A 57671-nucleotide genomic window follows, 5' to 3' on the forward strand; every position below is an offset into this window, starting at 1 on the left:
CATCGCCCTCAAGGAGGCTCCTGACGGGCATGTCTTTCAGGGCGCTGGCGAGGAGCCGAGCGGCCTCCGCACGACGGGTCGTCTCGATCCTGCGCTGTCTCGCGGTGGTGCTCATGGTGTGCCTCGTGAGTGGGGATTATGGGTGGGGGCGGTGAAGGGGATGGGGGTGCCAGACCGGAGGCATCCCGAGCGGCGGACGTGCGCTCAGTGACGGCGGTGGCGTCGGAGAGACGCTTCCGGTCTGGTCTTGGGTCGGGAAGGCAATGCCCCTCGGTCGTCGCAGACATCGACCTTCGAGCGAAACGCTCTGTGAAGGGGCGCCATGTCGTCGGGTGTGGCCCGTGGTGGGCGGGGCGACATGGGAAAGGGGTCGTGACGGCTGCACACCGGAAGGCCGACTGCCCGTCCCGACCGACTCACTGTCATGCGAGCGGGGCGGGTGTCAGCCTTCCGGTGTGTCGCCGTGTTCCGAAAAAACGATGCCCGCCCACCCGACCAGACCGGCAGGGTGTTCGCTGTGTGATCCTGAGCGAGGCGGTATGTCTTTCCAGTAGGAGAGAAGAAATGACAGCAAACCATCGGGTGATGGCGAGGGCTCAGGGTGTCGAGATGTTCCCTCTGTGATCCCGAGGTGAACCGGAGAGATAGAGAACTCCTGATGGAGGGAAACTTCGTTTCTGATCCTCTAAGCAGGTATGGCTATCCGGGGTCATCAGGTGGCCCTGATGTGGGACTCTATGAGTACACATAGAGTTAATCTTTCTCACCCCCAGGGCAGTAGGAGGCAATAAATAGGGGTGCCTAAGATGCGCAGAGAAGGGCGTGGGAGTCTTGCGGGCTGTCGCCGGTAGGTGGGTGGCTCGGTCGCACCCAATCGACTCTAGCGGCCGTCTGAGGCGACGGGAGAGGGTGCCTCTTCCGCTGGGCTACATCGCGCTCAGCCTCGGTGGTCCCACGCTCGACAAGAGCCTGGAGCTTCAGGGCGTGAGCCGCGTCGTCCCGGTCGATGGTCGTGACGGTGGGACAGGGGGTCTTGGGGCGGGGCGTGGAGTGAGCTTCGAGGAAGGCGTCGATGCCTCCGTCAAAATTGTGGACCTCCACATTTTTGGATGTGGCGATCTTCGCAACACGCATGTACTGGACTGCGGTGTCGTAGGGCGCCTCACAGTTCGCCTCGATCCACGCCTTGAACTCCCCATGCTGGACCTTCTCCTTCACCTTCAGGAGATGGATACCGGCAGTCTCTGCCCAGCGGAGCATGGACCTTCCCGCGTAGATGACCTCACGGTGGGCCGTGTCGATCTTGCGGGCGTGGCCTTGAGCGCCTTGGCTCCGGTGAAGCCCATGGCGAGCAGCGTGAAGTCATCACGGGTCATGTCGAAGGAGCGAACCTGACGGGTTCCTCCGCGAGGCATTACAACGGTTTCCGACGTGGCCCCAAAATTGGGGGCACATGACGGAGCCTCACTTATCAGCGTGTCGATGTCCCTGAGGACGTGATCGTGCCGCTTCCCGAAGTATGCGGCGACGTCCTTCGAGCTGGCGACCACGAAGCGGCCCACCGTCCTCACGATGGGCTTAGCGGTGACGAGGTCTCCCATCAGTGGAACACTCCGTCCTGGCAGGGCTGACACAGGCCGGAAATCCGGTGCTCTCGTGCCGACGCCTCGTCGTTGAACATGAAGAAGCGGACCCGCGTGCCGGTCGCTTCGTCGACCAGCTCGGTTCCCCGGTGGCCGCAGAAGGGGCGCTGAGATAGGGGCTCGTCACGGGCAGGGGAAAGTGTCTCGGAATGCCTTTAGCATGACAAAGCCAACGGGGTACTGAGCTTCAGAGGGCTTGTTCGCCAAATATCGTATAAGTATGTTCTCAACTTGTTCAATGGTTATAGAAATATTTGGCGGAGGGCAGAAGAGTGGAGACCCCTTTTTCATCGTGGAAATAGCCGTGTTGGTCCAGTCTATTCCACTAGATAAACCTTCAATATATGTTCGCGCTAGTTCGGGAGAGAGCTTGAGTTGCCGCACCATGTCGGCTCCGCTCGGTTCCGCGATCACATAAGTTGTGGATGCAGCGTTAACAGCCAAAAGTACGAAAGCCGTGGTGCAAGCGCGGCGCATTCCCGGCCCTCCTCTGTGAAGCCGTGAGGATGATGACCGAGCTTCGATGGCATGGCGATGGGTGTGGCCCTGGATGTACCCACCGTCCTTGCGGATGGCGGGGAGGACGACGCGAGTGACCCAGTCCTGAAACGGCTTGGCCTGGGGCTTGTCGGAGCGGAGGATCAGCTTGTAGGGGCCGGACTAGGAGATGATGGCGTTGGGGCGTCCGCCGTACTTCCCCTCTGTGGGACGCCAGCGAGCAACCTCATCCTGACTGAGGTTGCCGAGATGTCTCACGGCACCAGCATCCATGCTCAGGCCCAGAGCCCGGCACACATCCGCCGCGACGAACCAGGGCTCTCCCCCGATGTCCACCACGCGGATGTGGTAGGTGTTCCCGTCGTGCCCGAAGGCGGGCGTCTGGAAGGTGGTCAGAGCGTTTGCTTGCCTTCCGAGCGCCGCCAGACTCGTTTGGTCGTGCCCCGCGACGTGACCTGCCACGTCAAGCTTGATCGACTCCTGCGGGCCTCTGAGTCGATCTGTGGCCTTATCGTCCGAGCACCAACACAGCGGCGACAATGAAGAAGATGACATGACCGGCAATTGCCCACAGCCCTATTCGGTCGGCGGGGTTCAGCCCCCTCGGTCCAAGGTCTGACGGGACATAGCGCCGAAGGTGACGCGGTATCTCATCCTCCCTCCGCTCGGTCATGCCTCTGCTCCCTGACCCTGAACGATCCGGTAGACACTCCCCCGGCCGATCCCAACAGCCGCAGCGATCTCCGTGGGTGTCTTCCCTTCGCGGTGGAGCTTCAACACCTCTTCCGACTTCGCCCGCGCGGTGGGCTTGCGACCGAGATATTTCCCCTCGGCCTTCGCCTTGGCGATACCCTCCCTCTGCCGCTCCAGCATCATCTCCCGCTCAAACTGCGCAAAGCCTGCGAAGATGGTGAGGATCAATCGCCCCGTCGCGCTCTTGGTGTCCACCACCTCGCCACCGAGGTTCAGCACCCGGAGACCCACGCCCTTCGCGTCGAGGTCGCGGACGATCTCCCACAAGTGGATGGTGGAGCGGGCAAGCCTGTCGATCTTGGTGATGACGAGGGTGTCACCCTCCCGCACGAACTCCAGGGCCTGCTTCAGCCTGTCCCGCTCCCCAACCGAGGACACATGCTCGGCAAACACCTTGCCGCAACCCGCCGCGTCGAGGTCGCGTCGCTGGGCTTCAAGCCCTGCTTCCTGTTCGGTGGTGGAGGTCCGCGCATATCCGACCAACATCCCCATGTGCCCTGTCTCCCGACCTTCAGTGTCCAAAAGGTCTAGAGATGAGAGTCCCATCCGTCCAGAATGTCAAGCCCATCCTATTGGACGCGATGCGGGGCGTTTCCGGACGTGTCCGCATGGGCAAGGTCTATTGGGCGTCGGCCTTCGCCTCCTCCGTCTTTGGTGGTTCGGCGCGGAAGACGATGCCGCACTTCTTTCGGATTGATACCTGTTCGATGGCTTCCATCTCGCCCTTGAGGCGGGCAAGTTCAGCCGTCTGGGCGTTGTCGCCTCCGACCATAAATGCGGCGGGCCAGAAGATGACGACAGCTACGGTGGTCACGACTGCATCGCTTGTGGCCTGCTTGTTCTGGGCGCCAGTCAGGATGATGGCTCGCGCCGAAACCCGCTCAGCCTCCTGGGCGAGTTGCAAGCAGGTGTAACTCTCGAACTGGATTGGCGAGACGTATGCTGCCGATACCTGTTCGGCGCTTTTGGCGCACGCTCCCACCACAGCCGCCAAGATAGCGGCCATTACCACTGACTTGTTACTGGACATCCCCGCCCCCGAAATGAGGTCAGGAACCTAGCACCGCGCGTTAGCGGCAGTCCACCCGAGGGACTATTTCTAGTTGGTAGGTTAAGGGATGGGCGTGGAGGCTGGACCAAGGCGCATTCTAGGGCGACGCTCAAGGCTTCCCGGTGTCCATGATGTCAACGGGGTACGGGGGGCGCTCCGGTTTCGCGTTGGGGGAACATATGTCCGCAGATCGGACTCCAATTTTCAACTTGGCCGCGAAGTCTGCCCCGTGCTAACCACATGCTTCCTTTAGGGAATGGGGGATATCCGTGAAGCTGGCTACTTTGGGCCTCATCGCACTCGCCGCTGCCGTCCTGGCCACTCCAGCGCGATCCCAGAGCGGTCTCAATGTACAGAACCCGTACAGCTACGGGTCGTCCACCTATGGCCGAAGCACTGGGCCTGTCCATGTGAACCCCTATACGAGGAACGACGGAACCAGCGTGCAGGGACACTACCGCTCTGCTCCCGACAGCAACCCGTATAACAACTGGTCAACCCAAGGAAACACGAACCCGTACACGGGACGACAGGGAACGAAGTCCCCATATGGGTACTGAGAGACACACCTCAATTTTATTTGAGAAATACCTCTTGACAAGGTCCAGAGGAGCTCTACCTATAAGGTATCGTATCGATTGAATGTGAGTTTGCTCTCTTGAATTGGAATATAAATTCCATTCTAGATAGAGTCCTTATCGTGATGACCTTTCGATGAGAGCTTGAGGCTCTTAGTTCTCATCGAGATTGCCTCATGGCCTGCGCCTTCATGCACTCCGATAGATAGACAGCTGGGGTGGCGTTTTCTGCCACTGCATAGTCAACCCCATTGCCATTCATCATAAGCTCATGGTCAGTCGCCAGTCTCCTTGGCCGGTGGCTGAGGCAATGGGGGTACGCTGGTTCGAGTGCGCTGTTAGGACTCGAACTCATGCAGCTTGCGACGTGGCCACCTCACTGGTACACATCGGCCTCCTCGTGGCGGCTAAAAACCCAGTAAAATCAATGATGGATGGCTGGATTAGGGCCAATCCTCTCCTGGGCACCATTTACCCTTCCGGATAAGTCCCAAAAGCTCCGAAAACCCTTACAAACACTCGATTCTCCGGTCCAGTAGGTTCCGGGGGTGTCTGGGGGTATCCGTTGGCAGCCGGCAAATTTGGGGGTATTTTTGGGGGTATCGGAAACGTACCCCCACTGAGGGCGACCCCCAATGCCCCTGACCGACACGGCCATCCGCGCGGCCAAGGCCGGCGACAAGCCCTATAAGCTGGCGGACGGTGGCGGTCTCTATCTCCTGGTGAATCCGACCGGCTCCCGCCTCTGGCGGTTGAAGTACCGGATCGAGGGCAAGGAGAAGCTCCTCGCCATAGGCCCCTATCCCGAGGTGACGCTGGCCAAGGCGCGGGAGCGGCGCGACGACGCCAAGAAGGCGATCATAGACGGCGCCGACCCCTCCGCCCTCAAGAAGCAGTCACGGGAGGAGGCGAAGGCGGCACTGGCCAACACCTTCCGTGCGGTGGCCGAGGAACACCTCGCCAAGCTGGAGCGCGAGGGGCTTGCTGATATCACGCTGGGGAAGCGGCGTTGGCTGCTTGGGTTCGCATACCCCCATTTCGGGGACCGGGATATCGGCGGTGTCAGCTCGGCCGACGTGCTGGTGGCGCTGCGGGAGATCGAGGCCAAGGGCCACCATGAGACGGCGCGGCGGATGCGTTCCGTCATCGGCTCGGTTTTCCGCTACGCCATCGCCACCGCCCGAATCGAGAACGACCCGACCTTCGCCCTTCGCGGCGCCCTGACCACGCCGAAGGTGCAGCATCGATCTGCTGTCACCACCGCGACCGAGCTGGGCAAGCTCCTCAAGGCGATCCACGGATATGGAGGGCAGCCGGCGACGCGCGCCGCGCTGCGGCTTATGCCGCTGCTGTTCCCCCGCCCTGGCGAGCTGCGCGCGGCGCGGTGGTCCGAATTCGACCTCGACAAGGCGATTTGGTCCATTCCGGCCGAACGCATGAAGATGCGCCGGCCCCACCGCATCCCGCTGCCGCCGCAGGCGGTGGCCATCCTGCGCGAGCTTCACGCGGTGACGGCGGAGGAGGATTTCGCCTTCCCCTGCATCGGCGCGGCGAAGAAGCCGATCAGCGAGAACACCCTCAACTTCGCCCTGCGCCGTCTCGGCTTCGGCCCGGGTATCGCCACCGCCCACGGCTTCCGCGCTACCGCCTCGACGCTCTTGAACGAGAGTGGGCGGTGGCATGCCGACGCTATCGAGCGCCAGCTCGCCCATGCGGAGAACAATGAGGTGCGCCGGGCGTACCTGCGGGGCGAGCATTGGGAGGAGCGGGTGCGGATGATGGCGTGGTGGGCGGATTATCTGGATGCGCTGCGGGAGGCCGCGGACTGAACCAATCAGACCTCCGCTGATTGCATCGGATTGTGCATGGCTTCGCCGGACGGCGTTGGACTTGCTGCGCGTTAGACGGAAACTATGCCAGCGAATCAACTGGCGGTACGGCTATGTCCGATCTGGAGCGTTGGCGCCTCGTAAAGCAGTTCACCATTTATCAGGCCGCTCTTCTTAGCCACGGCTACGATCCTGCGTCGGTGTATGGAATCGAATTTGAGCGGTGGCCCGTTTCGGTGCGCCATGCGACGCTTCCGACAATAAACGCTCTTAAACACGCGATATTTGATCGAACTATCCCCCTTGTAAGGGAGGTGTACTGCGATTCTTTTGGAAATGATGTAGATTTATCAGAAAGTCTAATCCACAGTAAGCGGATTCATCAATGGTATTTTGAGCATGATATGTATGATTTATTCTTCAGGATTAAACCTAAACCTGCTCATGAGGTCGATGATCCGCGAGGTCTGTTCTATGCGCCGAAGCTCGCCGCTGCGAATGCCGCTTGGCGGGCCGTGACCGCTGACCCCAAGCGCCTGCGGGGCAAATCTGTGAAGCAGGCCTTGCAGGAGTGGCTCGAAGAGCACGCCGCCGAATACGGGCTTCTTCACAAGGGCAAGCCGAACGCCACCGGCATCGAGGATATTGCCAAGGTCGCGAACTGGCGGCCCAACGGCGGCGCTCCGGCTACCCCTGAGGATGCGCCAGAACCTCCGGGTGGGTTTAGTCAAACCAGCCCCTTGGATCAGGAAAACCCCTACTCTGGTTCGTTCGGTTCCGACCTTGACGACGAGATACCTTTCTAGGGGACTTGGGGTATCTCTCGGCCAAATTAATCGACTGAACAACCTACGTTTTTTCAAATTCGCCCGGCTATTTTAGCGCCCGCGTCGCGCCCATCCTTCCGTCCATGTCCACTCGGACCCGGATGGAGCCAATGAGCAGCAACGACACGACGACCCGCCCCTCTCTCCTGCGCCTGGAGGCCGTGAAGGCCCGCACCTGTCTCAGCCGCAGCACCATCTACGCCTATATGCGGGAGGGGCGCTTTCCGCAGCCGGTAGCCCTCACCGAGCGGTGCGTCGCCTGGATCGAGGCGGAGATCGACGGCTGGATTGCCGACCGCATCGCGACGGGGCGGAGGGGGTGAAGGGGATGCGCGCCCGCAAGCCGCGCCGGTGCTCGCCGCAGAGGGTGAAACAGGGCACCACCTATGAAGTGGCCGAAGTTGCCAAGCTCCTCGGCATCCACCGCAACACGGTGCGGCGGTGGCTCAAGGAGGGGCTCGGTGCGATCGATGACCGGCGCCCCCTTCTGATCCATGGCTCTGCCCTCAAGGTTTTCCTTGCCAAGCGGCGGGTGAGCCGGCGCCACACATGCCGCCCCGGCGAGTTCTATTGCTTCCGCTGTCGGGTGCCGCGCGCGCCGTGGGGCGGAACGGCGGACCTGTCATTCCGCAATGAGAAGGTCGCCCGCCTTGCGGCCCTCTGCGCCTCCTGCGGAACCCCCATGCACCGCACCGTGCGGCGGGCCGACCTGCCGGCCCTCGGCGCCCTGATCGATCTGCACACGCTGGCGCCGGAACGAATGAATGGTTGTTCCGACCCCAATGCAAACCGTGCTTTCGAGGAGGTGTGACGCGATGACGAGACTGAACCCGTCCAATGAGCGCCTGAAGAGGGACTATATCCGCTATCTGAAGGAAGCCAAGGGCAAGAGCGAGGCGACGCTCGATGCCGTGCGCAAGGCCCTCGCCCGCTATGAGGCATACACGGCCGCAAAGGACTTCAAGACCTTCCGGCGCGAACAGGCCATCGGCTTCAAGACCCGGTTGGCCGAGACCGAGGGTGTGCGCACCGGCGAGGGCCTGAGCGCGTCCACGCAGGCCAGCACGCTCACCGCACTGAAGGACTTTTTCACCTGGCTGTCGTGGCAACCCGGCTTCAAGTCCAAGGTCCACATGGCGGACATCGACTATCTGTCGCCCTCGAACAAGGATGCCGCGCGGGCCAAGGCGGCGATGTTGCGGGCCTTCCCCAGCCTCGAACAGGTGCGCGCCACTGTTGCCGCCATGCCGGGGGAGACGGTCATCGACCGGCGCAACCGCGCCCTGGTCGCCTTCACGCTCCTGACCGGCATCCGCGACCGTGCGCTGGTGTCGCTGTCGCTCCGCCACGTGGACACGTCCGGCAAGGCTCCGGTGGTGACGCAGGACCCCAACAGCGTCGAGACCAAGTTCGCCAAGGCCATCGTCACCTACTTCTTCCCAGTGGGCGAGGACCTCGCCGCTATCGCGCTCGCCTGGATCGAGGAGTTGCGCAAGGTCCACCTGTTCGGCCCGGCCGACCCGCTCTTTCCCCGCACGCGCATGGGCCTTGGCGACGGTGGCGGCTTCGCGCCGGTGGGCATCGAGCGGGAGCACTGGAGCAACGCATCGCCGGTGCGGGAGATTTTCCGCAAAGCCTTCGAGCGCGCGGGCCTGCCCTATTTCCCGCCCCACGCCTTCCGCCACACCCTCGGCCATCTGGCGCAAACTATGTGCCGGACCCCGGAGGAGCTGAAGGCCTGGAGCCAGAACCTCGGCCACGAAAACATCGCCACCACGCTCACCTCCTACGGCCGAATCGACCCCCACCGGCAGGGCGAGGTGATGGGGCGGATGGGAGAGCAAGCCCCCATCGGCGACGATGATACGCTGGCGCAGATCGGCGCCTTGCTGGCCAGGCGAAGAGGGAGTGATTTGGTCGCCTAGGCGCAGGCCTTGATTGAGATAGGTTGGAAGCATCGAAACATAATGCGCTTTGCCGGTCGGGCGTCTGCGGGTATTGAGCGGGTTGATGCAGGGGGAAGCCTTGTCCGATTCAGCCTCGTTCATTTCCGGCGCGCTGTTCACGACCGACTACCTCGCGGACGCGATCAAGCATACTGAAGCCTATCGCTCCGTTGACGCTGCCGGCCTTCGCGCCCGTTTGGCCGAAATCGCTGTTCCGTTCCCCAAGAGCATCCGAACCAACGAAAGCCAGACCGAAGACGACTTCATATGGCCTGTGCTCGGTGCCCTTGGCTGGTCCGATAGCCTCCGGCAACAGAATCTGACCGCCAGCGGCCGGGACGATGTACCGGACGGTCTGCTGTTCGCCGATGCCGCATCGAAGCTGGCGGCCAATGCACAGGTCGAACAATGGCGCCGATATGCACATGGCCTCTGCGTGGTGGAGTGCAAGCGGTGGGCTCGGCCCCTTGACCGTGCATCAGGTAAGGATGAGACCACCGCGCCGTCCACGCAGATGCTGCGATATTTGCGGCGCATCGACGACCTAACCGCTGGCCGGCTGCGTTGGGGTATCCTTACCAACGGTTCGCGGTGGCGGCTCTACTGGGCTGGTGCGCGCTCGGTGTCAGAACAGTTTCTGGAGATCGACCTTTCCCGCGTCCTCGCGCTCGATGGTGCTGACCTCTTCGCCAGCGATGCGGATCGCGAGCATTGGCTGCGCGTGTTTGCCGTCCTGTTCTCGCGTGAAGCGTTCCTCGGCACAGGTGTCGATCGGCGAACCTTCCACGAGCGCGCCCGCGCGGATGCTGCCTTCTATGAGGAGAAGGTCGCCTCTAGCCTGTCGGAGCTGGTGTTCACCACCGTTTTCCCCAACCTAGCCAGTGCCATCGCCGAAGCCGCCCCAGACGCACCTCTAACCGAGGTGCGGGACGCTGCGCTGGTGCTGCTTTATCGACTGCTGTTCCTGCTCTATGCTGAAGACCGCGCGCTGTTGCCGGTGAACGACAAACGCTATGACGACTATGCCTTGCGCAATTTGCGGCTCGACGTGGGCAGGCGTGTGTCGAATGGTGATGCCTTCTCCACGAGTGCCACTCGCATTTTCGGGCATGTGGCGGACTTGGCGCGCATCATCGACCGGGGCGATACCAGCGTTGGCATTCCGCCTTACAATGGCGGCTTGTTCGCTACCGAGGGGGCGCCCCTTCTCGCGCGAGTGAGCATCGGCGATGCCGTTATGGCTGGTGCCCTCGATGCCATTTCCTTCGAGCGTTCCACCGGAGAACGGCGATATATCAATTATCGCGACCTATCGGTGCAGCAACTTGGTTCAATCTATGAACGCCTATTAGAGTTCGAGCTGTTCCGTGGCGACGGCGGCACTCTCTCAGTGCGTCCAAATTTGTTCGCCCGTAAGAACAGCGGAAGTTATTACACGCCGGATGACCTCGTGGGTCTAATCCTCAGTGAGACATTGGAGCCACTAATCTCAGAGCGGCTTGCGGCCTTCCACGCGGCGCTAAATAAACTCGACCCGGAAGAATCTGAATTGGTGCGCCGCCGCGAACTACGAGAGGTCGACCCGGCCGAGGCGATCCTGCGGCTGCGCATCTGTGACCCCGCCATGGGCTCCGGCCACTTCCTGGTGAGCCTCGTGGATATGCTCGCTGACCATGTGCTCGATGCCATGGCGGAAGCGGCAGCGCAGGGCAGGAGCCTTGGCTATGTTTCGCCGCTCGCGGAAAAGATCGAGGATATTCGCACTACCATCCTGCGCAACGCCCGCGCAGCGAAATGGGCAATCGACGAAGCTCAGCTCGATGACCGGCATATTGTCCGACGGATGGTCCTCAAGCGCTGCATCTATGGGGTGGACAAGAATCCCATGGCGGTCGAGTTGGCGAAGGTCGCCCTTTGGCTCCACACCTTCACAGTCGGTGCGCCCCTCTCATTCATCGACCATCATCTGCGCGCAGGCGACAGCTTGTTCGGCTTGTGGGTGCGCGACGCCATCGACAAGGCAGCGGCCTGGGGCGGCGGAGAATTGCTCTACGTCAAGGAATTGAAGGAGGCCCAGTCAGCCGCCGCTGCCATGCAACTTATCGAGCGGGCGGTAGACGTCGAAATTGCCGAGGCCCACCAGTCCGCGGCTACCTTTTTCGGCATCAAGGCGCAGGTTGGCCCGCTCGACGCCTTCGTTTCCTTGCTCCACGCGCTGGACTGGCTGGATCTGAAGGCGCGTGAAGACAAGGCGGCTGTGCGGGCGTGGCTCGATGGCCAGTTCGGTAATCCAATTGAAATTGCCTTGGGCAGGGCGCGACCGATACGCGACCGTGCGCGGCGCGAGGAAGGGGAGCGCTTTTCTGCCGTTTTGGAGCGCGCCCACGCACTAATCGCCGAAGAGCGCTTTCTGAACTGGCAGATCGCCTTTCCCGGAGTGTGGTCCAACTGGGAAGAAAGGGAGCGCGAAGGCGGCTTCGACGCGGTGGTGGGCAATCCGCCTTGGGATCGGATCAAGTTGCAACAGGTCGAATGGTTCGCCGCGCGGCGGCCAGATATTGCCTCTGAGCCGCGCGCGGCAGATCGAAAGCAACGCGTCGATGAGTTGGTTGAATCTGGCGATCCCTTAGCTTCCGAATTCCTCATTGCCGAGCAACGAGCAAACGATATGCTGCGGATGGCTCGGCACAGCAGCGGAAAATCACTAAAAAAAACCGAGAGTGGAAAACGAACTGCAGCTCCTTCGGACCATTACCCTCTGTTAAGTGGGGGTGACATCAATCTCTACAGCCTATTTGTGGAGCGCGCCCATGCGTTGGTAAAATCAAACGGTATGGTGGGACTTTTAGTTCCTATCGGCATCGGCGCTGACAAAACCAGTGCAGACTACATTTCAAACATCACCGAGAATCAGCAGCTTAAAGCGTTTCTTGCGTTTGAAAACAAACGCCGCTGGCTATTTAAAGACGTCCATGCGGAGGATCAGCCTACCATTATTGTCTCATCTAACCCAGGGCGGCGCTACTCTAGGTTTCGATATGCCGTAAAACTACATGTTATGCCAAATGAAAAGTCAGATCCAACTGTCATGATGGATGCTGAAACGCTCAAGGCTGTAAATCCAAATACTGGAACTGTTCCAATATTCCGTTCGGCTGAAGACGCTCGCCTTGTTTCGGCGGCTTATGCACGGACGCCAGTTTTCGTAAGAAAATCGGGTCAAGGCGATCAATGCGACTGGAACACGCGATACCTTACTATGTTTCATATGACAAATGACAGTAAGTTGTTTCGGGACAAGAAGGAACTCGAGAATGAGGAAGGCGCATGGTATATTGGAAATCAACGCTTTCAATCTAGCAATGGTGTTTGGCTGCCATTGTATGAGGGGAAGAGCGTACAAATTTATAATCATCGCTACGCTTCTATTGTTACGCCAGTCGGGTCAATTAGTGGTCAAGGGCAGGCAATACACTCAACACTTGATGAGCTTGCTTCGCCTGAATTTTTGCCCACACCTCGCTACTGGGTAAGCGCTAGTAAGGTCGATGCGATCAGGCGTGGCTACGCCATTGGATTTAATGACGTCTGCAATACCAATAATGCGCGGTCGTTGATTGCTGCTATTGTTCCGCATGTAGCGGCCGGAAATAAACTTCCAATTCTAGATGGTCTAGATGCGCCGGAAGCAGCATTATTGATTGGAAATCTGAATTCGATACCATGTGACTACTTTGCGCGAAACAAAATTCAAAGCCGTAATCTGAACAAGTATATCCTTGAGCAACTCCCAATTCTGCCTCCCGTGGCGTACGCTCGGAATTTCGGCCCCAAATCGGCAGCGGCGATCGTGCGTGATGCCGTGCTCGAATTGACCTACACCGCGCACGACATTGCGCTTTTTGCGCGCGACATGGGCCATGTGGATGCGTCAGGCGCAGTGCTGCCGCCCTTCAGGTGGAATGAGGGCCGCCGTCTCAAGCTGCGCGCTAAGCTCGATGCTCTCTATTTCATCCTCTACGGCCTATTTGATTCCGCCTCCCCTGCGCAGAGTCGCGACGATATCCGATATATTTTCTCGACATTCCCTATAGTGGAACGAGACGAGGTGGCGAAATATGGTCAATATCGCAGTCGGGATTTGGCTTTGGCCTGGATCAACGCGCTCCTGGCAGGGCAACCAGACGCGGAGATAGAGTAACTCGTAAGCTTTAGACAGAAGCACGTTACGCTGCGAGGAGACCTCATGCCCATCCATCACAGTCTTTGGCGGGTCGGCGCACAACCGGCGCGGCTGGCTGAGGCGAGCCTGCCGAGTGAGGCGTTGCTGGAGGAGATGATCGTCGCTGCGCCGGATATCCTTTCCCGGCAATGGATGATGATCGGCCGGCAGGAGGACACCGGCTTTTCCGGCCGCATCGACCTCCTCGCCCTCGCCCCCGACGGCACGCTGATCCTGATCGAGCTGAAGCGCGGCAAGACCCCTCGTGAAGTGGTGGCGCAGGCACTGGATTATGCCACCTGGGCCGAAGGGCTGGAGGCGCAGGACCTCAATCGCATCTATGCCCGCTTCGCCAAGGGCGACAGCCTCGACGCGGCCTTCGCCCGCCGCTTCGGGCAGAAGCTCGATCCCGACACGCTGAACCAGAACCATCAGATCGTCATCGTCGCATCCGAGTTGGATGCCGCCAGCGAGCGCATTGTCGGCTATCTCAACCGCCGCGACATTCCCATCAACGTGCTCTGCTTTCAGGTGTTCGAGACCGATGCCGGCCAATTGCTGAGCCGCGCCTGGCTGCTCGATCCCGTCGAGACGCAGGTGGCCGCATCGAGCAGCAGCGCCTCCGGCGAAAAGGAGCCGTGGAACGGCGAGTTCTATGCCAGCTTCGGCCACGACGGCGAACGCGATTGGGAAGACGCCCGCCGCTATGGCTTTATCAGCGCGGGCGGCGGCTCCTGGTACACGGGCACGCTCAAGCTGCTGAAGGATGGCGATCTGGTGTGGGTGAAGGCGCCCGGCTACGGCTTCGTCGGCGTCGGTCGCGCGCGCGGCAGTTCCGTCCCGGCCTCCGACTTCACCGTGAAAGACGAGACCGGCGTCGAGCGCCCGGCGCTGGAGGTGATGAAGGGCCATTACCGCTCTGTCGCCGACGACCCGGAGCGGTGCGAATATTTCGTGCCCATGGAATGGCTCGCGACCCGGCCATTGTCTCAGGCGGTGAACGAGACCGGCATGTTCGGCAACCAGAACACCGTCTGCGCCCCCCGCACCCCGAAATGGCGCCACACGGTGGAGCGGCTCAAGGAACTGTTTCCGGGATGGGACAAGGGGGTATGATTGGCCCGCGCGATGGGCTGCCGAGGGGGTAGCCTGAGCAATTGGGGGTACATTTGGGGGCATCACAAATTCGTCAAAATATTATTTTGTTTGATATCAGATGGTTGATGAATTTATTCGTTGCCTCTCCTGGCACCATTTCAGCATCCAGAGACGTCTAAGCACGTCTGAAGCAGATGCGAAATCATAGACTTATGGCTCCATAAGCGCCTCTCCGGATCCGCTGAGGTCAGGTTGTACCCGCGCTGCATGATGGCGCGATTGTCAGCATCGATGGCGTGCCAGCGCGCTTGGTCCCGCTGGCTTTGTTCCGCGCGCCTCCGACTTTGCGACGAAGTGCGCGCCCGAACCAGTCCGCCTCGGCTCCTTACTTCTGTCCTCCCACGCTGGATGCCAGCCGCGTCACGAGCGCGACCAGCTCAGCCTGGCGCCCGATGCCGAGTTTGGCGAATATGGAGCGCATGTGCGTGCGGGCGGTTTCGTAGGAGACGCCCTGTATCTCGGCAAAATCGCGCAGCGTGACACCTTGGCCGACAGCTTCGGCCAGCCTGGCCTCGGCCGGGGAAAGTCCGAGCGCCCGCAGGTGGTGTTGGACGTCCTTGAGCTTCGGCTCGAGATTTCGGACGAGCAGCATCGCGCCGCCTCCGCCGAAGGAGATGGCTTCCATCACATCCGATCGGGGCCTGACCGGAGCCAGCTCGATGTGGAGCGGCGCCTTGCCGCTCGGCCGGCGCAGCACCACGCCGCCCGACGGAGGAAGCGCATGGCCCGGCAGTACGTTGCGGATCGCGCCTTGAAGGCGCGCATCGTCGCGCCGGGATGATGCGTGGACGCGCCGGTTCGTGACGACGAGCCCGTCGCCGAGGAGCTGTTCGGCCATGAGATTGACGTGGCGGACATTGCCGTGGCGATCGAGCAGGATCAGGCCGAGGTCCACGCGCTGGAGCGCCTCGGCGAGGTCGGCCGTCAGCTCACGCGCCTCGACCAGCGACGTGGTTATGGCGACCGCCCGCCCGAGGTGGGGCGAGAGGGCCGTCATGGCGTCCAGATCGTCCTTTTGAAACAGTTCCCGATTCAGGCCGCTCTGAACCGAGATCGCCACAAGGTGATCCTCCTGCACCCGCGCTATGGCGGCCAGGGGCTGCTGGATTCCGTGGCGCCGGAGAAACTCGTTGTAGAACGGATCGCGGCGGATTTCCTCCTCGGTCATGACCGTGCGATCGGTCCCGACCGTGCCGGGGCGGATGCCGCGCGCCATGACGCGAGCGGTGGCCGTGTCGTGCTGCCACCACCCCTGCTGGTATTCGAGGTTCGCTTCTTCGAGGCTCCTGGAGGCGATGCTGCGGACGGACGTCCAGGTTCCGATGGGAACGATGGTCGCTCCGATGGCGCCCATGACATCGGACAGGGCCGCGAGCGCACCCGCCCATTTTTCCGGGTGCAGCGCCGCCTCGTAAAGCGTGTCGATGACCGGCAGGATGTCTCGTCTTGTCATGGTCGCCCCCAACCCTGACCTAGCGAGATACAGCCTAAGGTGGTCGTCAAGGCTTCACCGCGATGGTCTCTTCTGCTGCGGCGGCCCGCCGCACCTCCATTTGGAGGAGGCAGGAGGCGCAAGATGCGCGGGGGCGCTCCGGGCCGTCCCGAAGTGAGGCGGGGGTTGCGCATTGGCGCGACTTGGCCTGTAGAGAAGGCGGCGGGTGCAACGCGATGCCCGTCGACGGGAGCTGGAGACCAAGATGGCCGACCTCATCATCATTGCCTATGATTCCGAGGCCAAGGCGGAGGCTGCGCGGCAGGAGCTGCTCAAGCTCCAGAAGGAATATCTGATCGAGCTCGGCGACGCGGTGGTGGCGGTGCGCCAGGAAGACGGCTCCATCAAGCTGCACCAGATGATCAACACCACCGTCGCGGGCGCCGCTTCGGGCGGCCTGTGGGGCGGGCTCGTCGGCCTTCTGTTCCTCAACCCGCTGCTCGGCATGGCCATCGGCGCCGGCGCCGGCGCGCTCGCCGGCAAGTTCACCGATGTCGGCATCAATGACGACTTCATCAAGCAGGCAAGCTCCGCGCTCGGTCCGAACCAGGCGGCGCTCTGCGTGCTGGTGGGCAAGGTGACCGCCGACAAGGTGGTGGCCGACATGGCCCAGTTCGGCGGCACCGTGCTGCAGACCAGCCTCTCCAAGGAGCAGGAAGAAAAGCTTCAGGCCGCGCTCAAGGGCGTCTGAGTCCCAGGGGGCGCTATTCCCCCGGAATGGCGCCCGCTCAATCCAGCCTCTGCCGCGCCAGCCACTGGCGCGGCGTGGTGCCAAGTTCCGCGCGGAAGGCGCTGCGCAAAGCGTGCGCGTCCGCAAAGCCGCAGCGCTGCGCGATGGCTTCGAGGCCGCGGGCGCCAGAGGCCAGCAGATCCTGGGCCTGCGCCAGCCGTGCCCGCTTCAGCCAATCACCGAGGCTTCCGCCCGTGCGTGCGCGGATGTGACGGGTGAGGCTGCGCCGGCTCATGCCCATGCGCGCTGCGAGATCGTCGAGCGCAGGCGCCTGTGCGGGATCGGCCCTGAGGTCTTCCAGCAGATCGGTCACTTTCTTGTCGGCCGATGTGGCGATGGTGGGCCGCGCGATGATCTGCGGCTGAGCCCCGGCCCGCTGGGGCGCCACCACGAGATGGCGCGCCACCCGGTTCGCCTCGCCCACGCCCGAGAGCCGCGCCATGAGGTGCAGGCAGCAATCGAGCCCCGCCGCGATGCCGGCCGAGGTCAGGACCTGGCCTTCATCGACAAACAACGCGCCGGCATCCACCCGCACCTCGGGATAGCGCGCGGCAAAGGCCTCAGCCCGCGCCCAGTGGGTGGTGGCGCGCCGGCCGTCGAGCAGGCCCGCCTGCGCGAGGCCGAAGGCGCCGAGGCACAGGCCCACCACCAGCGCGCCGCGCCTTTCCGCCGCCGCAAGCTCCGCGATCAGGGCATCCGGTACCGGTTCGTCCGCATCCCGCCAGCCGGGCAGGATCACCACGTCAGCCTTGCGGGCGGCGGACAAAGGATGCGGCGCCTCGATCACAAGGCCGCCGGTAGCGGACAGGCGGGGCGCTTCGGCGCAGACGTCCACGCCGTGGCCTCCTGCGAGGAAGGGTTCGCCGAACACCGCGAGGGGCGTGGACAGCATGAAGGGGCTGATGCCGTCATAGGCGAGAATGGCAAGGCGCATTGGCCCGATCTACATCAATCTTGTCCATCAGGCCACTGAACGCCTGTATCGTGCACCTCTAGAAGGATGGCGCCACAGGAGCCCGACATGAGCCGCACCCTTCTCGTCATCGACATTCAGCAGGATTATTTCCCCGGCGGCGTGCTGCCGCTCTGGCAGGCGGAAGAGACCGAGGCGCGCATCGTCGCGGCCATCGTCGCGGCTCGGGCGGCGGGCGACCGCATCGTGCTTGTCCGCCATGTCTCCAGCGCGCCCAAGGGCCTGTTCGCGGCAGATGGGCCAGGCATCGCCATCCGCCCGGCCATCCTGGCCGCGGCCGGGGACGCGCCGGTCGTCACCAAGCGCTTTGCCGATGCCTTTCAGGAGACCGACCTCGCCCACCATCTCGCGGGCACGGACGACTTGCTGGTCTGCGGAATGATGACGCAGAATTGCGTCGTCTTCACCGCCTTGTCGCGCGATGCGGATGCCTACCGGGTCTCGGTGGTGGGCGACCTGTGCACGGCGCCCATCGAGGTGGTCCACCGCATCGCCCTCAACGCCATCTGCTCGAAGACGAAGGTCGTCACCGCGGCGGAGGCGGGGCTTGCCTGAGGCGGCCTCGCCTCAGGCGAGGGTGTCGATGAAGTGCGCGAAGTTCTCCAGCGGCTCGCGCACCGTCTCGAACCTGTTTTCCGGCGCCGCGGGGTCGGCGTGGCCGAGGGCCATGCCGCAGATGACCATCTCGGTGTCGGGGATGGCAAGGCGCTCCGCGATCACGGTGCTGTAGAGCATGAAGGCCGCCTGCGGGCAGGTGTGGAGGCCCACGCCACGCGCGGCAATCATGATGTTCTGGAGGAACATGCCGTAATCGAGCCAGGAGCCCGCTTCCATGTCGCGGTCGATGGTGAAGATGAGGCCCACCGGCGCATCGAAGAACAGGAAGTTGCGGGCGTGCTGCTCCCGCATGCGGCCGGTGTCGGTCTTGCCGATGCCAAGCGCGCCGTAAAGGTCCCAGCCCACCTTGCGGCGGCGGGCGAGATAGGGCTCGCGCCACTTGCGGGGGTAATAGGCATATTCCTCGGCGCCGCCATCACCGGAGAGGGACAGCGCGTGCAGCTCGGCCGTCAGCGTGGCGAGCGGCGCGCCGCGCAGCACCCGCACGCGCCAGGGCTGGATATTGGAGCCCGAGGGCGCGCGGGCGGCAAGCTCCAGGATGCGCGCGACGGTTTCGTCCGGCACCGGCGTCGGCAGGAAGGCGCGGATGGAGCGCCGCGAGCGGATCGCCTCCTCGGCCGAGAGGGACTGTCCGACAGGGGGAGGGGCAGCGGAATCGGGCATAGGGGCAGACATCACCGGCAACGGAGAGGCACGCGAGAGGCCAGCAGAGGCCCACGCGGGGCGCGGAAGGTAGCGCGTGCCCGGCGGTCGGTGAAGAGAAGACTGCCCGGAAGAGAAAACAGGGGGCGGACCCGGTATGCGCCCCGGGTCCGCCCTGAGACTGACGATCGGCGAACCCCCGCGCCCGCCGATCGCCCACTCGCGCAGATGAAGGCGTGCCCGCCGCCTCAGAAGGTCGCCTTCAGGCCCGCATAAGCGGAGAAAGGCTGGCCCGGTGACTGCATCTGCGGATTGCTGAGGCCAAGATAATCCGTGTCGAAGAAGGTGCCGTAGGTGGCGTACTTCGCGTTGAACAGATTGTTGATGTAGCCGAACACCTGGATGTTGTCCGTCACCTGGTAAGAGGTGTGAATGTTGGCGACCCAGTATCCCGGCAGCATGGGGGCCTGATTGGCGTCGTCGCCGACATAATACTGGCTGGAAACGGCGATGACGTCGCCGCCCACCTTCCATTTGGGCGTCACCATGTAGTCGAGGCCGAACTTCAGCGTCTGGGCCGGGATGCCGGGGATGGTGTCGCCCGGCGTCACCAGCACCTGCTCATCCACCGCATAGGGATTGTTGGGCGAGGCGAGATAGCCGGTGAACTGGTAGGTGGCGTTGAGATAGGCGTAATTGGCGTAGAACTTCCACGGCCCGTTCACATACTGCATCTCCGCTTCGAAACCCTGGCGGCGGGTGGCGGGAACGTTGGTGAAATAGCCGTAGCCGGTCTGCTGGCTGGCCAGCGCGATGATGTCGTTGTCGCTGTCGACGCGATAGACGCCGAGCTTCCAGTTCACCTTGCCGCCGAACAGCGCGCCGCCGCCGCGCAGGCCCGCCTCGTAGGTGTGGGAGACCACCTGCTCCAGCGGCGGGTCCGCCACCAGGGAGTTTTCGAGCAGGCACGGGCGGTTGGGATCGGCGCAGTTCAGCTCCAGCGGGGTGGGCGCGCGGTTGGATTCCGAATAGCCGCCATAGAGCGTCGCCTCGGGCGTGAGCTTATAGGTGAGGCCGATCAGCGGGTTGATGCGGGCGAACGTGTAGTCCCCGTTGAGCTGGGGGCTGGTGCCTGTGGCGTCCTGCATCGAGATGTTCGCGATGTTGAGGCGCGCGCCGACCGTCAGGGTTGCCCGGTCGGTCATGTCGAAGGCGTTGGTGGCGTAGAGGCCGTAATAGGTGGCGCTGGCATTGAGGTCGACCGGCAGATAGAAGACCTGATACTGCTCCGGCAGGGAATAGTTCGGGATGTTGTGCAGGTATTTGCCGAGGCCGACCACTTCCAGCGTATTGGTGTTCGTAATTCCAAGCTCCGTATTGGAGCGGAAATTGATCTGGCTCGAATCCACGCTGCCGCCGACGACGAAGTAATTGTCGTGGCCGAGGAGCTTGTCGGTGCTGGTCGCCTGCACCGAGCCGCCATAGGTCGTGGTGTCGGTCCAGGTGCGGTTGATGACGCCGTAGAGCTGGTTGGGGCCGAGCGCGGTGAAGGGAATGGTGTTGCCGTTCTGATCGTAGAGGACCATCTGGCTGCGGAACGCGGCGTAGGTGGGGTTGGTGATCGGATTGCCGCCGCCGGCCGGGCCGGTGAACTGGTCCTCCTCAAGACACATCTTGGTATTGCCGACGCCGGGGTTCCAGGTGTTGGAGCAGGCTTCGAGGTCGGCGTCGTTGCCGTCCACATGCGTCTGGCTGAACTTGCGGGCATAGAGGTTGCCCTGCAATTGCCAGGTGTCGGTGAGGTCATAGCGGCCGTTGAGGGCGAGGAGGCCGACGTTGTTCTCGGTGGTCTGCGGCCAGGTGTAGATGGAATTCCAGTTCTGGTTCAGCATCTCCACCGGGGTGGGGCCGACCACGCCGAGATTGGTGGTGGCGGCACTGGCGACGAGATGGACCTCGGTCTTGTCGTTCTTCCAGCCGAAGTCGCTGTAGAAGCGGGCGAGATCGGCGGGCGACTGCAGGCGCCAGCCGTCGGAATGCACCGCATCGGCCGCGATATAGACGCCGAAGCCGTCCTTCTCGCCGCCGTATTGGATGTTACCGCCGATCTGGCCGAAGGAGCCGCCCTGAATGCTGCCCTCGAAGCCGTGATAGTTGAAGCCGTTCTTCATCTCGATGGAGACGGCGCCGCCCAAAGCGTTGAGGCCGAAGGCGGGATTGTTGGAGAACACCTCGGCCCGGTTGATGGCGACCTCGGGGATGAGGTCCCAGTTCACCGTGTCGCCGAAGCCCTCGTTGAGGCGGATGCCGTTCTGGTAGACGGCGATGCCCTGCGGCGTGCCCTGCAGCGGCGAGGCGGCGAAGCCGCGATAGCGGAAGTCCTGGAAGAAGGCGTTGCCCTGCACATCCGAGGTGTTGGCGCTGGGCGTGTACTGGAACAGGCCATCGGTGACGGCGAAGGAATTCAGCCGGTCGAACTGATCGGCGCCGATGATTGTGACGGAGCCCGGCACCTTGTCCGCATCAATACCGGTGCCGGAGAGCGGGGTGGTGGCGACCACTTCCACGGTGCCGAGCTGGAGGGTGCCGGATGCATCGCTTTGCTCTTGCGCGCGTGCCGGGAAGGCCGCGAGCAGCGCCACCGGCACTGCGGCGGCGGAGAGGCCGAGGGCCACCGCCATCGCGCGCCACGACGCGCTGCCCGCCGCAGATTGTCCGGACGCGCGGCGGGGTGCAACCCGCTGCGGCTGTGCGTGCCGTGAGGCCCCGCTCTCGCGCTCCCCGTGCATGTCCCGCCCCTTTCAGCCCTCGTCCGACCGGGGCTGTTTTTTTGGCGGTGTGACGTCGCCGAGATGACCCGCGAAAGCTCAGGGAAACCGTGTGGGTCGTCACACCAGAATTCTACCACCTGAAAACCATAGGCGCGCCCAGAATGCCGTCAATCGGACAGAGGGCTGAGAATTTTCTTAGGTTTTCGGGGTGTGTCTTCCAGGGAACGCTCGGGAAGATTCGGCAATGAAATTCGGGAACATTTGGCAATGTCTGGAGGGTTTGCGCTTCGCTTGCGTCGCAGGCGACTCTACAGGCGCCCTCCAGACTTGTCCTCCCCCGTCGCCCAGTGTCGCCTGTTCGGCCCGGCTCAACGCCGGGCGAGGCCGGCGGCGATCTTCTCGGCGATCATCAGCACCGGAATGTTGGTGTTGGCGGTAGGCAGGCGCGGCATGGCGGAGGCGTCAGCCACATAGAGGTTCTCGCTGCCGATGACGCGGCCGGTGGGATCGAGCACCGCGCCGGGGTCGTCCTGTGCGCCGAGTCGGCAGGTGCCGCTGGCGTGCCAGACGCCGAACACGTTGGCCCGCACGAACGCCTCCAGCCGCGCATCGTCCTCCACGATCTCGGCGAGAGACAGGCCTCCGGACATGAAGCGCTTCAGCGCCATCTGGCGGAGGCCCGCCGGCACGTCGAGGAGCGCCCCCAGCGCCGCAGCGACAACCGCATTGGCGCGGGAGACGCGGCTGAGGCGCTTCACGAACGGCGAGAAGGCGGCGGGGAAGACATCCCCCGCGTCCGGGTTCAGCGCCTCACAGACGAGGAGGGAGAAAAGGGTGCGCACCCCCGACTTCATCCGCGCGAGGTCGCTGGGATCGTCCAGCAGGTTGAGGTCGGCCTCGGGATAGACGCTCGGATCGGGCGAGACGAGGCGCACGGAGCCGCTGGATCTCGGCCGGTTGCACCACAGGAAATAGAGCCCGAGCCGGCGGCCCAGCCCATGCCAGCCCGCCCGCGCCGAGGCGGTGGCGTAGAGGTCCGAGGCCTCGCCCCCCTCCACGCCGGAGGAGAACCGCAGGGCGGCGAAGCTGGCCCGGCGATAGGTCATGGGCAGGCGCAGCCGCTCCGGCAGATACTGGCAGAAGGTGAGGGTGGGGTGGTCGCGCAGGTTGCGCCCCACGCCCGGCCGGTGGATTGCCACCGGCATGCCCAGCGCCGCCAGTGCCACCCCGTCGCCGATGCCGGCGCGCATGAGGATGGCCGGCGTCTGCAACGCGCCCGCCGTCACCACCATGCGGCCGGCGGCCACCTCTGTGACGGTCCCGTCCCGCTCCACCTGCACGCCGGAGGCCCGCGCGCCAGTCATGCGCAGGCGCAGCGCGCGCGTGCGGGGCCAGATGGCGAGGTTGGGGCGGGCGCGGGCGGCGGCATCGAGATAGCCGATGGCGGCGGAGACGCGGCTGTCGTTTTCGTTGTTGAAGGCGGGCGGGAAGATGCCGTCCCCGACTTCCCCGTTCTGATCCAGCCGGCGCGGCAGCCCGCTGGCGGCGAAGGCCGAGGTCGCGGCATCGGCGAAGGGGGGCCAGCCGGGCGGCAGAATGCGGCGGATGGGGATGGGGCCGTCCCTGCCATGCAGCGGCCCACCGCAATCGAGATCGCGTTCCAGCTTGATGAAGTAGGGCAGCACGTCGTCCCAGCCCCAGCCGGCGGCGCCAAGGGCGGCCCATTCGTCATAATCGCGCGGCAGGCCGCGGTTGGCGGACTGGACATTGATGCTGGAGCCGCCGCCCATGACGCGCCCCTGCTCATAGGCCCGCGACCCGCGCGAGCCGTCCGGCCGGCGGGCGGTGAAGGCGGAGAGGCCGGGCCAGACGAAGCGGTCGCCCTGGAACAGGCCCATGGGATAGCTGTCGGCGATGGCCTCGGGCACCGCGCCGGGCGGGGTGTCCTCGCCGGCCTCGATCAGCAGGACGCTGTGGGCGGGATCGGCCGAGAGCCGGTTGGCCATGACGCAGCCGGCGGAGCCGCCGCCGACGATCACCGTGTCGAAGAAAAGCATGTCGGGGATGGGGGCGTGGCCGGGCATCAGACCACCCCGGCCTCCTGGTAGATGTGCTTGATCTCCATGAAGTCGATCAGCGCGTCATAGCCGTGCAGCCGGCCGAGGCCGCTCCGGCGATAGCCGCCGGTCTCGGCTTCGGCGAACAGTTTGTTGTGGTCGTTGATCCACACCGTGCCGTTGCGCAGCGCCCGCGCCACCCGCATGGCCCGCGCGCCGTCGCGCGTCCACACGCTGGCGGACAGGCCGTAGTCGGTGTGGTTGGCGCGCGTCACGGCGTCTTTCTCGTCGGTGAAGCGCTCGATCACCACGAGCGGGCCGAAGATCTCCTCCTGTACGAAGAAGGCGCCGGTGTCGGCATGGGCCAGCAGGGTGGGGGAGAGGAAAGTGCCCATCTCGAGCGCGCCACCCGGCCGGCTGCCGGCGAGCACCACCTCGTCGGCCAGCGCCATGGCCTCTTCCGTCTTGCGCTCCACCTGCACGCGGGAGGCTTCGTCGATGAGCGGACCCATCTGACTGCCCTCCGCCGCGCCGGGGGCGATCTTGAGGCTGGCGAGAGCGCCCTTCAGCGCCGCCTTCATGGCCTCAAAGCGGCTCTCGTGGACGAGGATGCGCCGCGCCGCCGTGCATTGCTGGCCGGCGATGATGGTGGCCGCCGCCGCGAGCTTCGGCGCCACGGCCTCCACATCCGCATCCTCAAACACGAGGCAGCAGGACTTGCCGCCCAGCTCCAGCGACAGCTTCTTCATGGTGGGCGCGGCATCGGCCATGATGCGCGCGCCGGTGGCGTTGGAGCCGGTGAAGGAGATGACGTCCACCTCCCGCGAGGCCACCAGCGTGCGCGCCACGTCGTGCCCCGTCTCGGTGACGAGGTTGAGGACGCCGCGCGGCAGCCCCTCGACCTCGGCGAGCGTGCGCAGGATCTCGGCGGTGACGAGGGCAGTCTGGGCGGCGGGCTTCACCACCGCCGTGCAGCCGGCCGCGAGGGCCGGCGTCAATGCGCGGATGAGCAGCACGGCCGGTGCGTTCCACGGGATGATGAGGCCGGCGACGCCCGCCGGCTCCTTCAGAAGCGTCGAGAAGGCGCCCGGCTCCACCTCGAACACATGGCCGGGGATGTAGCGGGTGATGCCTGCATAATAGCGGATCTCCGAAATGGACCCCGCGATCTCCCCGCGCGACTGGGCGAGCGGCTTGCCGTTCTCGGCGGTGAGCAGGCGGGCGAGGGCGTCCGCCTTGTTCTCCATGGCGTCCGCCCAGCGCAGCATCACCATCTGCCGCAGGCGCGGGGCCTGCGACCATTCCGGCCGCTCGAAGGCACGCCGTGCGGCGGCAATGGCCGCCTCGGCGTCCGCCGCGCCGCTCGCCGGGAAATGGCCGAGCACGGCGCCGGTCGCGGGATCGAAGCTCGGCGCGGTCTCACCGGAGAGCGCGCCCTGCCAGATGCCGTCGATGAGGTTCTGGGCCGCGAGCGGAGCGATGGCGTTCATTTGTCCTCCCGGCCGTCCGTGACGGCCTTTATTGGTCAACCGTGACCCGCCTTGAGCGCCGCCTCGCGCAGCGCGGTCAGCGTGGTCGAAGGGGTGATGGCCTCGGGGTCGATGACGAGTTCGAGCAGCGCGGGCTTCCTGTGCTCGGCGGCGAAGGCGCGGGCGCGGGCGAAGGCATCGGCGAAGGCCGCCGTCTCCTCCACCTTCTCGCCGAACGCGCCATAGGCGCGGGCGAGCGCCGGGAAGTCCGGATTTTCCAGCGTCGTCGCGTAGACGCGGCCGGGATATTCGCGCTCCTGATGGGCGCGGATGGAGCCGTACATGTTGTTGTTGACGACGAGCACCACGACGCCCGCGCCGTACTGGCAGGCGGTGGCCAGCTCCTGCCCGTTCATGAGGAAGCAGCCGTCCCCGGCGAAGCAGATCACCTCGCGCGCGGGATCGTGGAGCTTGGCCGAGATGGCCGCCGGCAGCCCATAACCCATGGCGCCGGAGGTGGGCGCGAGCTGGGTGCGGAAGCCGCCGTAGCGGTGGAACTTGTGCACCCAGATCGCGTAATTGCCGGCGCCGTTGGTGAGGATGGCATCCTTCGGCAGTACCTCGCGCAGATGCATCATGACCGCGCCGAGATCGAGCCGGCCGGGCATGGGGCCGGGGGTCTGGTCCGCCTCATAGGCCGAGCGGGCGACCCGCACCTCGTCGCTCCATGGCATGCGGGAGCGCCAGCCGGTCGGACCCTTGGGTTTCAAGGCCGCCGCGGCGGCGGCAAACTCCGGCATGCCCGCGTTGATGGGCAGGTCCGACTGATAGACCCGTCCCAGTTCGTTGGGGTCCGCATGCACATGCACGAACCGCTGCGCCGGGCGCGGCAGGTCGAACAGGGTGTAGCCATTGGTGGTCGTCTCGCCGAGCCGTCCGCCCACCGCGATGATCAGGTCGGCGTTGCGGATGCGGGCGACGAGCTTCGGGCTCGGGCCGAGGCCGGCGTGGCCGATGAAGTTGGGGTGGTTGTTGTCGAGGATGTCCTGACGGCGGAAGCCGGCCGCCACTGGCAGATCGAATGCCTCCACGAAATGCGCGAAGTCGCGGCAGGCGGCCTTCGTCCAGCCGCCACCGCCCACCAGCACGAGCGGACGTGCGCTCTCCGCGATCATGGCGGCGAGCCGCGCCATGTCCTGCGCGCCCGGATGGGCGGCGACGCGGCGATAGGCTTCCGCATCCGCCGTCTCGCACTCGGCCGCCAGCATGTCCTCGGGCAGCGCCACAACCACCGGGCCGGGACGACCGGAGGTGGCGACGTGGAAGGCGCGGGAGACCAGCTCCGGGATGCGCTCCGGGCGGTCGATCTCCACCACCCATTTCGCCATGCCGCCGAACATGGCGGGATAGTCCACCTCCTGCCACGCCTCGCGCTGGCGCATGTGCGAGCCCACCTGCCCGATGAACAGGATCATCGGGGTGGAATCCTGCGACGCGGTGTGGACGCCGATCGCCGCATGGCTCGCGCCGGGGCCACGGGTGACGAAGCAGATGCCGGGCTTCGCGGTGAGCTTGCCATAGGCCTCCGCCATGTTGGCGGCGCCGGCCTCGTGGCGGGTGACGATGGTCTGGATCGCGCGGTCCGCGCCGGCGAGGGCGTCGATGGCTGCGAGGAAGCTCTCGCCGGGCACGCAGAAGACGCGCTCGACGCCATGGATCTTCAGCGCCTCCACCAGGATTTCGCCGCCGGAGCGCAAGGTCTTCGTGTTCGCCATGGTCCTGCCCGTGTGTGGTCTTGCCCGGCTCTTTCCGGGGGGCGAGGCCGCGCCTTTCGGCGCGACTCGCGCGTTTGAGGGAGGCTCAGCCTAGCGGAAATTGCCCTTGGTTTCCGGGATGATGAGCGTGCCGATGAGGTAGAGCACGAACACGCCGCCGGCGAAGAAAGAGAGCGACAGCGGCAGGTCCGCGGGCGTCGGGCTGGCCAGCGAGACGAAGGTGGGCATCATGCCGCCGATGGCGAAGCCGATGTTCCACGACAGGCCGGTTCCCGAGGCGCGCATGGCGGTGGGGAAGCGCTCGTTGAGGAAGATCAGCACCGGCGCGTAGCCCGCATTGCCCACGAAGGCGATGCCGAGGGCATAAAGCACGATGGAGGAGAGGTCGGTGGTCTTTGCCATGCCGAGATAGAAGGTCGGCAGGAGGACGATGGCGGCGACGCCCACCAGCAGGAAGGTCTTCTTGCGGCCGATGATGTCGCTGAGCGTGCCCACAAGCACCGCCGAGACGAGGGCGGACACCGAGCAGGCCATCAGGATGTAGGACGAGGTCTGGTTCGGCAGCTGGTTGATGAGCTTCAGGAAGGTCGGCATGTAGCCGGAGGTGAGGTAATAGCCCGCGCCGCCGCCGATGGTGATGAGCAGGTTCACCAGGAGCACGTTGCGATAGCCGCCGGCGAACAGGGCCTTGAGCGGCGCCTGGCTTGCGGTGCCCGCGGCCTTCTTCGCCGCCTTCTGCTTCTGCATCTCCTTCCAGTAGGGAGATTCCTCGAGGTTCCGGAAGATGAACCAGCCGAGGAAGGAGGAGAGGAGGCCGGAGAAGAACATCACCCGCCAGCCGGTCTCCGCGAAGGCGTCACCGGGAAACAGGGTGGAGGTGATGAGGAAGACGATGGAGGCCAGCAGCGCGCCGATGCCCGCGCCGCCGCCGCCCACGAGGCCGGACATGAAGCCGCGCCAGTTGGGCGGCACCGATTCCGTGCCGATGGTGTGGGTGGAGGCCACCACGCCGCCGACGAACACGCCCTGCACGAGGCGCAGCAGCAGGAAGATGACGGGGGCGATGGCGCCGACCTGATGGATGGTGGGCAGCAGGCCGAAGGCGGCGGTGGAGAGGCCGACGCCGATGATGGCCACCAGCATGGCGCCCTTGCGGCCGTGCACGTCGGCATAGTGGCCGAACAGCGCCGAGCCGATGGGCCGCATCAGCAGCGTCACCGCGAACGAGGCATAGACCGCCGCCAGCGACCATGTGGGATGGGTGGAGGGGAAGAACAGCTGCCCCACCACCGGCGCCACATAGAGCAGGATGAACAGGTCGAACAGATCGAGCGACCAGCCGAGAACGGACGCGATGATCGCGCTGTTGCGTTGGCGGCTCCCCACCGCGATCGCGGCGGTGTCAGTAGCGTCTTGAGCGGACATTATTGTTTCCTCCCGGCCCCTGAGGGGCGTGTTGGGCTCTCAGAAGCCCTTGAATTCGGGCTTGCGCTTCTCGTGGAAGGCCTCGACGCCCTCCTTGAAGTCGTGCGACTGCCGCAGCCGGCTGTAGCAGTGGCCTTCCAGCTCGATGGCGATGGAGAGCGGGGAATCCTCGGTGTCGTTCAGCAGCTTCTTCGCCGTGCGCTGGGCCATGGGCGAGAAGGCGCGGAGTTCATCCACGAGGGCGTCGGTGGCCTTTTCGAGGTCCGCGTCGGCCACCTTCTCGGTGGCGATGCCCCAGTCGAGGGCCTGCTGGGCGCTGATGCGCTTGGAGCGCATCACGATGTCCTTGGTGCGGGTGATGCCCACCATCATCTGCAGGCGCGCCGAGCCGCCGGAGCCGGGGATCTGGCCGAGCTTCTGCTCGGGCAGGGCGTACTGGGTGGTGTCGGTCACGATGCGGAAGTCGCAGGCCAGCGACAGCTCGAAGCCGACGCCGAAGCAGAAGCCTCGGTTGGCGGCGATCACGGGCTTGGACGCGCGGAACGGCGCAGCGATGTTCCAGGCAAGCTTGGAGACGGTCTCGGGAGAGGCCTCCATGAAGCCCTTGATGTTGCCGCCGGAGGAGAAGTGCTCGCCCACCGCGCGCACCACGATGACCCGCACGCGGTCATCCTCGTCCAGCGTCTCGAACACGAGGCGCAGCTGGTCGCGCTCCGGCATGGAGACGATGTTGAAGGGCGGGCGGTTCAGGATGATGTCGGCGCGCTCGCGGGCTTCATCGATCTCGACGCCGAACCCGTCCAGCTTGGCGAGGCGGGGGTCGGCGAAGGTGTAGGCAACAGCCATCTTGGACTTCCTTCTGGATGATCGGGGATTTGCAAGAAGAGGTCAGGCGGCGGAGTGGGCGGCGTCCGCCTCGGCCACGTATTCGCCGGCGACGAGCTGGCGGCGCAGCAGCTTGCCTACCGGGGATTTCGGGATGTCGGCCACGAACACGAAGCGGCGCGGGCGCTTGAAATTGGCGAGGCCCGAGGTGCGGCACCAGGCGTCCAGCGCCTCCGCTTCCACCGGCGCGGCGCGCTTGACGAAGGCGACGACGATCTTGCCCCACTTCTCGTCCGGCAGGCCCACCACCGCCACCTCGGAAACGGCGGGGTGCAGCGAGAGGCAGCTCTCGATTTCCACTGGGGAGACGTTCTCGCCGCCGGTGATGATCATGTCGTCCACCCGGCCGGTGACGAACAGGTCGCCGTCCGTGTCGAGGAAGCCGGTGTCGCCGGTGAAGTACCAGCCGTCGCGCAAGGACTTCGCGTCCGCCTCGGGGCGCCGCCAGTAGCCCTCGAAGGATTCGTCCCCCGCCAGCAGCGCGATGATCTCGCCTTCCTCACCTTCGGCGGCGATTTCCTCGGCGGAGGTCGCGCCGAGGCGCACCACGCGCACCATCTGGTTGATGCCCGCGCGGCCCGCCGAGCCGGGTTTCAGGATCGCCTTCTGGTCGATGGTGAAGGTGTAGATTTCCGAGGAGCCGTAATGGTTCACGAACAGCTCGGGCTTGAACTCGGCATCGAGCTTCTTCAGCAGCCCGTCGGTCATGGAGGCGCCGGCAAAGCCGAGCTTGCGCACGCTCGACACGTCGGTAGAGGCGAAGGCGGGGTCGTGCACGAGGTCGTGGTAGAGGGTCGGCACCAGATAGAGGTTGGTGACGCGCTCGCGCTCGATCAGCGCCAGCGCGCTCTTCGTGTCGTAGCGCGGCAGGCACACGAAGGTGCCGCCGATGACCGACATGGCGATGAGCGAGCGCACCCCCATGGTGTGATAGAGCGGCATGACGCCGAGGGTCACCTCGCCCAGCCGGTAGAGGTTCTGCGCCACATGGGCGATGCCCGCCGCCCGCTCCGCCCGGTGGCGGCGCGGCACGCCCTTGGGGCGAGATGTGGTGCCTGAGGTGTAGAGCATGATGGACCAGGCATCCGCCCCTGCCCGTGGCAGCGGGTCCGGTGTCGCCTCGGCCAGAAGTTCGGCGAAAGGCACGGCGCCTTCCAGGCTCGTGCCAACGGCGATGGTGAGCAGCCCGGCGGCGCGCGTGGCACCCTGCACCGCCTCGGCCGACACCGCCTCGAACACCAGCGCCTTGGCCTCGGCATTCTCCAGCGCGAAGTCGATCTCGTCGGCCTTGCTGCGCCAGTTGATGGGGGTGATGACAATGCCGGCGAACTGGCAGGCCCAGTGCAGCGTCGCCGCCTCGAAGCGGTTCTGCAGCACGCTCACCAGATGGTCGCCGGGCTTCAGCCCCAGCCGGTCGAAGGCCGCGACCACCGCGCCGATCTTAGCCAGCCAGTCCCGATAGGTGAGGCGCAGGTCGCCGTCCACGATGGCGATGGCTCCCGGATCGCGCGCCACGCTGGCGAGGAAGCTGGTGCCGAGGTCAAGCATGGGCGGGTTCCCCCTGGGCGTCTCTAAGCTCCGCCGCCGCTTCCAGCGCGGCGCGGACAATGGGCGTGTAGCCGGTGCAGCGGCACAGATGGCCGGAGAGCAGGTCGCGCACGGCCTCCTCGCTCGGGTCGGGCTCCGCCTTCAGGAACACGTCGAGCGACATGAGGATGCCGGCAGTGCAGAAACCGCATTGCAGCGCATGGTGGCGGCGGAAGGCGGCCTGCAGCACCGAAAGGCGTTCCGGCGCCGGGGCGAGGCCTTCCACGGTGCGGATGGCGCATCCCTCCACCTGCACGGCGAGGGTCATGCAGGCCCGGGTGAGCATGCCGTCCACGTCCACGGTGCAGGCGCCGCACACGCCGTGCTCGCAGCCGACGTGCGTCCCGGTGGCGCCGATCTCGTGGCGCAGGAAATCGGAGAGCAGGGTGCGCGGGGCGGCCTGCCCCGAAACCGGGCGGCCGTTGAGGGTGAAGCGCACAATGTGGCGCGCGGCGGCGCTCAGGCGCGGCATCTTTTGGCCTCCTCGATGGTGGCGCGGCCGATGCGGCGCACCAGCTCGCGGCGATAGCGGGCGGTGGCATGCACGTCGTCGCGGGCGTCCAGCTCCCACGCGAAGGCGTTCAGGGCGTCGTCCAGCGCGGTGCCGTCGAGGAGCGGGAAATCGCGCGCCACCGGCATGTCGGCGACGCCGCCCACGCCGAGGCGGATGCCTTTCTCCGAAACCAGCGCCGCACAGGCGACGATGGCGAAATCGCCATGGCGGCGGGCGATCTCGCGGAAGGCGGTGCCCTCGCCCTTCGCAGTGGGGAAGGAGACGGCCTCGATCATCTCGTCATCCGCCTTGGCGGTGGCCATCATGCCGGTGAAGAAATCCTCCGCCGCCACCTTGCGGCTGGCCTTTGCGCTTTTCAGATGCACATGGCCCTTGAGCGTCACGAGGCAGAGCGGCAGCTCCGCGCTCGGATCAGCATGGGCGACGGAGCCGCATACGGTGCCGCGGCTGCGCGTCTGGGCGTGGCCGGTGAAGGGCAGTGCCTTGGCGATGAGCGGGGCGGCCTGCGCCAGCCCGTCGGAGGCCAGCAGCCGCGCCTGCCGCACACCGGCGCCGATCTTCAGCGCGCCCTTCTCCTCATCCATCCGGGCGAGGGGGGCGACGCGCATGATGTCCACCAGCACCTTGGGCCGGGCGAGGCGCATGTTGAGCATGGCCATGAAGGACATGCCGCCGGCGAGGATACGGGCGTCCGAACCCTCCGCGCGCAGCACGGCGAGCGCTTCCTCCACGCTCTCGGCGCGGACGTAATCGAAGGCCGCGGGCTTCATCGCGCGTCCCTCCCCAGCAGTGCGGAGAGCCGGGCGCGGAGCCGGGAGACGAGCCCACCCTCCGGCGCCCTGCCGCCGCCCGATTTGCGCGCGAGGGCCGCGAAGAACTGGCCGATGATGACCTTCGCCGCGCCGTCCAGCAGGCGGCCGCCGACGCTCGCCACCTTGCCGCCCACGAAGGCCTCGTAGGTGTACGAAAGCTCCGTCCCGCCCGCGCCGTCCGGCGTGAGCGTGATGCGGCCGGAGCCGCCGCCGAAGCCGAGGTTGCCGTCCACCTTGCCGGAGAGGGTCACGGCCTTCGGCGGATCTAGGTCGGAGAGGGCAACCTGCGCCTTGTAGCGCCCCTTCACCGGGCCGATGCCCAGCGTCACGTCGGCGGTGAATTTCGTATCCGAGACTTTGCGCACGTCGTGGGCGCCGGGGATGATGGTGGCGAGGGTGTCCGGGTCCAGCAGCATGGCCCACACCGCTTCGGGTACGGCGGCAACGTGGGCCTTGCCCTCGCCGCGCATGAGCCGCTCGCCCTTGCCGGACGGGGCTGGGGCAGGCATCGCGCGGGCGCCTGCAGGGGCGGGCGGTTCCGCGTCGTGGATCAGCGCCGCGACGGCGGAGGGCACGAGCGGCAGGCGCACGTCCGTGATGCCCAGCGCGTCGGCCACCGCATTGGCGAGGCAGGCGGGGGTGGACATGCAATTGCCTTCGCCCACGCCCTTGGCGCCGAGCGGCGTGAAGGGGGAGGGGGTCTCCATATGGACGATGACCGGCTCGGGCACCTCCATGGCGGTGGGCACGAGATAATCGGCGAAGGTGCCGGTCAGGAAGCTGCCGTCCGCGCCATAGGCGTATTCCTCCAGCAGCGCGGCGCCGAGCGCATGGGCGAAGCCGCCGCGGATCTGCCCGTCCACCATGCCGGGGTGGAGGATGGTGCCGCAGTCATGCGCGGTCACGTAGCGGTCGATGCGGATTTCGCCCGTGTCGCGGTCGATCTCGATGCCGCAATAATCGAAGATGAAGCCGTGGCAGAGGGAGGAATTGATGTGGTCGCCCGCGTCCGCCGCCGTGAGTTCCGGCGGGGTCCAGAACACCGTCTCGCGGATGGTGGGCGCGACCCCTTCCGGCAGTTGCGCCGGCGACCAGTGGGAGAGCGCGGCGACGCGGGAGAAGGGCACCGCATTGGCGGGATTGGAGCGCGCGGCGATCCTGCCGCCTGAGAACATCACGTCCTCGGCCGGCACGTTGAGCTGCGCGGCCGCGATGCGGGCGAGGCGCGCCGCGATGCGGTCTGCCGCCAGCTTGGCAGCGCCCGCCACGGCGGCGGCGAAGCGGCTGGCATAGTTGCCGGAGGCGATGGACCAGGCGTCCTTGGCCGTGTCCATCTCCGCATTCACGCGGATGTCCGAGGGCTTCAAGCCCAGCACGTCCGCCACCACCTGCGAGAGCACGGTGCGGTGGCCCTGGCCCTGCGGCACGGAGGCGACATGCACCGTGACCGAACCCACCGGATCGATGGCGATGGTGGCGGTCGCCTGCGCGCCGTTCTTCGGCCCTGCCTTGTGACGCTCGGCGGGGGTAAGGACGGTGGCGATATAGCCCATGTTGGAGACGGACGGCTCCACCACGGCGGCATAGCCGATGCCGTAGATGCGGCCCTCCGCCCGCGCCGTCTCCCGCCGGGCCACAAGCTCGGCGAGATCGCCGGCCTCAAGGCCCAGCTCCAGCGTCTTCGGGTAATCGCCGGAATCGAGCAGCGCGCCGGAGGCGGTGCGATAGGGGAAGGCGTCCGCCGGCACGAGATTGCGGCGGATCACCTCCAGCGGGTCGAGCCCCAGTTCCACGGCGATGCGCTGCATCAGCCGTTCGAGGGCGAGATAGACCTGCGGGCCACCGAAGCCGCGATTGAGGCCCGTGGGGCATTTGTTGGTCACCACCACGCGGTTGCGGACGGTGAGGTTTCGGATGTCGTAGGCACCGGTGAGATTGCCGTGCATCCGGTACAGCGTCGCCGGCTCGGGCGCGCGCAGATGGGCGCCGCAATCCTCCACCTGATCGTAGTCGAGCGCCGTGACGCGCCCGTCCGCCGTCACCGCGGCGGTGAGCGTCGTGGCGCGGTTGGTGGCGGAGACGGACGCCATGAGGTGTTCGAGGCGGTCCTCGATCCACTTCACCGGCCGGCCGGACACCCGCGCCGCCACGGCCCCCAGCACGATGTAGGGGAAGATCCCCTGCTTGATGCCGAACGAGCCGCCGCTGTCGCGGGGCGTGCGCAGGCGCAGGCGATTGCCGGGCACCTTCAGCGCCCGCGAGATCACCGCATGGATGGAAAAGGGGCCCTGGAAATTGGCGAGGACGTCATAGGCATCCTCGTGCGGGTCGTATTCGGCGACGAGCCCATAAGTCTCGATGGGCGTGCAGGAGTTTCGGGGATAGCGCACCGAGATGGCGATGCGGTGTGCTGCCTCCGTAAAGGCGGCCTCCGGGTCGCCATAGCGGAAGGTGCGGTCGGAAGCGATGTTGCGGGGGAAGCCGTCGTGCAGCAGCGGCGCGCCCTCTTCCATGGCGGCGAGCGGGTCAACCACGGCGGGACGCATCTCGTAGGAGACCTCGATGAGGTCGAGGGCATCCTCCGCCACGTAGCGATCCTGCGCGACCACGAGGGCCACCGGCTCGCCGACGAAGCGCACCCGATCCACCGCCATGGGCCAGCATTCCACCGGCGCCTTCACCCCCACCACGAGGGAGGTGGTGAGCTGTGCCACATCGGCCCCGGTGAGCACGGCGGCGACGCCGGGCAGCGCCCTGGCGGCAGCTGTATCGATGGAGACGATGTCGGCATGGGCGTGGGGCGCGCGCATGATCGCCATGTGGAGGGTGCCGGGCTTCACGCCCAGATCGTCCAGATAGCGGCCGCCGCCGGTGAGAAGGGCGGCATCCTCCACGCGCTCGATGGCGCGGCCGACCCATTCCCCCGCCTTGTCGTGCGGCGTATCCAGCATCCCGGCGCTTCCCTTATTCGCGCCGCGGAGGCGGTGCGTTGGTTGGGGGGAAGGTGCCGGGAGAGGGCGGCGCGGACCATGCCGAGCCGTCTCAGCTTTTACCGAGGAGTCTCATTCGGCGTTGTGCGGTGCGGCGGGAAGAAAGAGGGGGCGAGCGCCTCTTGAGTTGAGCGCCTGCAACGCCTTCCCGCGACGCCGACCTCACATTGCAATGCGGGAGATGGCGCGGAATTCGCTCGGCGTCACGCCGGTGTGGTCGCGGAAGAAGCGGGTGAAATGGGAGGGCGCGGCAAAGCCCAGGCGCTCGCCGATGTGGGTGAAGCTGCCGTCTTCGGCGGTGACGGCCGCGACCGCCGCCTCCACCCGCATCACGTTGAGATAGATGCGCGGCGGCACGTTGGTAGAGGCCTCGAACAGGCGGAAGAAGTGCGCGCGGGAGAGGCCCGCTTCCTTCGCGAGGGTGGCCGTGTCCACCTCCTCGGCGAGGTTGGCGCGCATGGCGTCCACCACGCGGCGGATGCGCCAGTCCATGCGGCGCTGGCCGTCCAAAGCGCGGATGGAGAAGCTGCGCCAGGGGGTAAAGCGCTCCACCACGGCGATCATCAGGTCGGCCAGCAGCGCCTCGTGAACTGCCTTGGCGTCGGGCTCGGCCATCATGGCGGCGGCGAGGTCGTGGGTGAGACGGTGGATGCGCGGCGACACCTCGCCCCCCGGCTGCTCGAAAAAGCCGGCGCCCCCCGACGCGACCCAGCCGGGGCGGAAGGTCTTCAGCCAGCCCGGCTCGATATAGAGGGCGAGAATGATGGTCTTCGGCCGGCTCGGATCATGCACATAGGCATGGGGCTCCCAGCCGTTCACCAGGACGCACGAACGGTCTGTGAGGGGAACCAGCCCCTCACAGACCGCGAATTGCGTGTCCGCGCCCTCGACCTTGAGGAGCACGTGGCAGTGCGGATGCGCGTGGCGCACCAGCGGGCGGTCCATGTCCAGAAGGGCGACCCGCCCGAAGGCCCCGTGCGCGATCCGGAGTGCGTTCGACATCCGGCCTGTATCTCCGCTTAGACTTTCATCTTCCGGTCAAGCTTTCGCCTTCCAGGGGATCAGCATCCGCTCGATCTCGTCGAGGATGACGGAGAAGACGAAGCCGAGCAGCGCAATAACCAACAGCCCCACATACATGGTGTCAACGGTGAGCACCTGCCAGGCGTTCCAGATCATGTAGCCGATGCCGTCCGAGGCGGCGACCATCTCCGAGATGGCGATGAGGATGAGGCCCATGCCCATTGCGAGCTTCACTCCGGCCATGATGGAGGGCAGCGCCCCCGGCAGCGCGATGGTGCGGAACACCTGCCAGCGGCTGGCGCGGTAGTTGTGGCCGACGTCCAGATAGATCTTGTCGATGTTGGCGACGCCCATCACCGTATTGATGAGGATGGGATAAAAGGCGCCCAGCGCCACCATCACCACCTTCGACATCTCGCCGAGGCCGAAGATGAGCAGCACCAGCGGCAGGATGGCGCTCTTCGGGATCGGGTAGGTCGCCGAGATCAGCGGGTCGATGGCCGCGCGCAGGGGCTTCGAGATGCCCATGGCGAGGCCGAGGAACAGCGCCGGCACGCCGCCGAGCAGCATGCCGAGGAACAGGCGGCGCAGGCTGGCGAGGAGGTTCGTCCACAATTCTCCGGAAGCGACCAGCGCGCCGAAGGTGTGGACGATGCTGGAGGGCGGCGGGAAGAAGCGGGCATCGACGAGCCCCATGCGTGCCGCCGCCTCCCACAGGCCGAGCAGAAGGAGGGGTGTCAGCAGCCCGATGAAGCGCTCGCCGATGAAGCCGGATCTCTTCGCCATCACTTGCCTCCCTCGGCACTCATGCGGGCGCGCTGCACCTCGTCGCGCAACTGCTCCCAGATGTGGAACACTAGATCGCCGTAGGCGGGATCGTGGCGCAGCTCCAGCACGTTGCGGGGGCGGGCGAAGGGCACGTCGATGATGGCCTTCTCGCGCCCCGGATTGGCGGTCATGATCATGATGCGGTCGCCCAACGTCACCGCTTCGTCAACCGAATGGGTGATGAAGACAACGGTCTTCTTGGTGGCTTCCCAGATGCGCAGCAATTCTTCATGCAGCAGCATCTTGTTCTGCTCGTCGAGGGCCGAAAACGGCTCGTCCATGAGCAGGATTTCCGGATCGTTGGCGAAGGCGCGCACGATGGAGACGCGCTGGCGCATGCCGCCGGAGAGCTGGTTGGGATAGCGGTCGCGGAAGCGGTAGAGGCCAATGCGCTCCAGCCAGAGCTTCACGCTCTCCGCGACGTCCTTCTCGGCAACGCCGCGCATCCTGAGGCCATAGGCGGCGTTGTCGTAGACGGTCATCCAGGGGAACAGGCTGTCGCCCTGGAAGATCATGGAGTTTTCCGGCCGGCTGGGGTCGGTCCGGTTGAGCTTCATGGTGCCTTCGCTGACGCTCTCGAGACCCGCGAGCATGCGCAGAAGGGTGGTCTTGCCGCATCCGGATGGGCCGACGATGACGAAGAACTGGCCTTGCGGAATATCGAGGTCGATGCCGTCCACCGCGACGAACCCGGACGAGCCGAAGTATTTGCGCAAGCCGCGCATGGAAATCTGCACCGGCGGCGCCGCTTCCGCGGGGCTCGGCTTCACGTTCAACATGCTCACCACGGCCATGAATGCTTCCTCCGGATGCCGGATGGGGCGGCGCCGCAAGGGCGCCGCGTGCGCGTCAGTTCTGGGCGGCCTTGTACGGGCCGAGCGCCTTCAGGGTGGCTTCCGCGAACGAGGTGTCCACCACGTCGGAGACCTTGGCCGGGCGCTCGATATAGCCGTTTTCGGTGAAGAACTTGAGGTCTTCCGCCATGCTCTGCGTATCGACCTTGCCATCGGGGTCGATGCCGTTGGGGATCATGGTCTTGAACAGCTCGGCGTCCTTGAGGCCGGTGGTGCGCATGATGGTCTTGACGACCTCGTCCGCGCCCTTGCCGTCGAACTTTCCGCCCGCGGTGGCGTCGTTGAAGATGCGGGCCGATTTCACATAGGCGTTCATGAAGCGCTGGGCGACGTCGCGGCGCTTGGCGATGAAATCGCCGCCGTAGAGCAGCACGGCCACCTGCTGGTTGGGATAGCCGTCCACGAGGAAGCGCACGGCGACGCCGTTGTTCACCGCCTGGGTGACGGAGGGTTCGGTGGTGATGGCGGCGTCGATGGCACCGGTGGTGAAGGCGGCGATCTGCTGGGGATAGCCGATGTAGTTGTGGTTCACGTCCTTGTAGGTAAGGCCGGCCTTGGCGAGGATGTGCGCCATCTTGGCGTTGGTCGCCGCGCCCGGGCCGACGGACCCGACGCGCATGCCCTTGAGATCGGCGATGGTCTTCACCTTGCCTGAGTCCACCAGCTCCTTGCGGACCATGAGGGGCATGTAGTCGTAATGGACCGGGGTGGAGCCCTTGTCCGCCACCACCTTGATGTTGATGCCGCGCGCGGCCGCATTGTAGAGCCCGGCGGAGGAGGCGCCGGCGCCCACGTCGATCTGGCCCGAGCCCAGCGGGGCGACCATCTTCGGACCGGAATCGAAGGCGATCAGTTCCACCTCCAGACCTTCCTGGGCGAAGATGCCGCGCTCGACGCCGAGGTGGAACACCACGTCCGACACCACATTGTTGATGCCGACCTTCACCTTGTCGGCGGCCTGCGCGCTGCCGGCGGCGGCGAAGGCGACGGCAAAGGCTCCGGCGCAGAAGAGGCGGCGGGTTGTCGTCTTGAACATCAATAATCCTCCCGGGCTGGCGGCCGGTGCGCGGGGCGCCCGGCTTCTGTGTTGGGGCGCGGACGCCGTCCGCGCTGCTTTGGGATCAGGAGACCTGAGCAACGATGCGGGCGAAGGCGGCATTTGGGTCCTTCACCAGCGCCTCGGCAAGGTCCACGCTCTCCTCGCCCTTCACGTGGATTCGGCGGAAGGACAGGGGATCGTCGGAGAGCGGTGCGGTGGCATCGAGGCCGAGCTTTGCGCTGATGCCGGCCTCGTCGGTGGAGGGGTCGAGCTTGGAACCGAGCGCGCCGGCGACGACCACCATGTCGCGATCGGCCTGGAAACGGGTCGCCACCGCCCACTCGATCTCTTCGGCGCTGGAGATGTCCACGTCCTTGTCCACCACCACAACCTGCTTCACGTCATAGTGGCCGCCGAAGGCGCACAGGATGATGTTCTTGGGCTCCCCTTCGCGCTGCTTGTCGATCTTGACGACGAGGTGATAGCGGCAGGTGCCGCCGCGGGTGAGGCGCACGTCCAGCACGTTCGGGAAGGACCGCTTGAGGTGCTGCAGCAGCGTCGCCTCGCGCGGCACGCCGCCGAGCACCAGATGCTCGAACGAGCCGCCGACGATGGTGTGGTAGATGGGGTGGCGGCGATGGGTCACCGCATCCACCTCGATCACCTCGCGGGCGGCGCGCGGGCCGTAATATTGCGGAAATTCGCCGAACGGGCCTTCCGGCTCGCGCACCGTGGGCAGGATGCGGCCTTCCACCACGATCTCGGCGGCGGCCGGCACGCGCACGGAATTGGTCTTGCACTTCACCACCTCGACCGGGCGGCCGAGGAGCGAGCCGGCGATTTCCATCTCGTCCTCATCCAGCGCGCAGATGGCCTGCGAGGCCAGGAGCAGCGCGGGGTGCGCGCCGATGACGATGGCGATCTCCAGCGCCGCGCCGGCCTCCTCCGCCATGCGGTAGTAGGCGAGCGTATGGCGGGGCAGCAGCAGCACGCCGATGCGGTTCGGTCCGCTGATCTGGCAGCGGTGGATCGAGACGTTCTGCACCCCGGTGACGGGATTGCGCGCGATCAGCAGGCCGGCGGTGATGTAGGGGCCGCTGTCCAGCTCGTTGTGCGAGGGAATGGGAAGCTGGGCGAGGAGATTGACCTCGGTGTGCACCACCTCCTGCACCGGGGCGGAGGTGACTTCCACGCATGGCGTCGGCTTCGCGGCGGCGGCGAGGAAGTGGGGCAGCAGTTGGTCCTCGCTGACGCCGAGGGAATCGGCCACCCATGCGCGCTGGGTGAAGAGGTTCACCACCACCGGCATGTCGTGAGCCTTGCCGTCCACGCCCACCGGATGGGGGAAGAGCACGGCCTTGTCGCGCTCGGTGCGCTTCGCCACGGCGGCGAGATTGTCGGCCAGCGGCAGGTTTTCCCGCGCGACCGCCAGACGGCCATGCGCGGCGAGGTCGGCGAGCCAGGTGCGCAGATCCGGCGGGGTCTGGGCGGCGGGACGGGGGCGGGGTTCCAACATGTTTTCAGGTTCCGCTGGTCGGGATATTCGGGAGGTCAGCTGGCGGGCGCGATCTGGCGCAGCGGGGCCTTGCGGCGGCGCGGGCCGCTCGCCTCGCCCCAGCGGCGCACGGCCCCCACCTCGATGTCGAACAGATCGAGCACCCGGCCCACCGTGTGATCGATCATTTCTTCGAGGTTGGCGGGGCGCGAATAGAAGGCCGGCATGGGCGGGGAGATGATGGCGCCCATCTCGGACACCGCAGTCATGGTGCGCAGGTGGCCGGTGTGCAGCGGCGTCTCGCGCGCCATCAGCACCAGACGGCGGCGCTCCTTCAGTACCACGTCGGCGGCGCGGCTGAGCAGGCTCGAAGTGACGCCGGACGCGATCTCCGACATGGAGCGCATGGAGCAGGGCGCGACCACCATGCCCATGGTGCGGAACGAGCCGGAGGAGATGGCGGCCGCCATGTCGTCGTTGGAATGGCAGACGCTGGCGAGGGCCTTCACCTCCGCCACCTTGCGGTCGGTCTCGTGGGCGAGCGTGATCTCGGCGGTGCGGGACATGACGAGGTGCGTCTCGATGCCGGCCGCGCGCAGAAGCTCCAGCATCCGCACGCCATAGATCACGCCGGAGGCGCCGGAGATGCCGACGACGAGACGCTTGTGATCCTGCATGGCATCTCCTCCGCGTGCTGCCGCACGTGTGGCCGAGGCCGGACGGGAGATGTGGGGAAAGGCAAGGCGCATCATTCGGGCGCCATGCGCCCGGCCTTGCCGACGATCCCTCCCCGCCACGGGCCGTTTCGGCCTTCTGGGCGACGGCTCCATGAGCCGGTTATCGAGTCATAGACAAAGGTCGTAATCACTGCAAATAATGAATGATTATCGGCGCCATCATTACGACTGATTTCAGGCGTGGCCGCGAAGGACAATCCGCGATGGATCTCAGGCAGATGCAGTATTTCCTGTGCCTTGCGGAGACCGGCAACGTCACCCGGGCGGCCCGCCAGCTCAACATCGTGCAGCCGGCGCTCAGCATGCAGATCGCCAAGCTCGAGGCGGAGTTCGGCAAGAAGCTCTTTGACCGCACCGCCCACGGCGTTTCCACCACGCCCGCGGGGGAGGCGCTGGCGCGGCTCATCTCGCCCATCGTGCGGGACGTGGAGCACGCCATGCAGGAGATGGCCCGGCTCGACGGGCGGGTGTCCGGCCGGGTGGTGGTGGGGCTCATCACCTCGGTGGCGCAGAGCACGCTGGCGAATTCCTCCGCCACCGTCGCCGCGCGTTACCCGGACGTGGAATTCTCCGCCTGCGAGGGCTACACCGAGACCATGATGGACTGGGTGACGACCGGCCAGCTCGACCTCGCCATCATCAATGTTCCACGGCAGAAAAGGGGGCTCGCGTCCCAGCACATTCTCGACGAAGAGATGGTGTTCGCCACGCGCACCGATTCCCCCATCAATGTGCCGGAAGGCCTCGGCTTTGCCGATCTTGGCGGGCTCGATCTGGTGCTGCCGTCCAAGCGCCACGGCCTGCGGGCGATCCTTGAGGCGCAGGCGGCGGAGGCCGGCATCGAGCTGAAGCCGCGCATCGAGATCGACACGCTCTCCGCCATCTGCGAGGTGGTGGCGACGACGGACCTCGCCACCGTGCTGCCCACCATCGCCTTGCATCAGATGCTTGCGGCCGGACGGGTGCGCGGGCATCGCTTCGCCGCCCCGCTCACGCGGTCCATCGCCGTGGTGCACCACCCGCGCCGGGCCATCTCGGCGGCGGCCCATGCGGTGGTGGAGGTGATCCGGCAGGATCTGGTGGATGCCGCCACCTCCGCCGCCACCTTCGTGCGCGCGGCGGCGCCCGTGCCGCCCGCGCGGCGGCGCGGACGGGGCAAGATCAGTCGCGCTGATCTGGCCGATAACCCGTAATTATTTGCGGTGATGGCCCCCCGCGCTTAACCACAGCGCTAACGAGACAAGACGAGGAAACGCCATGGCAAACGTGGCAAGAGAACGTGGCGAGAGCGCCGGGACCGTTCCACCCGCCGCCGCCTCGCCGGCCGCAGCTTCACCGCCTGCGGCCGCCTGGGGCGCCGGCTCCGGCACCAGCGCCGCCGCGCGGCTGAAGCAGCGGATGCCGACGCTGGACTATCTGGAACGCGCCGCCCGCCGCCGCATCCCCCGCTTCGCCTGGGATTTCCTCGAAGGCGGAACCGGCGCCGATGTGGGCATCACCGAGAACCGCGCTGCGCTGGACGCCGTGAAGCTGGTGCCGCGCTATGGCGCGCCCGGCCCGGTGGATTGCGGCGTCGATCTCTTCGGCACCCGCTACAGCGCCCCCATCGGCATCTCGCCGGTGGGCGTGGACGGCCTGGTCTGGCCCGGCGCCACAAAGCTCCTCGCCAAGGCGGCGGCGAAGGCGCGCATTCCCTATGTGGTCGGCACCCTCGCCAGCGCCTCCATCGAGGAGGTGGCGGCGCTCGCCGGTGACTGCACCTGGTTCCAGCTCTATGGTCTGCCGGGCCGCGATCATCTCGTCACGATCGATCTGGTGCGCCGGGCCGAGGCTGCGGGCGCCCGCGCCCTCGTCGCGACCCTCGACGCCCCCGTGCGCTCCAAGCGCCCGCGCGATCTGAACAACGGCCTCGTCGTCCCCTTCCGCACCACGGTCCGCACCGTGCGCGACGTGGCCCTGGCCCTGCCATGGGCGCTCGCGCTGGCGAAGGCGGGCACGCCGCAATTCGCCAACATGGCACCCTATGTGGAAGCGCCCGCGACGCTGCCCAGGACCGCCGGCTTCGTGCAGAGCGAGATCAAGGGCACCTTTTCGTGGGAGGCCGTGAAGCGCCTGCGCGATGCCTGGCCGCGGGCTCTGGTGATGAAGGGCATCCTGCATCCCGCCGATGCGGAGATGGCGATCTCCATCGGCGTGGACGGCATCCTCGTCTCCAACCATGGCGGCCGCCAGCTCGATGCCGCGCCCGCGGCCATCGACGTGCTGCCGGCCATCGCCGCCTCTGTCGGGAACCGGGCGACCATCTTCTATGACAGCGGCATCCGCTCCGGCCTCGATGTGGCCCGCGCTCTGGCGTTGGGGGCGGCGGGCACCTTCTGCGGCCGCGCCTTCCTCATCGGCCTCGCCGGCATCGGCGACGGCGGCGCGGACTATGTGGCGGAGATGCTCACCGAGGAAGTCCAGGTCGCCATGGGCCAGCTCGGCGTGCGCGACCTCCCTTCGCTCAAGGGCGTGGAGCGTCGCCACGAACAAGCCTTCGTGTTCCGGCCGTGACGGCCCATCCCGACGCCGCCGTCCTCGATCGCCTCCGGCAGGCGGTCGGCCCGGCGGGCGTGCTGGAAAGCCCCGCCGACACCGAACCCTTCCGCACGTCCGTCGGCGCGACCTTCCGCGGCGCGGCGGCCCTCGTGCTGCGCCCGGCCTCCACGCAGGAGGTGGCGGAGGTGGTGCGCCTGTGTGCCGAGGCGCGTATTCCCATCGTGCCGCAGGCGGGCAATACCGGCCTTGCCGGCGGCGCCCAGCCGGACGGATCGGGCGCCGCCGTCATCCTCAGCGTCGATCGCATGCGCAAGGTGCGGGCGGTGGACGTGGCCAACGACACCCTCACCGTGGAGGCCGGCGTGACCCTGGCCGAGGTGCAGGCGGAGGCGGAGCGGGTGAACCGGCTGTTCCCGCTCACCCTCGCCTCGGAAGGCTCCTGCCGCATCGGCGGCAATCTCGCCACCAATGCCGGCGGCACGCAGGTTCTGCGCTATGGCAACATGCGCGCGCTCGCCCTCGGGCTGGAAGTGGTGCTGCCGGACGGGCGCATCTGGGACGGCCTGCGCGGCCTCCGCAAGGACAATGCGGGCTACGATTTGAAGCAGCTCTTCATCGGCTCGGAAGGCACGCTCGGCATCATCACCGCGGCGGTGCTGCGCCTGTTCCCGCGCCCCCGCGCCATCGCGACTGCCTTCGCCGCCATCCCCGATCCGGCGGCGGCCATCGCGCTGCTAGGGCAGGCGAAGGCGCGGCTCGGCGATAGCCTCTCCGCCTTCGAGCTGATGCGCGCGCCGAGCCTCACCCACGCCATCGCCGCCGTACCTGGCCTCGTTTCTCCTTTCGTTGAGGCGTATCCGTGGGTTCTGCTCATCGAAGCGAGCGCGCAGGAGGGCGGCGAAAGCCTCGCCGCAGGTCTGGAGACGCTGCTTGGCGAGGGACTCGAGGATGGCCTGATCCTCGATGCCGTCATCGCCGCATCCGGCGCGCAGCGGCGCAATCTCTGGGCGCTGCGCGAGGCGCAGGCGGAAGCGCAGGCCCATGCCGGCAAGGGCGTGAAGCACGACATCAGCGTGCCCGTCTCCGCCATCCCCGCCTTCGTCGAACGGGCCGACGCGGCGCTCGCCACGCGCTTTCCCGGCATCCTGCCCTTCACCTTCGGCCATGTGGGCGACGGCAATCTCCACTACAATCCGGTGATGCCGGCCGACTGGACCGAGGAGCAGCGCCGGGCGCGCGCCGGCGAGATCAACCGCATCGTCCATGACGTGGTGGCCGACCTCGGCGGCTCCATCAGCGCGGAGCACGGGCTCGGCCAGCTGCGCGTCGCGGAAGCCGAGCACTACAAATCCGCCGTGGAGCTGGATTTGATGCGTGCCGTGAAGGCGGCGCTCGATCCCCACGGGCTCATGAACCCCGGCAAGGTGCTGCGGGCGCGCTGAGGCTCAGATCGCGCCCGCGATGGCGCGAACGGCAGCCTCTTCCTCCGGCGTGGGCGGCCGGCCGGCGAACGACGACACCACCTGCGCCATGGCGGCAAAGGCGAGGGCGGCGCCATCGGCACCGGCGGGCGCAGGCGCTCCCGCGGAGAGGGCGCCGAGTTCCTCCAGCTCGATGATCTCGGCGGCGATTTCGGCGGCCTGCACCTGCGCGCGCAGTTTCGTGGTGCGCGCGTCCGGCGCCGGGGCAGGGCCACTCTTGAGGCGGCGGCGCACGGCGCGCAGGGCCTTCACCATGTCCGTGTGCCACTCCGCCACGCGCGCCCGCGCGGCGGCGATGTCGGCGGCCCCCACCTCGCGCCGCAGCACCGCCCCGCGCCAGGCGGCGAAGAGGAGGATGTTGACGTCGATGCCGGCGCTTTCCTGCAAGGCGAGGCAGGCGGGCGGCACGCCCTCCCGGCCATAGAGGGCGAGGGCGAAGTCCTTCAGTGTGGTGGTCTCGTCCGCCATCATCGCGCCATTTCTCGTCGGTTCCGCAGGCTTAAGGGAGGCGCGTGGCCGGCGCAATTCATCCGCATTGCCGCGCCGGTGGAAGGCTGCTTCACTCGTCCACATCGTTTACGATTGATGTTGTCCGCTATATTCTAAGTGGGCTCGTTGGTGGCGGAAATCGGGTGGGTCGGGAGCTATTGATTGAGCGCAGAATTGTTCCATACCGCAAGGGTAAAGGTTCGTCGCGGCCGCCATCACATTGCCGAGATGATGCCTGCGGTCGACGCCATCTTTAGGCAGCACAATGCGCAAATGGTCGGTCTCAGCGCGTCTGTCTGGGCCAAAAGACTTCACCGTGGCATTGTGCCGGAATTACCAATTCAGGAACGACATTTGGACGAAGTCGCCTGTTGCGTGGGTGATGCGGCCCACAATCTAAGGGCTGCGCTCGATTTGATGGCTGTAGAAGCGGTTGAGCGGAGCGGAGGAAAGACCGATCGAGTTCAGTTTCCATTCGGCGAGACGCATGAGCAGCTGACTGGAGTGGGGGGGAAGCGCGGCGTTATTGAGCAGCACCGGTTCAATTGGGCGCGCAAGGATGCTGTAGAACTTCTTATCAATTTAAGACCTCACGGTGGAGCCGATGGGAATCGGTTGCTGTGGGGCCTCCACAAGCTGGATATTGTTGATAAACACCAAGACATTATTGCTCTAGCGCACGATAGATCGCGGCCAGCAATTTATTTTAAGGGTGCAAGGGTTCCGAGCGCGACGGCGGCGCCTCTTCGGCTTGTATTCGCCTCTGGAGTATTTAAAAATGAAGAAATCTTGAAAGCGCTAAATATGGTGGCTGACGAAGTTGAACGTGCGTTAGATATGTTTTGTGCAGTATTTGACTATAAAATATCGGACTGATGTGAAGCCTCAATATTTCAGCTTCGCATAATAGGATGTCGCCGCCGCCGCCCGCGCCTCGCCCAGCGTGCGGATGCCGCGCGCGCGCAGCAATGGCAGCAGTTTCAGGAAGATCTCCGCCGTCACCAGCGCATCGCCCAGCGCCGTATGGCGGCCGGCGACGGTGACGCCGAGGCGGCCGGCGATGGCCTCCATGCTGTGGCTCTCCTCGCCCGGATGGGCAAGGCCGGCGAGGAGCAGGGTGTCCAGCACCGGCTGGTCGAAGGCGACGCCGCTCGCTTCCTCTTTCAGAGCGAGGAAGCGCATGTCGAAGGCGACGTTGTGGCCCACCAGCACCGTCTCCGCCGCGAAGGCATGGAAAGCCGGCAGAACTGCGCCGATGCGGGGCTTGCCGCGCACCATCTCCGGCCGGATGCCGTGCACCGCGATGCCCGCCTCCGGGATGGTGCGGCCGGGGTCCACCAATTGGTCGAAGCATTCGCTCCCGAGGATGCGGCCGTTGACGATGCGGGTGGCGCCGATCTGTATGATCTCGTCCCCGCCCGCCGGGTCGAGGCCCGTAGTCTCGGTATCGAACACCGTATAGGCGAGCTCGCTCAGAAGGCGCTCGTCGCTGGCATGGCTGCCGGCGCTGGCGGCGAACAGATCGAAATCGAAGAAGGCAGGCCGGCTTTCCGCCGGGGCAGTCGTTTCGGCACGGCCCTCGGAGGCGGCCGGCAGCAGGAGGCGGAAACAGGCGCCGAGGCCGGTGCGCGGGCGTTCCAGCCAGAGTTCTCCGCCATGGCGCTCCACCACATCGCGCACGGAAAGCTGCGCGGCGCCGCCTATGGGCGCGCTCTGCCAGCCGGCGCCGCCCGCCGCTGCATGGGCATCGGCGAAGGCGAGGTCGAGATGCACCCGCCCGCCGGCCCGCGCGAGGCGCAGCGCGAAGCCCGGATCGGCTCCGCCCTCCGCCTCGGCCACGCGGGCCGCGAGGAAGGCGAGTGCGCTGATGAGGGCGAAACTGTCCACGCTCAGCCAAATGTCCGCATCCAAGTCGTCCGTCGTCACCGGGTGGCCGGTGTCGGCGGCGATGCGGCGGGCGGCGGCGGCGGCAAGGTCGGCGCCCAGCATGTCCTGAAGGGGCCAGCGGGCGCCCGTGAAGCTGGTGGATTCCGCGGCGAGCGACAGGCGCGTACCGAGGCCCGTCACCTCGTCGCGCACCACGGCCTGAAAACGCTCGCGGTCGGGTGCGTCTAGGTCGGGATAGTCCAGCATGTCGAGCGCCGCCTGCATGGCGGCGAGCGAGGCGCGGGCGGATTCGGAGAGGTCGATGAGGGTGCGGTCCTGCCGGGCGCGGGCCTCGTACTCGTCGGTGATGTCGTCGAGCAGAAGCACGAAACCGGTGATCTGCTGGCCCGTCACCGCGCCCCCGGCCTCGGCCCGCACGGGGGCGAGGAGCACCCGCACCAGATGGCCGAGCGGCGTGGTGGTGACGAAACGGGCGGAGGGCCGCGCCTCGCCCCGCCCCATCAGCCGCTCAACGCGCTCGCGGGCATGGTCGATCAGCGCGCGGTCGATGACGGTGTGGATGGAGCGGCCGAGGCCGATGGGATCGGCGCTCACGCTTTCGCCCGTTCCCGGCGTGCGGAACAGGCGGCGGAAGAGGGTGCGAGCCCGGGCGTTGTAGAGGAGGATGCGGCCTTCGAGGTTCAGCACCACCACGGACTGCTCCAGTTCCGCCATCAAGGCGGCGAGCTGGTCGCGCTGGAAGGCGACGTCGCGGCTCGCCTCGGCGACGAGCCGGGCCATGTCGTCCTGAAGCGCGCGGCGCTGGGCGGCGAGATCGTTCACCACCTCGCCCAAGGCCTTCAGCCCCGCCGGGCCGGTGGCGGGAACCGGAGGAGCTGAGGGGTCGCCCGCCAGCACCCGCGCCGCATCGGCGAGGCGCCCGGGTCCCTCCACATGGGCCGTGTAGAACCGCCGCGCGAGCAGGCCGGAGGCGGCGGAAAACAGCACCCACCACAGCACCAGAACCATGCCGTGGCTGTCGGCCACCGGGGCGAGGGCGCCCAGAAGCGTGGAGCGTGCCGCGCCGTCCAGCGCCATCAGCAGGAAGACGGCGCCCAGCCCCAGCCACACAGCGAGGGCGAGCCCCGGCAGCAGCATGGCCAGAACGGCACCCGTCCCCCGCGGCAATCTCATGCGGGCAGGCTCCCGGCGGGCGGCTCGGCCAGCATGTCCTTCACCTTCTGCATCAGCTCTCGGGTGGAGAAGGGCTTGGTGACATAGGCGTCCGCCCCCGCCCCCACGCCGCGGGCCATGTCGGTCTCGCGGCCCTTGGCGGTGAGCATGACGATGCGGGTGGAGCGCACCTCGGCATCCGCCCGCACCGCCTCGCACACGTCGAAGCCGCTCATGCCGGGCATGGTGGCGTCCAGCAGCACGAGGCGGGGATGCTCGCGGCGGATCGTCTCCAGCGCCTCGCGCCCGTCGCGCGCCACCAGCACGGCGAAGCCCTCGCGCTTCATCATGAATTCCAGCGAGACGACAATGTTCGGCTCGTCATCGGCAATGAGCACCTTGGCCCCCTGGGGGCAGGGCGCGGGCGTCGGTCCCGTCTCCACTGCGATCTCCCTGTCCATGGCGTTTCCTCCTCATGTGGTCTCTTCGGCTTCTGCCGAATTTGTTTGTTTCGGGGCGTTCGCCCCGTCTCGCCGGAGCGGCAGCCGGAAGGCGAAGCATGCGCCTTTCCCCTCCCGTTGATCCAGCCAGATCTTGCCGCCGAAATGATCCACGATCCGGCGGCTGATCGGAAGCCCGAGCCCGGTGCCGGGCGGGCGGTTCAGGGCGTCGCCGCCCTGGCGGAACTTCTCGAAGATGGTGTCCCGATCGGCGGGCGGTACGCCGGGGCCGTTGTCCTCCACCTGCACCTCCAGCCCATCGGCATCGGCGATGAGCCGCACGTCGATGCGTCCGCCTTGCGCGGGCACGAATTTCGCGGCGTTGGAGATGAGGTTCAGCATCACCTGCGTGAGGCGATCGGGATCGGCCTTGATGGCCGGCACGGTATCGGGCGCGGTGAGCACGATCTCCGCGCCCTTGGCGCGGGCGAGTTCCGCCGTTGCCTTCACCGCGTCGGCGACGAGGGTACGCAAGTCGACGTCGGTGCTGTGCCACTCGGCATGGCCCGATTCGATCTTGGCCATGTCCAGCACCTGGTTGACCAGCCGGCCCAGCCGCTCGCTCTCGGCAACGATGATGCGCAGGAAATCCTGCCGCTGCGCCTCCTCCATGTCCGGCGTGTCCAGCATCAGCTCGGACAAGGCGCGGATGGCCGTGAGCGGGGTGCGCAATTCGTGGGTCACGGACGACATGAAGTCGTCCTTCAGTTCGTCGAGCGTGCGCAACTGGGCATTGGCGGCGGAAAGCTCGGCGGAGGCGATCTCCAGCGAGCGGGATTTCTCCTCCAGCGCGCGGGCATAGACGCGCAATTGGGACGCCTCGTTGAGGATGTCCATCACGTCGCCGGCATCGAGCGGCTCCTCGTCCGCCACCGCCGCGACCAGCACGCGGGCCGAGGCGGAGCCGACGGCGCCGGCGATGCGGCGTTCCACGATGTCGACGAGGCGGGCGTCGGCGGTGAGGTCGGTCACGTCGCCGGTGCCGCTATCGCGGGCGTGCGCCTCGAAGATCTGGCGGGCGGCCTCCGCGCCGAGCAGGCGGCGGGCGAGGGCTTCCAGGTCGGCGCGCCGTGCCCGTCCGCGCCAGAAGACGGGATCGGCGGCGCTGCGGCCGCGGGCGAACACGTCCACGAACAGCAGCGCCTGGCTCGCCTCCCGCCCGGACGGCGCGCGCCAGAGCGAGAGCCCCACATAGAGCACGCCGTTGACGAGCAGGCTCCAGAACAAGGCGTGGGAGAGATTGTCGAGGCCGGAGAGGCCGAACAGCCGTTCGGGGGCCAAAGCGGCAATGCCGAACGGACCGTGGGTGAGGAAGGCGCCGTCCATCCAGCCGGATTTCGCCACCGAGGGGAGCATCAGCGTATAGGCCCACACCGCGAAGCCGCCGAGGAGCCCGCCCAGCGCGCCGAGGCGCGTGGCGCCGCGCCAGTACATGCCGCCGAGCAGCGCCGGGGCGAACTGCGCCACCGCCGCGAAGCTGATGAGGCCGATGGAGACCAGCGCATAGGCCTCCCCCGCCACGACGAAATAGAGATAGCCCAGCAGCAGCACGCCGAGGATGGCGGCGCGGCGGATATTGAGCAGCAGACGGGTGAGGTCGCCCCCGTCCGCGCGGATGAGCTTGAGGCGCAGCAGCGCCGGCATCACCAGGTCGTTGCAGACCATGGTGGAGACGGCGATGGTCTCGACGATCAGCATCCCCGTCGCCGCCGAGAGCCCGCCCACATAGGCGATGAGCGCCAGTCCGCCGGCCCCGTGCGCAAGCGGCAGGGTGAGGACGAAGGTCTCCGGGTCCGCGCCCTTGCCGAGCAGCACGAGCCCGCCGAGGGCGAGGGGCAGGACGAAGATGTTGATGGCGAGGAGATAGGCCGGGAAGACCCAGGCGGCGCGCTTGAGGTGCCGCTCATCCACGCACTCCACCACCATCATCTGGAACTGGCGGGGCAGCAGCAGCACGGACAGGCCGGAGAGCAAAGTGAGGCTGAACCATTGCGCCCAGGCGAAATTGCCCGCGCCGGAAAGCGTGAGCAGCCCCTTCACCCCCGCCAGCGCCGAGGCGCGCGCCCACACGTCCGCGAAGCCGCCGAACAGGCCGTAGGTGACGAAGGCACCGACCGCGAGGAAGGCCACGAGCTTGACGAGGGATTCTGCCGCCACCGCCGCCACCATGCCCTCGTGGCGCTCGGCGCTGTCCAGGTGGCGGGTGCCGAACAATATGGTGAACAGCGCGAGGGCGAGCGCCACCAGCAGCGTCCCGTCCTGCCACCAGCTCGGCGCCGGCGCCTGTGCGCCTGTGGCGGTTAGCACCGTGTAGCCGGCCGAGACGGCCTTCAACTGCAGCGCGATGTAAGGGACGATGCCGACCACCGTAATCAGCGTCACCACCGCCGCCACCAGCGGGCTCTTGCCGTAGCGGGAGGCGATGAAATCGGCGATGGAGGTGATGCGGTAGGTCTGGGCGATGCGGATCATCTTGCGCACCACCACCCAGGCCACCAGCATCACCAGCGTGGGGCCGAGATAGATGGGCAGGAACCACACGCCCGTGGTCGCCGCCCGGCCGACGCTGCCGAAATAGGTCCAGGCGGTGCAATAGACCGCCAGCGACAGGCCATAGACCCACGCATTGCCAATCAGCGAGCGGCCCTCCCGCGCGCGCCGGTCGGCGAAGGCGGCGATGGCGAACAGGGCCGCGAGATAGAGCGCGGCGGCGCCGATGACCAGGGCGGGTGAGAGAGCGGGGAAGGAAGCGGGTGCCATCGCGCCGCCTCAGGGCTCGTCCGGTTCGGCGGGGAGGAAGGGTCCGGCCGCGCCATGCCCCCGGCGTTCGCTGGCGACGGCCAGGGCTGCGATCAGCGCCCCCCAGATGGCGAACAGCGCCACCGGCAGCAACGGCAGGCCGAAGACGGTCGCCTCGCTATCCCACACCGCCAGCAGCGGAAAATTGAAGGCGAGCATTCCCAATGCCGCCAGCGCGATCAGCACCTGGCGGTCCGGCCCGCGCCCTCCCGGCGGCTCGGCGCTTCGGGGGGTCATAAGGCGTCGAACCGGTAGTGGCGGGAGAGCCATTGCTTGAAGCCGCGCACGATGGCGAGGGCCTCCTTCAGCGCCTGCCGGTCCAGCGTGCCGAGATCGGCGAGGCGGAGCGCGTTGCTGGGCGGGCGGCCGCCGGCGATCTGCCGGAGGTTGCTGGCGAGCTTCATGCCCATGAACAGACGCAGCGCATCGGCGAGATCGCGGGCGAAGCCCTCCTCCATGCGCCCTTCCGCCACCAGCGCGGCAAGCCGGTCGGCAGTACCAAGCGCGGTGATGCGATACTCCAGCGCCAGCGCCCGCACGCCGTGGACGAGCGGGAAGATGCCGAGCTTCTTCAGATCCACCTCCGCCGCGCCGCGACCTGAGAGGCCGGGCAGGCGGCTCCACCAGCTTCCGCCGTCGCCGAAGCGCTCCACCGCCTGGGCGAAGCGGGCGAAATAGCCGTGGTCGCCCATCATCAGGAAATCCACATGCGCCCGCGCCGCCGCGAGCAGGGAGGCGTCGCCCGCCACCGCCACGGCATCGAGGAAGATGGCGAGATTCATGGGGCCATCCTGCACGCCGCCGTGGATCCAGTCCTTCAGCGTCTCCTTGAAAGCGGAGAGCGGCTGGCACCAGGTGGGCCGGCTGAGCATGACGCCGCCGGGGCAGGGGGGATAGCCGAAATCGATCAGCGCCGCGGTAAAGCGCGCGGTGATGTCATCGAGCCCCTCGAAAACGAAGCCGTCGGCGAGGATCAGGCCGTTGTCCTGGTCGGTCTTGATGATCTGCTCGCCGCGCCCCTCGCTGCCCATCACCACGAGGCAGGAATTGGCGCGCAAGTCCTCCGGCGCCAGAAGCTCCCACAGCCGGCGGAAGATCTGGGCGTTCAGCTCTCCCACCAGCGCGGCGATCACCTCCACCCGCACCCCGTCGGCGCTGAGCACCGCCACCATGCTGTCGATCTGCCGCGCGGCGGCCTTCAGCTCGTCGAGGCTCGACGCATGGGCGGCCTCAAGGGCGATCAAGTGGGAATGGTTGGCGACGAAGGCCATCAGGTCCAGCTGGCCAAGCACGCCGACGATGCCATCCGCTCCCGTCGCCCGCCCGCCGCCCTCGCGCACGAGCAGACGGTGGATGCGGTGGCGGAGCATCAGGATGAGCGCCTCGAACAGCTCCGCGTCGGGGGCGATGCACCAGGGCTCGAAGGTCGCGACCTCGCGCACCGTGAGGGCTGAGGGGGGCATGTCGCGGGTGAGCGCGTCGCGCAGGTCGGTGGTGGTGAAGATGCCGATGCGGCCGCCATCGCGCACCACGGCCTCGCTGAGGCGGCGGGCGGAGAGGTCGCGGCAGAGGGTGACGAGGTCGGTCGCCCCGTCCACGAAGAAAGGCTTGCGCAGATAGACGTCCCGCACCCGCGAGGTCATGAGGGAGACCAGCTCGCGCCGGTCCCGCTCAGACGGCGAGGCCCGCCCGGGGGCGGGCGGGCCGGACGCTGCGGGGGCGTCCTCGGGACCGTGGGGCACCGCTCCCCGGGCCGTGTAGGCCCGGAGATCGTCGTCCCGGCGGTCCCCGTTCGGGGGGCCGGTCATGTCGTCCGGCCGTGGCATGGTTTCAGCCTAGCACGGGGTCAGTGCCCGGAAGCTTCCGCCGCGCCGATGCCGGTCTCGGAGCGCACTTGCTGCGCCGGATAGCCGGCCCGGTCGATCTTCGCCCGCTGGCTGTTGTCCAGGATGGAGAACAGCCAGATGCCGACGAAGCCGAGGGTCATGGAGAACAGCGCCGGCGAGGTATAGGGGAACGGCGCGGAGCCGGCCGGGTTGCCGAGGGTGGCCTCCCAGACCGAGGGCGACAGCACGGTCAGAAGCACCGAGGACAGGAGTCCCAGGAAGCCGCCGATCACCGCGCCCTTGGTGGTGCAGTCCTTCCACAGAACCGACATGAACAGCACCGGGAAGTTGGCCGAGGCGGCAACCGCGAAGGCCAGCGACACCATGAAGGCGATGTTCTGCTTCTCGAAGGCGATGCCGAGCAGCACCGCGAGGATGCCGAGGCACAGCGTGGTGATGCGCGAGACCTTCAGCTCCGAGGCGCTGTCCGCCTTGCCCTTCTTGATGACCGTCGAATAGAGGTCATGGGACACCGCCGAGGCGCCCGAGAGCGTGAGGCCGGCCACCACCGCGAGGATGGTCGCGAACGCCACCGCCGAGATGAAGCCGAGGAACACGTTGCCGCCCACGGCCGAGGCCAGATGCACGGCGGCCATGTTGTTGCCGCCCACGAGCGCGCCCTTGGCGTCGAGGAACGCCGGGTTGGTCAGCACGAAGGTGATGGCGCCGAAGCCGATGATGAAGGTGAGCAGGTAGAAGTAGCCGATCCACCCGGTCGCCCACATCACGGACTTGCGGGCTTCCTTCGCGCTGGGCACCGTGAAGAAGCGCATCAGGATGTGCGGCAGGCCGGCGGTGCCGAACATCAGCGCCATGCCGAAGGAGATGGCCGAGATCGGGTCCTTGATGAAGGTGCCCGGGCCCATGATGGCCTGGCCGGCGGCGGCCGCGGCCTGGGGCGTGGTGCCGGGCTTGGCGGCTGCGAGGTTGGTCTTGATCTCGACCGCCGCGGCGAACATCTTCTCCGGCGAGAAGCCGAAGCGCCAGAGCACCATCACGGCCATGAAGGTGGCGCCGCCGAGCAGCAGGCAGGCCTTGATGATCTGCACCCAGGTGGTGGCGGTCATGCCGCCGAACAGCACGTAGACCATCATCAGCGCGCCGACGATCACCACCGCGATCCAGTAATCGAGGCCGAACAACAGCTTGATGAGCTGGCCGGCGCCCACCATCTGGGCGATGAGGTAGAAGGCGACCACCACCAGCGTGCCGGAGGCGGCGAACACGCGCACCGGGGTCTGGGCGAAGCGGAAGGCGGCGACGTCGGCGAAGGTGAACTTGCCGAGGTTCCGGAGGCGCTCGGCCATCAGGAAGGTCAGGATCGGCCAGCCCACGAGGAAGCCGATGGAATAGATGAGGCCGTCATAGCCGGAGGTCATCACCGCGGCGGAGATGCCGAGGAAGGAGGCGGCCGACATGTAGTCGCCGGCGATGGCGAGGCCGTTCTGGAAGCCGGTGATGCCGCCGCCCGCGGTGTAGAAGTCGGCGGCCGACTTGGTCTTCGCCGCGGCCCATTTGGTGATGTAGAGCGTGCCCATCACGAACACGGCGAACATGGTGATCGCGGTCCAGTTGGTGGACTGCTTCTCGGCCGCGCCAAGATCGCCGCCCGCGGCGAGCGCCAGCGTGGGGGCGAGGACGAGCGCGGCGGCGGCGGCGATGGCGAGCGCGCGGCCGGCAAGAGAGGTCTGGAGCGTCGCGGTCACTTGAGCGCCTCCTGCTTGATCTTCTCGGAGAGTTCGTCGAACTCGCCATTGGCGCGGCGGACGTAGACGGCGGTGATGAGGATGGTGAACACGATCACGCCGAAGCCGATCGGAATGCCCCAGGTCATCACGCCGTCGCCGATGCGCGCGGCCAGCACATCCTTGCGGAAGGCGATGAGCAGGATGAAGCCGTAGTAGACGACCAGCATCGCCAGGGTGAGAATCCACCCGAAGCGCGAACGGCGCGACTTTAGCGCCTGGTAATTGGGATCGGCCGCAATGCGTGCGGCCACGGAAGTGTCCATGGGTCCCGCCCTCCCTGAAAGCCCGCGGTACCCGTGGGCCCCGGTTGTTATCTTCGTGATCGACCTGGCCTCAGCCGGCCTTGTCATCTCGCACTCTGTACCAGAGCCGAGGCCGCGCGCTAGTTGAGGAAACCCCGTACTTTCGGCCATACGCCGAATGTATTGTGCAGCGCGTCGCGGGCTTGCAGGAAGCGCGTGAGAATCGATGATCTGCAAATACTTGCCACCGATTTCGACCGCTGATTACGTCGCGTGCGCGAGGATTTTCCGGGCGGGAAACGATCGTGTCGGGCGGGAGGGGTGCCTAATACTTTCGGGTGAGGGGTGCAGTGTCCTCGCCTTTGGTCGTAATGCTCACGTCGGGGAATGGAGCGGCGCTGGCGATCAGCGCCGGCCCTGTCCGAGGAAAGTCTCCGCGAACCAGCGGTCAAGCGTCATGGGCGGTTCCTGCTGGGGCGGGCGCGGCGGCATCTGGCCAACCACTGCGGCCGGCCGGTCGTCCGGCAGGTCGGCGGGCGGCAGGTAGGTGCCGCCGGGCTGGCCATAGCCGTTGCCGCCGAAGCCGTAGGATCTGAGGCCGCCGGGCAGCTCCGCCACCGGCACGCCCTGGTGCGCCGCCTTCATGACGCGGCTCCAGACCTCCACCGGAAGATTGGCGCCGGAGGCCTTCTTGGTGGGCGAAGAATCGTCGTTGCCGAGCCACACCGCCGTGACGTACTTCGCCGTGTATCCGACGAACCAGGCGTCGCGGTAGTCCTGCGAGGTGCCGGTCTTGCCGGCGGCCTCCCAGCCCGGAAGATCGGCGCGGCGCGCGGTGCCGGCGGCCAGTGTCTGGGTCATCATGTGGTTCATCATCGCCACATATTCGGAGGCGACAACGCGGCCCATGCCGGTGACGTTGCGCTCGTAGAGCGGCTTGCCGTCCGGCCCGATCACGCTGTCGATGACGTGCGGCATGACGCCGAGGCCGCCGTTGGCGAACGGGGTGTAGGCGCCCGCCAGCTCCAGGACCGACACTTCGGATGTGCCCAGCGCGATGGACGGGTTGGGATCGAGATTGGAACTGATGCCCATGCGGTGCGCGGTCTGCACCACGGCCTTGGGGCCGAACTCCAGCGCGAGGCGCACGGACACGGTGTTGAGCGACAACGCGAGCGCAGTGGTGAGCGTCACCGGTCCGCGATATTCGCGGGTGGAGTTCTCGGGTCGCCACCCCTTGAGCTGGATCGGCGCGTCGTCGCGGACGCTCTCCGGCGTCAGGCCGTGCTCGACGGCGGTGAGGTAGATGAAGGGCTTGAAGGCCGAGCCGGGCTGCCGGCGGGCGGTGACCGCGCGGTTGTACTGGCTATCGGCATAGGAGCGCCCGCCGATGAGCGCCTTCACCCCACCATCCGGATCGAGCACCACCACCGCGCCCTGCCCGACGCCGTACTTGGCCCCGGATTTCGCCAGCGTGTCCTCCAGCGCCGCCTCGCCTGCCTTCTGCAGCGCGGGATCGATGGTGGTGCGCACCACCACGTCGCCGGGCAGCTCGCCGTCGCCGAGGACGGAATCAAGCTGGTCCATCACCCAGTCGGCCACATAGCCGGACGAATCGGGCATGCCGGCGCGGGCGAGTTGCGCCGGGCGCGCCTGTGCGGCGCTCGCCACGTCGGCGGTGATCATCTTCTGGTCGCGCATGGCGGCGAGCACGAGATTGGCGCGGGC

The 57671-nt window shown here is 66.6% G+C and carries 47 protein-coding genes and 1 pseudogene (2 of these 48 only partly in view); 13 read left to right on the top strand and 35 right to left on the bottom strand.

Annotated features, from left to right (window positions below; translation table 11 throughout):
* The 7 genes and pseudogenes from V5F63_RS02575 to V5F63_RS02605 form a co-directional block, all read right to left on the bottom strand.
* Window positions 1-115, bottom strand: partial view of a hypothetical protein gene (locus V5F63_RS02575; RefSeq protein WP_394101493.1) — the 5' portion only. It extends 659 nt beyond the left edge of the window; only the first 115 of its 774 coding nucleotides appear in the window; its start codon is at window positions 113-115; the stop codon falls past the left edge of the window.
* A 686-nt stretch (window positions 116-801) separates the two neighbouring features.
* Entirely contained in the window at window positions 802-1260 is a 459-nt protein-coding gene (locus V5F63_RS02580) for a hypothetical protein (protein WP_394101494.1), read from the bottom strand.
* Window positions 1221-1601: a Rha family transcriptional regulator gene (locus V5F63_RS02585; RefSeq protein ID WP_394101495.1), complete on the bottom strand. Its 381-nt coding sequence runs from the start codon at window positions 1599-1601 to the stop codon at window positions 1221-1223. The genes V5F63_RS02580 and V5F63_RS02585 overlap by 40 nt, the downstream gene beginning before the upstream one ends.
* A 165-nt stretch (window positions 1602-1766) precedes the next feature.
* A complete protein-coding gene (locus tag V5F63_RS02590) occupies window positions 1767-2120 on the bottom strand; it encodes a Rap1a/Tai family immunity protein (protein WP_394101601.1) in 354 nt (117 codons plus the stop codon).
* Window positions 2121-2186: 66 nt separating this feature from the next.
* Window positions 2187-2696: pseudogene (locus V5F63_RS02595) on the bottom strand (BRO-N domain-containing protein); the annotation flags it as partial.
* A 114-nt stretch (window positions 2697-2810) separates the two neighbouring features.
* Window positions 2811-3386: a recombinase family protein gene (locus tag V5F63_RS02600; RefSeq protein ID WP_394101496.1), complete on the bottom strand. Its 576-nt coding sequence runs from the start codon at window positions 3384-3386 to the stop codon at window positions 2811-2813.
* A gap of 127 nt (window positions 3387-3513) precedes the next feature.
* Window positions 3514-3924, bottom strand: a complete 411-nt coding sequence (locus tag V5F63_RS02605; protein WP_394101497.1) for a hypothetical protein — start codon at window positions 3922-3924, stop codon at window positions 3514-3516.
* A gap of 1234 nt (window positions 3925-5158) precedes the next feature.
* Here V5F63_RS02605 and V5F63_RS02610 point away from each other — a divergent pair.
* From V5F63_RS02610 to V5F63_RS02640, 7 genes are all read left to right on the top strand, one after another.
* Window positions 5159-6352: a tyrosine-type recombinase/integrase gene (locus tag V5F63_RS02610; RefSeq protein WP_394101498.1), complete on the top strand. Its 1194-nt coding sequence runs from the start codon at window positions 5159-5161 to the stop codon at window positions 6350-6352.
* Between the two features lie 113 nt (window positions 6353-6465).
* A complete protein-coding gene (locus V5F63_RS02615; RefSeq protein ID WP_394101499.1) occupies window positions 6466-7158 on the top strand; it encodes a hypothetical protein in 693 nt (230 codons plus the stop codon).
* A 131-nt stretch (window positions 7159-7289) separates the two neighbouring features.
* Window positions 7290-7502 (top strand): helix-turn-helix transcriptional regulator, encoded by a 213-nt coding sequence (locus tag V5F63_RS02620; protein WP_245327332.1) that lies wholly within the window; start codon window positions 7290-7292, stop codon window positions 7500-7502.
* Between the two features lie 5 nt (window positions 7503-7507).
* Window positions 7508-7990: a helix-turn-helix domain-containing protein gene (locus tag V5F63_RS02625; RefSeq protein ID WP_394101500.1), complete on the top strand. Its 483-nt coding sequence runs from the start codon at window positions 7508-7510 to the stop codon at window positions 7988-7990.
* Window positions 7991-7994: 4 nt separating this feature from the next.
* Window positions 7995-9104, top strand: a complete 1110-nt coding sequence (locus V5F63_RS02630; RefSeq protein ID WP_394101501.1) for a tyrosine-type recombinase/integrase — start codon at window positions 7995-7997, stop codon at window positions 9102-9104.
* Between the two features lie 100 nt (window positions 9105-9204).
* Window positions 9205-13326 (top strand): Eco57I restriction-modification methylase domain-containing protein, encoded by a 4122-nt coding sequence (locus V5F63_RS02635; protein ID WP_394101502.1) that lies wholly within the window; start codon window positions 9205-9207, stop codon window positions 13324-13326.
* Window positions 13327-13371: 45 nt separating this feature from the next.
* Entirely contained in the window at window positions 13372-14463 is a 1092-nt protein-coding gene (locus tag V5F63_RS02640; protein WP_394101503.1) for a DUF8606 domain-containing protein, read from the top strand.
* 367 nt (window positions 14464-14830) lie between these two features.
* Here V5F63_RS02640 and V5F63_RS02645 read toward each other — a convergent pair whose 3' ends face one another.
* Window positions 14831-15958 (bottom strand): helix-turn-helix transcriptional regulator, encoded by a 1128-nt coding sequence (locus V5F63_RS02645; protein ID WP_394101504.1) that lies wholly within the window; start codon window positions 15956-15958, stop codon window positions 14831-14833.
* A 244-nt stretch (window positions 15959-16202) separates the two neighbouring features.
* Between V5F63_RS02645 and V5F63_RS02650 the strand changes: the two genes are divergently transcribed.
* Window positions 16203-16688, top strand: a complete 486-nt coding sequence (locus V5F63_RS02650) for a DUF1269 domain-containing protein (RefSeq protein ID WP_169122216.1) — start codon at window positions 16203-16205, stop codon at window positions 16686-16688.
* Between the two features lie 37 nt (window positions 16689-16725).
* Here the strand turns inward: V5F63_RS02650 and V5F63_RS02655 are convergent, their stop codons facing one another.
* A complete protein-coding gene (locus tag V5F63_RS02655; RefSeq protein WP_394029564.1) occupies window positions 16726-17661 on the bottom strand; it encodes a GlxA family transcriptional regulator in 936 nt (311 codons plus the stop codon).
* An 87-nt stretch (window positions 17662-17748) separates the two neighbouring features.
* On the opposite strand from V5F63_RS02655, the gene V5F63_RS02660 reads away from it, so the two are divergent.
* Window positions 17749-18255: an isochorismatase family protein gene (locus V5F63_RS02660; RefSeq protein WP_394101505.1), complete on the top strand. Its 507-nt coding sequence runs from the start codon at window positions 17749-17751 to the stop codon at window positions 18253-18255.
* 12 nt (window positions 18256-18267) lie between these two features.
* On the opposite strand, the gene V5F63_RS02665 is transcribed toward V5F63_RS02660, so the two are convergent.
* The 17 genes from V5F63_RS02665 to V5F63_RS02745 all read right to left on the bottom strand — a co-directional run bounded on the left by V5F63_RS02665 (window position 18268) and on the right by V5F63_RS02745 (window position 41161).
* Window positions 18268-18981: a nitroreductase gene (locus V5F63_RS02665; protein WP_394029562.1), complete on the bottom strand. Its 714-nt coding sequence runs from the start codon at window positions 18979-18981 to the stop codon at window positions 18268-18270.
* Window positions 18982-19208: 227 nt separating this feature from the next.
* Entirely contained in the window at window positions 19209-21641 is a 2433-nt protein-coding gene (locus V5F63_RS02670) for a TonB-dependent receptor (protein WP_394101506.1), read from the bottom strand.
* A gap of 458 nt (window positions 21642-22099) precedes the next feature.
* A complete protein-coding gene (locus V5F63_RS02675) occupies window positions 22100-23815 on the bottom strand; it encodes a GMC family oxidoreductase (RefSeq protein ID WP_394101507.1) in 1716 nt (571 codons plus the stop codon).
* Window positions 23815-25278: an aldehyde dehydrogenase family protein gene (locus V5F63_RS02680; protein ID WP_394101508.1), complete on the bottom strand. Its 1464-nt coding sequence runs from the start codon at window positions 25276-25278 to the stop codon at window positions 23815-23817. Before V5F63_RS02680 ends, V5F63_RS02675 begins: the two co-directional genes overlap by 1 nt.
* Window positions 25279-25313: 35 nt before the next feature.
* A complete protein-coding gene (locus V5F63_RS02685; protein WP_394101509.1) occupies window positions 25314-27032 on the bottom strand; it encodes a thiamine pyrophosphate-binding protein in 1719 nt (572 codons plus the stop codon).
* Between the two features lie 90 nt (window positions 27033-27122).
* The gene (locus tag V5F63_RS02690) at window positions 27123-28457 is read right to left on the bottom strand and encodes an MFS transporter (protein ID WP_394101510.1); all 1335 of its coding nucleotides are present in this window, start codon (window positions 28455-28457) and stop codon (window positions 27123-27125) included.
* A 39-nt stretch (window positions 28458-28496) separates the two neighbouring features.
* Entirely contained in the window at window positions 28497-29303 is an 807-nt protein-coding gene (locus V5F63_RS02695; protein WP_209487583.1) for an enoyl-CoA hydratase/isomerase family protein, read from the bottom strand.
* A 42-nt stretch (window positions 29304-29345) separates the two neighbouring features.
* Window positions 29346-30890: an AMP-binding protein gene (locus V5F63_RS02700; RefSeq protein WP_394101511.1), complete on the bottom strand. Its 1545-nt coding sequence runs from the start codon at window positions 30888-30890 to the stop codon at window positions 29346-29348.
* Entirely contained in the window at window positions 30883-31401 is a 519-nt protein-coding gene (locus tag V5F63_RS02705; protein ID WP_394101512.1) for a (2Fe-2S)-binding protein, read from the bottom strand. Before V5F63_RS02705 ends, V5F63_RS02700 begins: the two co-directional genes overlap by 8 nt.
* Window positions 31389-32213 carry an FAD binding domain-containing protein gene (locus V5F63_RS02710; RefSeq protein WP_394101513.1) on the bottom strand — a complete coding sequence of 275 codons (825 nt, stop codon included), beginning with the start codon at window positions 32211-32213 and terminating at the stop codon, window positions 31389-31391. The genes V5F63_RS02705 and V5F63_RS02710 overlap by 13 nt, the downstream gene beginning before the upstream one ends.
* Complete coding sequence (locus V5F63_RS02715; RefSeq protein ID WP_394101514.1) at window positions 32210-35206, bottom strand: xanthine dehydrogenase family protein molybdopterin-binding subunit; 2997 nt, start codon at window positions 35204-35206, stop codon at window positions 32210-32212. Before V5F63_RS02715 ends, V5F63_RS02710 begins: the two co-directional genes overlap by 4 nt.
* Before the next feature lie 201 nt (window positions 35207-35407).
* Window positions 35408-36247 (bottom strand): helix-turn-helix domain-containing protein, encoded by an 840-nt coding sequence (locus V5F63_RS02720; protein ID WP_209487588.1) that lies wholly within the window; start codon window positions 36245-36247, stop codon window positions 35408-35410.
* 36 nt (window positions 36248-36283) lie between these two features.
* On the bottom strand, window positions 36284-37054 hold the full coding sequence (locus V5F63_RS02725) for an ABC transporter permease (protein WP_245327334.1): 771 nt from the start codon (window positions 37052-37054) through the stop codon (window positions 36284-36286).
* The gene (locus tag V5F63_RS02730) at window positions 37054-37890 is read right to left on the bottom strand and encodes an ABC transporter ATP-binding protein (RefSeq protein WP_394101515.1); all 837 of its coding nucleotides are present in this window, start codon (window positions 37888-37890) and stop codon (window positions 37054-37056) included. Before V5F63_RS02730 ends, V5F63_RS02725 begins: the two co-directional genes overlap by 1 nt.
* Before the next feature lie 55 nt (window positions 37891-37945).
* Window positions 37946-38986: an ABC transporter substrate-binding protein gene (locus V5F63_RS02735; RefSeq protein WP_209487590.1), complete on the bottom strand. Its 1041-nt coding sequence runs from the start codon at window positions 38984-38986 to the stop codon at window positions 37946-37948.
* A gap of 85 nt (window positions 38987-39071) precedes the next feature.
* Window positions 39072-40505: a UbiD family decarboxylase gene (locus tag V5F63_RS02740; RefSeq protein ID WP_394101516.1), complete on the bottom strand. Its 1434-nt coding sequence runs from the start codon at window positions 40503-40505 to the stop codon at window positions 39072-39074.
* A gap of 35 nt (window positions 40506-40540) precedes the next feature.
* Complete coding sequence (locus V5F63_RS02745) at window positions 40541-41161, bottom strand: UbiX family flavin prenyltransferase (protein WP_394101517.1); 621 nt, start codon at window positions 41159-41161, stop codon at window positions 40541-40543.
* Between the two features lie 263 nt (window positions 41162-41424).
* Between V5F63_RS02745 and V5F63_RS02750 the strand changes: the two genes are divergently transcribed.
* The 3 genes from V5F63_RS02750 (at window position 41425) to V5F63_RS02760 (ending at window position 45201) form a co-directional block, all read left to right on the top strand.
* Window positions 41425-42414: a LysR family transcriptional regulator gene (locus V5F63_RS02750; protein WP_209487593.1), complete on the top strand. Its 990-nt coding sequence runs from the start codon at window positions 41425-41427 to the stop codon at window positions 42412-42414.
* A gap of 64 nt (window positions 42415-42478) precedes the next feature.
* Window positions 42479-43774: an alpha-hydroxy acid oxidase gene (locus V5F63_RS02755; RefSeq protein WP_394101518.1), complete on the top strand. Its 1296-nt coding sequence runs from the start codon at window positions 42479-42481 to the stop codon at window positions 43772-43774.
* Complete coding sequence (locus V5F63_RS02760) at window positions 43771-45201, top strand: FAD-binding oxidoreductase (protein WP_394101519.1); 1431 nt, start codon at window positions 43771-43773, stop codon at window positions 45199-45201. Before V5F63_RS02755 ends, V5F63_RS02760 begins: the two co-directional genes overlap by 4 nt.
* Before the next feature lie 3 nt (window positions 45202-45204).
* Here the strand turns inward: V5F63_RS02760 and V5F63_RS02765 are convergent, their stop codons facing one another.
* Window positions 45205-45711, bottom strand: a complete 507-nt coding sequence (locus tag V5F63_RS02765; protein ID WP_394101520.1) for a TIGR02444 family protein — start codon at window positions 45709-45711, stop codon at window positions 45205-45207.
* Between the two features lie 180 nt (window positions 45712-45891).
* On the opposite strand from V5F63_RS02765, the gene V5F63_RS02770 reads away from it, so the two are divergent.
* The gene (locus tag V5F63_RS02770) at window positions 45892-46605 is read left to right on the top strand and encodes a hypothetical protein (protein ID WP_394101521.1); all 714 of its coding nucleotides are present in this window, start codon (window positions 45892-45894) and stop codon (window positions 46603-46605) included.
* A 9-nt stretch (window positions 46606-46614) separates the two neighbouring features.
* Here the strand turns inward: V5F63_RS02770 and V5F63_RS02775 are convergent, their stop codons facing one another.
* From V5F63_RS02775 to V5F63_RS02810, 8 genes are all read right to left on the bottom strand, one after another.
* A complete protein-coding gene (locus V5F63_RS02775) occupies window positions 46615-48789 on the bottom strand; it encodes an exonuclease domain-containing protein (protein ID WP_394101522.1) in 2175 nt (724 codons plus the stop codon).
* Window positions 48786-49229: a response regulator transcription factor gene (locus V5F63_RS02780; RefSeq protein ID WP_168462217.1), complete on the bottom strand. Its 444-nt coding sequence runs from the start codon at window positions 49227-49229 to the stop codon at window positions 48786-48788. The genes V5F63_RS02775 and V5F63_RS02780 overlap by 4 nt, the downstream gene beginning before the upstream one ends.
* 12 nt (window positions 49230-49241) lie before the next feature.
* Entirely contained in the window at window positions 49242-52028 is a 2787-nt protein-coding gene (locus tag V5F63_RS02785) for an ATP-binding protein (RefSeq protein WP_394101523.1), read from the bottom strand.
* Between the two features lie 9 nt (window positions 52029-52037).
* Window positions 52038-52304, bottom strand: a complete 267-nt coding sequence (locus V5F63_RS02790) for a hypothetical protein (protein WP_394029541.1) — start codon at window positions 52302-52304, stop codon at window positions 52038-52040.
* Window positions 52301-53893, bottom strand: a complete 1593-nt coding sequence (locus tag V5F63_RS02795) for a DUF294 nucleotidyltransferase-like domain-containing protein (RefSeq protein WP_394101524.1) — start codon at window positions 53891-53893, stop codon at window positions 52301-52303. Before V5F63_RS02795 ends, V5F63_RS02790 begins: the two co-directional genes overlap by 4 nt.
* A gap of 20 nt (window positions 53894-53913) precedes the next feature.
* Entirely contained in the window at window positions 53914-55659 is a 1746-nt protein-coding gene (locus V5F63_RS02800) for a cation acetate symporter (RefSeq protein ID WP_394101525.1), read from the bottom strand.
* The gene (locus tag V5F63_RS02805; protein ID WP_209487602.1) at window positions 55656-55964 is read right to left on the bottom strand and encodes a DUF485 domain-containing protein; all 309 of its coding nucleotides are present in this window, start codon (window positions 55962-55964) and stop codon (window positions 55656-55658) included. The genes V5F63_RS02800 and V5F63_RS02805 overlap by 4 nt, the downstream gene beginning before the upstream one ends.
* Window positions 55965-56348: 384 nt before the next feature.
* On the bottom strand, window positions 56349-57671 hold the 3' portion of the coding sequence (locus V5F63_RS02810) for a transglycosylase domain-containing protein (RefSeq protein WP_394101526.1). Its footprint extends 873 nt past the window's final position; the window shows 1323 of its 2196 coding nt (coding positions 874-2196); its start codon lies off the right edge, out of view; its stop codon occupies window positions 56349-56351.

Source organism: Xanthobacter wiegelii (genome assembly GCF_043193855.2).
In the GTDB taxonomy this organism is placed as follows: Bacteria; Pseudomonadota; Alphaproteobacteria; order Rhizobiales; family Xanthobacteraceae; genus Xanthobacter; species Xanthobacter flavus_A.

What these genes read in the sequence shown, in the direction of transcription:
- V5F63_RS02580 (WP_394101494.1), bottom strand. Translation starts at nt 1,260, where the DNA reads ATGCTCCGCTGGGCAGAGACTGCCGGTATCCATCTCCTGAAGGTGAAG.
- V5F63_RS02585 (WP_394101495.1), bottom strand. Translation starts at nt 1,601, where the DNA reads ATGGGAGACCTCGTCACCGCTAAGCCCATCGTGAGGACGGTGGGCCGC.
- V5F63_RS02590 (WP_394101601.1), bottom strand. Translation starts at nt 2,120, where the DNA reads ATGCGCCGCGCTTGCACCACGGCTTTCGTACTTTTGGCTGTTAACGCT.
- V5F63_RS02600 (WP_394101496.1), bottom strand. Translation starts at nt 3,386, where the DNA reads ATGGGGATGTTGGTCGGATATGCGCGGACCTCCACCACCGAACAGGAA.
- V5F63_RS02605 (WP_394101497.1), bottom strand. Translation starts at nt 3,924, where the DNA reads ATGTCCAGTAACAAGTCAGTGGTAATGGCCGCTATCTTGGCGGCTGTG.
- V5F63_RS02610 (WP_394101498.1), top strand. Translation starts at nt 5,159, where the DNA reads ATGCCCCTGACCGACACGGCCATCCGCGCGGCCAAGGCCGGCGACAAG.
- V5F63_RS02615 (WP_394101499.1), top strand. Translation starts at nt 6,466, where the DNA reads ATGTCCGATCTGGAGCGTTGGCGCCTCGTAAAGCAGTTCACCATTTAT.
- V5F63_RS02620 (WP_245327332.1), top strand. Translation starts at nt 7,290, where the DNA reads ATGAGCAGCAACGACACGACGACCCGCCCCTCTCTCCTGCGCCTGGAG.
- V5F63_RS02625 (WP_394101500.1), top strand. Translation starts at nt 7,508, where the DNA reads ATGCGCGCCCGCAAGCCGCGCCGGTGCTCGCCGCAGAGGGTGAAACAG.
- V5F63_RS02630 (WP_394101501.1), top strand. Translation starts at nt 7,995, where the DNA reads ATGACGAGACTGAACCCGTCCAATGAGCGCCTGAAGAGGGACTATATC.
- V5F63_RS02640 (WP_394101503.1), top strand. Translation starts at nt 13,372, where the DNA reads ATGCCCATCCATCACAGTCTTTGGCGGGTCGGCGCACAACCGGCGCGG.
- V5F63_RS02645 (WP_394101504.1), bottom strand. Translation starts at nt 15,958, where the DNA reads ATGACAAGACGAGACATCCTGCCGGTCATCGACACGCTTTACGAGGCG.
- V5F63_RS02650 (WP_169122216.1), top strand. Translation starts at nt 16,203, where the DNA reads ATGGCCGACCTCATCATCATTGCCTATGATTCCGAGGCCAAGGCGGAG.
- V5F63_RS02655 (WP_394029564.1), bottom strand. Translation starts at nt 17,661, where the DNA reads ATGCGCCTTGCCATTCTCGCCTATGACGGCATCAGCCCCTTCATGCTG.
- V5F63_RS02660 (WP_394101505.1), top strand. Translation starts at nt 17,749, where the DNA reads ATGAGCCGCACCCTTCTCGTCATCGACATTCAGCAGGATTATTTCCCC.
- V5F63_RS02665 (WP_394029562.1), bottom strand. Translation starts at nt 18,981, where the DNA reads ATGCCCGATTCCGCTGCCCCTCCCCCTGTCGGACAGTCCCTCTCGGCC.
- V5F63_RS02670 (WP_394101506.1), bottom strand. Translation starts at nt 21,641, where the DNA reads ATGGCGGTGGCCCTCGGCCTCTCCGCCGCCGCAGTGCCGGTGGCGCTG.
- V5F63_RS02675 (WP_394101507.1), bottom strand. Translation starts at nt 23,815, where the DNA reads ATGCCCGGCCACGCCCCCATCCCCGACATGCTTTTCTTCGACACGGTG.
- V5F63_RS02680 (WP_394101508.1), bottom strand. Translation starts at nt 25,278, where the DNA reads ATGAACGCCATCGCTCCGCTCGCGGCCCAGAACCTCATCGACGGCATC.
- V5F63_RS02685 (WP_394101509.1), bottom strand. Translation starts at nt 27,032, where the DNA reads ATGGCGAACACGAAGACCTTGCGCTCCGGCGGCGAAATCCTGGTGGAG.
- V5F63_RS02690 (WP_394101510.1), bottom strand. Translation starts at nt 28,457, where the DNA reads ATGTCCGCTCAAGACGCTACTGACACCGCCGCGATCGCGGTGGGGAGC.
- V5F63_RS02695 (WP_209487583.1), bottom strand. Translation starts at nt 29,303, where the DNA reads ATGGCTGTTGCCTACACCTTCGCCGACCCCCGCCTCGCCAAGCTGGAC.
- V5F63_RS02700 (WP_394101511.1), bottom strand. Translation starts at nt 30,890, where the DNA reads ATGCTTGACCTCGGCACCAGCTTCCTCGCCAGCGTGGCGCGCGATCCG.
- V5F63_RS02705 (WP_394101512.1), bottom strand. Translation starts at nt 31,401, where the DNA reads ATGCCGCGCCTGAGCGCCGCCGCGCGCCACATTGTGCGCTTCACCCTC.
- V5F63_RS02710 (WP_394101513.1), bottom strand. Translation starts at nt 32,213, where the DNA reads ATGAAGCCCGCGGCCTTCGATTACGTCCGCGCCGAGAGCGTGGAGGAA.
- V5F63_RS02715 (WP_394101514.1), bottom strand. Translation starts at nt 35,206, where the DNA reads ATGCTGGATACGCCGCACGACAAGGCGGGGGAATGGGTCGGCCGCGCC.
- V5F63_RS02720 (WP_209487588.1), bottom strand. Translation starts at nt 36,247, where the DNA reads ATGTCGAACGCACTCCGGATCGCGCACGGGGCCTTCGGGCGGGTCGCC.
- V5F63_RS02725 (WP_245327334.1), bottom strand. Translation starts at nt 37,054, where the DNA reads ATGGCGAAGAGATCCGGCTTCATCGGCGAGCGCTTCATCGGGCTGCTG.
- V5F63_RS02730 (WP_394101515.1), bottom strand. Translation starts at nt 37,890, where the DNA reads ATGGCCGTGGTGAGCATGTTGAACGTGAAGCCGAGCCCCGCGGAAGCG.
- V5F63_RS02735 (WP_209487590.1), bottom strand. Translation starts at nt 38,986, where the DNA reads ATGTTCAAGACGACAACCCGCCGCCTCTTCTGCGCCGGAGCCTTTGCC.
- V5F63_RS02740 (WP_394101516.1), bottom strand. Translation starts at nt 40,505, where the DNA reads ATGTTGGAACCCCGCCCCCGTCCCGCCGCCCAGACCCCGCCGGATCTG.
- V5F63_RS02745 (WP_394101517.1), bottom strand. Translation starts at nt 41,161, where the DNA reads ATGCAGGATCACAAGCGTCTCGTCGTCGGCATCTCCGGCGCCTCCGGC.
- V5F63_RS02750 (WP_209487593.1), top strand. Translation starts at nt 41,425, where the DNA reads ATGGATCTCAGGCAGATGCAGTATTTCCTGTGCCTTGCGGAGACCGGC.
- V5F63_RS02755 (WP_394101518.1), top strand. Translation starts at nt 42,479, where the DNA reads ATGGCAAACGTGGCAAGAGAACGTGGCGAGAGCGCCGGGACCGTTCCA.
- V5F63_RS02765 (WP_394101520.1), bottom strand. Translation starts at nt 45,711, where the DNA reads ATGATGGCGGACGAGACCACCACACTGAAGGACTTCGCCCTCGCCCTC.
- V5F63_RS02775 (WP_394101522.1), bottom strand. Translation starts at nt 48,789, where the DNA reads ATGAGATTGCCGCGGGGGACGGGTGCCGTTCTGGCCATGCTGCTGCCG.
- V5F63_RS02780 (WP_168462217.1), bottom strand. Translation starts at nt 49,229, where the DNA reads ATGGACAGGGAGATCGCAGTGGAGACGGGACCGACGCCCGCGCCCTGC.
- V5F63_RS02785 (WP_394101523.1), bottom strand. Translation starts at nt 52,028, where the DNA reads ATGGCACCCGCTTCCTTCCCCGCTCTCTCACCCGCCCTGGTCATCGGC.
- V5F63_RS02790 (WP_394029541.1), bottom strand. Translation starts at nt 52,304, where the DNA reads ATGACCCCCCGAAGCGCCGAGCCGCCGGGAGGGCGCGGGCCGGACCGC.
- V5F63_RS02795 (WP_394101524.1), bottom strand. Translation starts at nt 53,893, where the DNA reads ATGCCACGGCCGGACGACATGACCGGCCCCCCGAACGGGGACCGCCGG.
- V5F63_RS02805 (WP_209487602.1), bottom strand. Translation starts at nt 55,964, where the DNA reads ATGGACACTTCCGTGGCCGCACGCATTGCGGCCGATCCCAATTACCAG.